Consider the following 55,725-nt stretch of genomic DNA (forward strand, 5'->3'; position numbering starts at 1 on the left):
GATCCACCCCACCACCCATCCCCTGCGCCCCTTCCGGCCAGCGGGAAGGCAAACCCCAACGACATCCTCCAACAAACCCCCATGAACGACGCGCTTGACAAAGCGGGTCTCATAGAAGGGGAGGCGGGCCTTGCTTGGGGCGGCCCGGCGCGGCGGCCCGTGGGATGTCGGCCCCTCGTCCGGCGGATACGCCGGCCCGGCCTCAGCTCTTCTTGCCCTGCGCCGCCACCGCGGCAGCTGCCTTGGCGGCAGCCTCCTGGTCGCCCAGGTAGTAGTGGCGGATCGGCTTCAGGTTGGCATCGAGCTCGTACACCAGCGGGATGCCGTTCGGGATGTTGAGACCCACGATGTCGGCGTCGGAGATGCCGTCGAGGTACTTCACCAGCGCGCGGATGCTGTTGCCGTGCGCAGCGATCACGAGGCGCTGGCCGCTCCTGATGGCCGGGGCCAGCGTTTCGTTCCACAGCGGCAGCACGCGCGCCACCGTGTCCTTCAGGCATTCGGTGAGCGGCACCTGCTCGGGCTTCAGGTTCGCGTAGCGCGGGTCGTTGCGCTGGCCGCGCGGGTCGTTGGCATCGAGCACCGGCGGTGGGGTGTCGTAGCTGCGGCGCCAGACCAGCACCTGCTCGTCGCCGTACTGCTTGGCCATGTCGGCCTTGTTCAGGCCCTGCAGCGCGCCGTAGTGGCGCTCGTTCAGCCGCCAGTCCTTCACCTCGGGCAGCCAGGTGCGGTCCATCTCCTCGAGCGCGTACCACAGCGTCCAGATGGCGCGCTTGAGCACCGAGGTGTAGGCCACGTCGAACTCGTAGCCCGCGGCCTTGAGCAGGCGCCCGGCCTCGCGGGCCTGCTCCACGCCGGTGGCCGTGAGCTCCACATCGGTCCAGCCGGTGAAGCGGTTTTCGAGGTTCCAGGTCGATTCACCGTGGCGGATCAGGACGAGCTTGTGCATGGGGAGGGCAGCGTTGCGGGCGGTGGACGAAAGCCGGCGCAAGCCGGCGCGAGGAAGGCGAATTCTATAATTCGCCCCCTTCGAAACCCGAGCGTGCAGGGCTGTCCGCCCGCAAAAGTACCCGCCGTGAAATTCATCATCGACAACTGGTTCCTGATCCTCGTGGCCTTCATCTCCGGCGGCCTGCTGGTGTGGCCGGCCGTCACGCGGCGTTCCGGTGCCGGCGCGGTCTCGGCCAGCGAGGCCGTGCAGCTCATCAACCGCGAGAAGGCCGTGCTCATCGACGTGCGCGAGCCCGACGAGTACGCCAAGGGCCATGCGACCCACTCCCGCAACGTGCCGCTCGGCAGCCTCGAGGGTTCGAAGGACCTGCCTTCGAACAAGGCCTTGCCGCTCGTGGTGGTGTGCGCCACCGGCGCCCGGGCCAACCGGGCGGTGGCTATCCTGCACAAGCTCGGTTTCGAGAAGGCGCGGCCCCTGGCCGGCGGCATCGCCGCCTGGCGCGAGGCGAGCCTGCCGACCGAGAAGTCCGCCTAGCACTCTGCCGGGCCCGACGATTGCCGGATACCTCTCGATGAAACCTGTTGTGAAGATGTACACGACGCTGGTGTGCCCGTACTGCCAGCGTGCCAAGGCGCTGCTCAAGCAGCGCGGCGTCGATGCGATCGACGAGATCCGTGTCGACCTCGACCCGGCCCAGCGCAGCACGATGATGGAAATCACCGGCCGGCGCACCGTGCCGCAGATCTTCATCGGCGAAACGCACGTGGGCGGCTGCGACGACCTGATGGCGCTCGACGCGCGCGGAGGGTTGATGCCCCTGCTGCAAGGCTGATGACGTCGCTGCACGGCATGGCTTGCGCGATGTCGGCTGCGCCATAATCCCCGGCTCCGGCCCGCACCGAGTGCGGGCCTTGTCTTTCAAGGATTCATCATGGCCGAACAGCAAGCCGCGGGCGTGCAGCCCGTGTTCCAGATCCAGCGCGTGTACCTGAAGGACCTGTCGCTGGAACAGCCCAATTCGCCGCAGATCCTGCTCGAGCAGGAACAGCCGCAGGTCGACATCAACCTCGGCCTTGCGGCCGAAGCAGTGGCCGACGGCATCTTCGAGATCACGGTCACCGCCACCGTCACCACCAAGATCAAGGACAAGACGCTGTTCCTGGTCGAGGCCAAGCAGGCCGGCATCTTCGAGATCCGCGGCGTGCCCGACGACCAGCTGCAGCCCATCATCGGCATCGCCTGCCCGCAGATCGTGTACCCGTACCTGCGCGCCGTGGTGGCCGACATCGTGTCGCGTGCCGGCTTCCCGCCGGTGCACCTGGCCGAGGTGAACTTCCAGGCCATGTACGAGGCCCAGCAGGCGCAGGCGGCGCAAGCCAACGGCGGCGGCGCCTCGCCCATCATCACCAACGCCTGACGGTCGACCGGGCGCGATGAAGATCAGCGTCCTGGGTGGCGGGGCCTGGGGCACCGCGCTGGCGATCCAGGCCGCCTCGCGCCATGACGTGCGGCTGTGGGCGCGCGACGCGGCCCAGGTCGCGCGCATGCAGGCCAGCGGCCGCAACGAACGCTACCTGCCCGAGGCGGCACTGCCGCCGGCCCTGCGGCTCACCGCCGACCTCGATCTCGCGCTGGCCCACGGCGATGAGGGGCTGTTCGTGATCGCCACGCCCATGGCCGCGCTGCAGCCGATGCTGCAGGCGCTGCCCGAGCGGTCGGCGGTGCTTTGGCTGTGCAAGGGCTTCCAGGCCGGCACCGGGCTGCTGGGCCATGAGGTGGCTCGTGCGGTGCGGCCATTGGCCCGCGTTGGCGTGCTCTCCGGTCCGAGCTTCGCCGTCGAAGTGGCACGCGGCCAGCCCACCGCGCTGGTGGCCGCCAGCGAAGATGCCGCGCTGTCCGAGCTGGCGGTCGACGCCTTCCATGGCGATACGCTGCGGATCTACACCTCGAACGACCCGGTGGGCGTCGAGGTGGGCGGCGCGGTCAAGAACGTCATGGCCATCGCGACGGGCATTGCCGACGGCATCCCGGCTGCCGATGCGTCGCTTGCGCCCGGCCTCGGGCTCAACGCCCGCGCCGCGCTCATCACACGTGGCCTGGCCGAGATCACCCGCCTGGGCGTTGCACTCGGCGCCCGTGCGGAAACCTTCATGGGCCTGTCCGGCCTGGGCGACCTGGTGCTCACCGCCACCGGCGACCTGTCGCGCAACCGGCAGGTCGGCCTGCGCCTGGCCGGCGGGCGGGCGCTGCCCGACATCCTGGCCGAACTCGGCCACGTGGCCGAGGGCGTGTACAGCGCGGCCACCGTGCTGCAGCGCGCCCGTGCACGGGGCGTCGAGATGCCCATCACCGAAGTGGTGGTGGCAGTGCTCGAAGGGCGGCTGAGCGCTGCCCAGGCCGTGAGCGCGCTGATGCGCCGCGATGCCAGGCCCGAAGCCTGAGCGTCTCCAACCCACTTTCGAAAGACCAGCGATGTCGTCTGTCGTTTCGTCTCGCCGCCGCCTGCTCGGCGCGGCGGCCGCATCCACCTTGCTGCTGGCCGGCGCAGGCGTTCGTGCCCAGGCCTGGCCTGCGCGGCCGATCAAGCTGGTGGTGCCGTTTCCGCCCGGCAGCTCGCCCGACCTGATCGCGCGGCTCATCGCCGAGCCGCTGGGCGCTTCGCTCGGGCAGAACATCGTCATCGACAACAAGCCGGGTGCCGGCGGCAACCTCGGCACCGGCGTGGTGGCCAAGGCCGAGCCCGACGGCTACACGCTGCTGTTCACCATCCAGGGGCCGCTGGTGACGGCGCCGCTGCTGTCGAAGAGCCTGCCCTACGACCCGGCGAAGGAGCTCGCCCCGGTGACGCTGGTGGCTACCAGCCCGAACGTGCTGGTGGTCGACCCGAAGCTCGGTGTCGACAGCCTGGCCGAATTCGTGCGCGTCGCGAAGGAAAGCAAGGGCCGGCTCAACTACGGCAGCGTCGGCAACGGCAGCGCGTCGCATCTGGCGATGGAATCGTTCAAGTCGCGTGCCGGACTCGACATCGCGCACATCCCCTACCAGGGCTTTCCGCAGGTGGTGAACGCCATCCTCGCCGGGCAGGTGCAAGCCGGCTTCATGGTGCCGGGCATCGCGATGGGCCAGGTGCGCGCCGGCAAGCTCAAGGCGCTGGGTGTGACCACGCTGGGCCGCGTGGCTTCGCTGCCCGAGATGCACACCTTCGCCGAGCAGGGCTACCCGGGCTTCGAGGCGATCAGCTGGCAGGCCGTGCTGGCGCCGGCCAGGACGCCCGCGCCCATCATCACGAGGCTGAACCAGGAACTGGTGCGCATCATCAGGAGCGACGCGCTGCGCAGCGCCATGCTCAACCAGTACTTCAGCGCGGCCGGCACCGCGCCCGAGGCGCTCGCCTCGCTCATGAAGAGCGAGCGCGAGGCCTGGTCCAAGGTCATCAAGGCGGCTGGCGTCAAACCTGAGTAGTTGACGACACCCCGGCCGGTGAGTACACCGGCCACCCCTCCGCGAGGGGGCGGGCCTTGCTTGGGGCGGCCCGGCGCGGCGGCCCGGGGACGACACCCCGGCCGGTGAGTACACCGCCCACCCCTCCGGGAGGGGGCGGGCCTTGTTTGGGGCGGCCCGGCGCGGCGGCCCGGGGGAACGCGTTACGGGTGAATCGCCCTCAGCTGCGCGTCCGCCATGCCCACCAGCAAAGCCTTGCCGTCCGGGCTCACCCGGAACTCGCCGTACTTCGCGGCGGCCGAGCGTTCGGCTTCACCTTCGCGGAAGAACCATGCGTCGCTCACGAGGATCCAGCGGCCGTCCTTGGGCGTCAACTCGATGCGCAGTTCTCCGTCGGCCAGCGGCCTGCCGTCGTCGATGTGCTGGAGCGTGGCCACGCCGCGGGCGTCGCGCCGGGCCACCACCTGAGGGCGCTCGAGCGTGACCAGGCCGTCGAGCCTGCCCTGCAAATCGGCAGGTAGGTTGAAGTTCAGCTGCATGTAGTCGCCCTGCATCAGCGACCGCGGGTCCACCGGCGCCAGCTCCACGTACAGCGGCTGGCCGTGTGCGATGAGGTCTTCCTTTTGCCAGATGCCGAGGTTGGCCACGGCCAGCACGGCGGCGGCGCACAGGCCGATGCCGGCCCGTGCGGCGCTTGACGCGGAAAGTACCTGCTCAGATGCCGGCACCACCGCGGAACGGCCGCCCCGGTGTGCCAGCCAGGCGAGCCCGCCCAGCACCAGCCCTGCGGCCACGAGCACGAGCGCCTTGATGGCCAGCGGCCACTGCAGCTGGTAGTAGAAGCTGCCGATGATCCAGGCGGCGGCCAGGGCCGCTGCACCCGCCTGCCGCCAGCGCTGGCTGGTGACGCACCAGGCGAGCGCCAGCCACACGGCGCCCAGCGCGGGCAGGAACCAGGCCATCCCCGCCAGCACGACGGCAACGCCGGCAAGCCATGGCTGGCGCAGCACCGGCCACTGGCGTGCCGCCCACAGGGCGGCCACGATGGCCAGCCCCGCGGAAACGGTCTGGAGCGCGGGCCACTGCCACAGCAGATGGCGGTGTTGCGCCAGCTCGCGGGCCACGTCGCCGACCAGCGTGCCGCCGAGGCTCGCGCCCACGAGGAAGGTCATGCCCGACCACCAGGCCAGGCCGCCGAGCGTGGCCAGCAGCCAGCCGGCGGCGAACGATTCCAGCGCCGCGGCATGGCGCGCATGCAGGCCGTCGTCGAAGAGCCGTTGCTGGATCACCTGCCACGACACCCACAGCCCGAAGCCCACATGCCATGCCAGCCAGAAGGCCTCGACGCCGCTGCGGCCCGCATGGAACCAGCGTTGCGGCGCGCAGGCGATGGCGGTGAGCACCGCGGCGGCGGCCCCCAGCAGCACCCGCAGCCAGGCTTGCCGCAGCACCACCGCCAGCGCCGCGGCGACGATGGCCAGCACGCCGGCCGCTGCCTGGTCGGGCAGGTCGCGGAACAGGCCGAAGCCCAGTGCCCCGGCACCCACCAGCAGGCCGGGCACCGCGAGCTGCTCGAAGAACAGCGGCACCTCGCGCGAGCGCAGCACCACAGCGGCGCCGGCCAGCACCAGCGCGCCGATGAAATAGGGGCCGGCGCCGCGGCTGATCAGGTCGCCCAGCAGCAGGCCCACCACCCCGAGCAGCGGCACGGCGGCCAGCCAGGCGCCCAGCGCGGTGAGCAGCACCACCGGCCAGGGCCGGGTGTCGCCGCTCGGACGTGAGGCGGCTGCGGGCAACAGGCCCTCGGCGATGGCCGCCTGCAGGGTCTGGTCGAGACGGTCGCGTTTCATGCGGCACCTCCGGCGGAGCCATGGCGGCGCGACAGGCGCATCACGCCGCTCACCGTGCCGGCGAGCAGCGCCGCGGCAATGACACCGAGGAACAGCAGCGAGCCGATCGGGTCGCCATGGTGCGGCCGGTCGAACAGCCAGCGCGCGAGGCCGGCCACCGCCAGCGTGTTCCATCCGAGCGCCACGGCGCTCAGCACGTAGATCTCGAACCAGCGCGGCAGCGCCAATGCGGCTGCGGCGGCTGCCAGCAGCACGAGCCCCAGCCAGTAGTGCGGCGCCACATCCCGGTGGAACAGGCCCCCGATCGCGGTGAGCGTGACCATCACGATCGCGAGCGTCGCCGCGCCGCGCAGGGCCCAGGGGCCCGCGCCGCTGTAGCGCTTCAGCGCGGGGCTCAGGGCGCCCGTCAATGCGGCGGCGGCCAGCCAGCCCGCGAGGTGGGCGCCCAGGTCGTCGGGCTCGACACGCCAGCGGTGGCCGGTGTGGGCATGCACCCACAGAGAGATGGCCGTCATGACGACCAGCGCCCAGGGCGCCCATGTGACGTCGCTGCGCACCGCCAGGCACAGCGGCAGGGCCAGCACGGCCCACAGCGCGAACAGCTGCCACGGGTCGGCGCCGGTCTGGTAGGTCTGGCCGAAATAGGCGAACAGCGCGCCGATGCCCAGCAGCGCCAGCAGGCCGAGCGGCGCGCGCGCGGCGGGGCGCCACAGGGCGCCGAGGCACATCGCCAGCACGAAGCCTTGCAGCAGTGCGAAGCGGCCGAAGCGGCCCAGGGTGTCCCAGTTGGCGGCGATCCACAGCACCACACCGAGGCCGCCCAGTGCGGCGCCGAGCACCGCAACGCCGCGGGGCAGCCACCTGGCGGCGCCGGGTGCTTCGTCATTCAGGGCAGCGAGGCCGAACAGCTGCCGCGTTCGCTCGCGGTCCAGTCGGTGTTCGGCGGCCAGTTCGTAGAGCGCCAGGCGCAGGTCCATGCGGGTCCCTCCATGCTTGGGTGGCGCGCATCGTAGCGGCCGACCCCGCCCGGCACGGGCGCCCGGCGGGCAGGTATCGTGCCGCGCGCCCGGGGGGATCGTGGCGCTCGCCCCGCGTTCAGGAGCCGCCGGCGTATCCGTTCTGGCGCCAGGCGTCGAACACCGCCACCGCGACCGCGTTGCTGAGGTTGAGGCTGCGCTGGCCGGCACGCATGGGCAGGCGCACGCGTTGTGCCGGCGGAAAGCTCTCGCGCAGCGACGGCACGAGGCCGCGCGTCTCGCAGCCGAACACCAGCCAGTCGCCCGGCTGCCACAGCATCTCGCCCAGCAGCTGGCTGCCGTGGGTGGTGAAAGCGAACATGCGCTGGTGATCGGGCCTTTCCGCCTGCAGCAGGGCGCCCCAGGAGGCGTGGCGCTTCACGTCGGCGTACTCGTGGTAGTCGAGGCCGGCCCGCTGCAGCAGCTTGTCGTCCATCGAGAAGCCCAGCGGCTCCACGAGGTGGAGGCGGCAGCCGGTGTTGGCAGCCAGGCGGATGACGTTGCCGGTGTTCGGCGGGATCTCGGGTTCGACCAGGACGATGTTGAACATGGTGGCGCGCATTGTCGCGAGGTCAGTCGATCGGCGTGCGGGCCAGCACCCACACGGCCACGCCCCGCGCGCCGGCCTGCAGCAGCGTGCGGGTCATCTCGGCGGCAGTGGCGCCGGTGGTCATCACGTCGTCGATCACCGCCACCGTCCTGCCGCGCAGCTCGGCGCGGCGGGCAGGTTCGACGGCAAAGGCGCCACGCACGTTGGCGGCGCGGCCGGCCTGCGGCAGCGACAGCTGGTGCGGCGTGTCCTTGATGCGCAGCAGCAGGTCGCAACGCGCCGGCAGCGCCAGCCGCTGAGCCAGGCGCCGGGCGATCTCCCAGGCCTGGTTGTGGCCGCGTTCGCGCAGGCGCGCAGCGGACAGCGGCGTGGGCAGCAGCAGGTCGGGCGCTGGCATGCCCTGCGCTGCCACGGCCTCTTGAAGCTGATCTGCCAGCGTCGAGGCAAGGTCGAGGGCGGCGCGAAACTTGAAGGCCGCCAGCAGGCCGTCCCACGGGTAGTCGTAGTCGAAGGCGGCGACGGCGCGCTCGAAGGGCGGCGGGTGACGAACACATTGCCCGCACAGGCCGGTGCCGCCGGGCATGCGCAAGGCACACCGTGTGCAGCGCCGCGCGGGCGCCGCAAATCGCTGCCGGCATGGCTGGCACACGCGCTGTGTCTGCCACGCGCGGCAGACGGCGCACTGGCTGGGCCAGCGAAAGGGCGGCGAGGCATCGGACATCGCACTAGCCTACACTGCGCCCCCGCGATGAATGCCGCCGCCCGTGCCCCTTCAGCCAGCCGACCCGACGCCGCTGCGGTGGCGGCCGTGCTGCGCCGAGCTGCACGGGCAAAGGCTGCGCCATGGCTGCACGGCGAGGTGGCGCGCCGCATGGCCGACAAGCTCGATTTCATCAAGCTCACGCCGCAGCGGGTGGTCGAGTGGTGGGGTTTCTCCGGCGGCGGACCGGCACTTGCGGAACGCTATCCGCAGGCCGAGCGCGTGATCGTGGAGCCGACGGCTGCGCTGCAGCAGCGCAGCCGGGAGGCAGCCAGGCTGCCGTGGTGGTCACCCAGGCGCTGGCAGGTTGGGGCACCGCAGGTGCTGCTCGATTCGGTCGAGCCGCCGCCGCAGGCCGCACAGCTGCTGTGGTCGAACATGATGCTGCACTGGGCAGACGATGCGCCCGCCACGGTGGCGCGCTGGTTCGACTGCCTTGCGGTGGACGGCTTCGTGATGTTCTCCTGCTTCGGGCCGGACACGCTCAAGGAGCTGCGTGCGCTGTACCGGCGCCTGGGCTGGCCTGCGCCCGGGCATGAATTCACCGACATGCACAACATCGGCGACCTCCTGGTCGAGGCCGGCTTTGCGGACCCGGTGATGGACATGGAGCAGCTGACGCTCACCTACGCCTCGCCCGCCGCGCTGCTGGAGGAGTTGCGCGGGCTGGGCGGCAATGCCAGCGGGACGCGCGGGCACGGTCTGTGCACGCCGCGCTGGCGCCGCCGCCTGGAGCAGGAGCTGCAATCCATGGCCGGCGCGGACGGTCGCCTGTCGATGAGCTTCGAGATCGTCTACGGGCACGCCCTCAAACCCGTACCCAGGGTCCGCATGGCCGAGCAGTCCAGCGTGTCGCTCGAGCAGATGCGCCAGATGGTGCGCAAGCCGCGCGACCGCTGAACTGCCCCGCTGTGTTGCTGCACCGCGAATCCGGCACTGCGGCGGGTTGGAGCGGCCTTGCGCGCTGCTATAAAATCCGTTGGTTTTGCTGACCGCGCCTGCAGCTTTGTTGACCGCCGTCAACGAAAGGCAGCAGGCAGGCGCGGCCCGCAGGGCACGGTGATTCAGGGTGAGTGGTGCTGCAGTGACCTGCCAGCCCACGTTTCCTCCGCGACTCCCACCGGTGGCCATGCTGCCGTGCTTCGGTCCTTTGACCGAGCCCGGTCAGTCGGCCCTGCGCCCGGAGCTGCGTGACGATCTGGCCCAGGAATTTCGCGCCGCGCTGCGCCCGTCTGCACAAGTCCGACGGGTGCGACGCAGCTCTGAAGAAGAAGCTTCTTGAAACTGAGACGACCACGATGAAGACGATGAAAGCACTGGGTCACAAGGCCGGTCAGCTCGCAGTGGCCTTCGGCGCGATGCTCGCGGCGAAGGCGGCCATGGCCGTCAATTCGCTGCCGGGCGGCCCTGCGGTGAACCAGCTCGATCTGCACCCGCCGGTGACCAAGATCGCGGCCGAGCAGCAGTGGCTGCACTACTTCATGCTCATCATCTGCAGCGTGATCTTCGTCGGCGTGTTCGGGGTGATGTTCTATTCCATCCTGAAGCACCGCAAGTCCAAGGGCGCCAAGCCGGCCAACTTCCACGAGTCCACCACCGTCGAAGTCGTCTGGACCATCGTGCCGTTCGTCATCGTGATCCTGATGGCGCTGCCGGCCACCAAGGCCGTGGTGGCCATGAAGGACACCACCAACGCCGACCTCACCATCAAGGCCACCGGCTACCAGTGGAAGTGGGGCTACGACTACCTCAAGGGCGAGGGCGAGGGCATCGCCTTCCTGTCCACCCTCGACAACACCCAGCGGGTGATGTCCGACATGGGCAAGCCCGAAGGCGACGACTACCTGCTGCGCGTGGACAACCCGCTGGTCGTGCCGGTCAACAAGAAGATCCGCATCGTCACCACCGCCAACGACGTGATCCACGCCTGGATGGTGCCGGCCTTCGGCGTCAAGCAGGACGCGATCCCCGGCTTCGTGCGCGACACCTGGTTCCGCGCAGAAAAGGTCGGCGACTTCTACGGCCAGTGCGCCGAGCTGTGCGGCAAGGAACACGCCTACATGCCCATCCATGTGAAGGTGCTGTCCTCCGAGGACTACGCCAAGTGGGTCGAGGGCAAGAAGAAGGAAATGGCCGCCAAGGCCGACGATCCGAGCAAGGTGTGGGAACTGGCCGACCTGGCCGCCCGCGGCGAGAAGGTCTATGCCGCCAACTGCGCCGCCTGCCACCAGCCCAACGGCAAGGGCGCGGGCCCCATCAAGGCGCTCGACGGTTCGCCCATCGTGCTCGATGCCGACAAGTCCAAGCAGCTGGCCGTGGTGCTCAACGGCGCGGGCAACGGCGCCATGCCGGCGTGGAAGCAGCTGTCCGACACCGAGATCGCCGCGGTGGTCACCTACACCAAGAACAACTGGTCGAACAAGACCGGCCAGATCGTGCAGCCCGCCGAAGTGCAGGCCGCCCGCAAGTAAACGCTAGCCGCATCACGAGGATCGACCATGAGTGCTGTTCTGGACCAACACGGTCACGTCGCCGGTGACCACGCGCACGACGACCATGCGCATGATCACCCGCGCGGCTGGCGCCGCTGGGTGTTTGCCACCAACCACAAGGACATCGGGACGCTGTACCTGCTGTTCTCGTTCACGATGCTGATGATCGGCGGCCTGCTGGCCCTGGGCATCCGCACCGAGCTGTTCCAGCCCGGCCTGCAGTTCGTGAACCCCGAGCTGTTCAACCAGTTCACCACGATGCACGGCCTGATCATGGTGTTCGGCGCCATCATGCCGGCCTTCGTGGGCTTCGCGAACTGGATGATCCCGCTGCAGATCGGCGCGTCCGACATGGCGTTCGCGCGGATGAACAACTTCAGCTTCTGGCTGATGATCCCCGCGGCCATCATGCTGGTGGCGTCGTTCTTCATGCCCGGCGGCGCACCTGCTGCCGGCTGGACGCTCTACGCGCCGCTCACGCTGCAGATGGGCCCGTCGATGGACGCCGGCATCTTCGCGATGCACATCCTGGGCGCGAGCTCCATCATGGGCTCGATCAACATCATCGTGACCATCCTGAACATGCGCGCGCCCGGCATGACGCTGCTGAAGATGCCGCTGTTCGCCTGGACCTGGCTCATCACGGCCTACCTGCTGATCGCGGTGATGCCGGTGCTGGCAGGCGCCATCACGATGACGCTGACCGACCGCCACTTCGGCACCAGCTTCTTCAACCCCGCAGGCGGCGGCGACCCGGTGATGTACCAGCACATCTTCTGGTTCTTCGGCCACCCCGAGGTCTACATCATGATCCTGCCGGCGTTCGGCATCGTGAGCGCCATCGTGCCGGCCTTCGCCCGCAAGAAGCTGTTCGGCTACACCTCGATGGTGTACGCCACCGCGTCGATCGCGATCCTGTCGTTCATCGTGTGGGCCCACCACATGTTCACCACCGGCATGCCGGTGACGGGCCAGCTGTTCTTCATGTACGCGACCATGCTGATCGCCGTGCCCACGGGCGTGAAGATCTTCAACTGGATCGCCACCATGTGGAAGGGCTCGATGACCTTCGAGACCCCGATGCTGTTCTCGGTGGGCTTCATCTTCGTGTTCACGATGGGCGGCTTCACCGGCCTCATCCTGTCGATGGCGCCGGTCGACATCCAGCTGCAGGACACCTACTACGTGGTGGCCCACTTCCACTACGTGCTGGTGGCCGGCTCGCTGTATGCGCTGTTCGCCGGCTTCTACTACTGGTCGCCCAAGTGGACCGGCGTGATGTACTCCGAAACGCGCGGCAAGATCCATTTCTGGGGCTCGCTGATCGCCTTCAACGTCACGTTCTTCCCGATGCACTTCCTGGGGCTGGCCGGCATGCCGCGTCGTTATGCCGACTACCCGATGCAGTTCACCGACTTCAACGTGATCGCCACCATCGGCGCGTTCTGGTTCGGCCTGATGCAGGTGTACTTCTTCCTCTTCGTCGTGCTGCCGGTCATGCGCGGCAAGGGCGAAAAGGCGCCGCAGCAGCCGTGGGAAGGCGCTGAAGGCCTGGAATGGGAAGTGCCGTCGCCGGCGCCGTTCCACACCTTCGAGAACCCGCCCAAGCTCGACCCGACCGCGACCCGCGTGATCGGCTGAAGCGAAACAGGCCGTTCCAGGAGCGAAGTACCGTGCCCATGACGCCTGAACAGAAGAAGAGCAACCTGCGCCTGGGTCTGATCCTGGCGTCGGTGGCCCTCGCGTTCTTTGTCGGCTTCATCGTGAAGCTGGCGCTGTTCAGCTGAACCGGTCGCCCGCGCCATCATGTCCAGCGAACCGACCCGCCCCACCGCAGAGCAGGTGCGCCGTGCCGACAACCGGCGCATGGTGGGCAAGCTGCTGGTCGTCGCGTTGATGATGTTCGGCTTCGGTTATGCGCTGGTGCCGATGTACGACGCGATCTGCTCGGCGCTGGGCATCAACGTGCTGTCGCGCTCGGAGCGCGCGCTGCCGGGCATGTCGGATGCGGCTGCCAACACTCAGGTGGACCGCAGCCGCACCATCACCGTCGAGTTCGATGCCAATGCGCGCGGCCCGTGGGACTTCAAGCCCGCGGTGCGTTCGATGCAGGTGCATCCGGGCGAGCTTTCCACGGTGATGTACGAGTTCAGGAACGTGCAGAACCGCACCATGGCCGCGCAGGCGATTCCGAGCTATGCGCCCAAGCAGGCGATGCCGCACTTCAACAAGCTCGAGTGCTTCTGCTTCAGCGAGTACACGCTGCAGCCGGGTGAGGCGAAGAACTGGCCGGTGGTGTTCGTGATCGACCCGAAGCTTCCGAAGGACGTCACCACCATCACGCTGTCCTACACCTTCTTCGAGGTGGGCGGCAAGGTGCCTGCGGCGCCGGCGGGCCAGGCCGCGGCGAAGCCGGCGGAGCAGGCCGGTGCGGTATGACGACGCAGCACGATCCGCGTCCCGGGGCCGGCCTGAAGGAGGCCGTGCAGCGCAAGGGCTCCTTCTGGCAGACCATGAAGGCGGTCGCCTGGTCGTTTTTCGGGGTGCGCAAGTCTTCGGACCATGCGCAGGACGTCAGCAAGTTGAACCCGGTGCACGTGATCATCGCGGGCATCATCGGCGCGGCGATCTTCGTCGTGGTGCTGGTGCTGCTGGTGCGCTGGGTGATCGGCAGCGGCGTGGCCGCCTGAGCGGCAACGGCATGCGGCCAATGAATCAAGAAATAGGGTACTAGGAGAAAACATGTCCGCAGCGACGCATCACGGGCAAACGCCCTACTACTTCGTGCCGGGCCCCTCGCGGCACCCGGTCATGGCCGCCATCGGCCTGTTCTTCGTGATCCTCGGGGCGGGCCAGTGGATCAACGGCCACCAGTGGGGCGCCTGGTCGCTGCTGTTCGGCCTGCTGTGGTGGGCGTTCGTGCTGTTCCAGTGGTTCGGCGATGCCGTGCGCGAAAGCGAAGGCGGCCTCTACGGCAACCGCATCGACGTGTCGTTCCGCTGGAGCATGAGCTGGTTCATCTTCTCGGAGGTGATGTTCTTCGGTGCCTTCTTCGCGGCGCTGTTCTGGTCGCGGCTCTACACCATCCCGACGCTGGGCAGCCTCGACAACGCGATCCTGTGGCCGGACTTCAGGGCGGTGTGGCCGAGCGCTGCGGCAGGCGCCACCGCGTCGCCCGCCGGGACCGTCGAGCCGTTCACGACCATGGGTCCGTGGCCCATTCCGACGATCAACACCGCGCTGCTGCTGACCTCGGGCATCACGCTGACCATCGCCCACCACGCGCTGCGGGCGGGCGAGCGCGCCAAGACCATCCTGTGGATGTGGGTCACCGTGCTGCTGGGCATCGTGTTCCTGGGCTTCCAGGCCTATGAATACATGCACGCCTACCGCGACCTGAACCTCAAGCTCAGCTCGGGCATCTACGGCTCCACGTTCTTCATGCTGACCGGCTTCCACGGCTTCCACGTGTTCGTGGGGATGCTGATGCTGCTGTTCATCACGCTGCGGCTGATGAAGGGCCACTTCACGGCCGAGCGCCATTTCGGCTTCGAAGGCGCTGCCTGGTACTGGCACTTCGTCGACGTGGTGTGGCTGGGCCTGTACATCATCGTGTACTGGTTCTGACGCCGCCTCGATCAGGCGAAGGAACAAGGAGCGCCGCTGGCGCTCCTTGTGTTTTGTGCGGCCGATCAGCGTGAGACCGGCAGACCGGTCGGCTGGATCCAGCCGAGCTTGTAGGCCACCAGGATGAAGACGAACAGCGCCACCGACAGACCGACGCGCAGCGCCAGGGCGTGCAGCATGCGGTTGGACTTCGGTGCGCCGTCGCGTCCGTCCTTCAGCATGGCGCGTCCGGCCATGAACAGGGCGATGATGATGCCGACGAAGGCCAGCGCGATGACGAGTTTCATGGCGCCGGATTATCCGCCCCGCGCATCGCGCGCCCTGCGCCGGCCGGCCTTCCGATGAGCGTGGGCAATCGCGAGCGCGCGCGCCGCTGGGTGGTGTTGGCGGCCACTGTGTTCGGCATGGCGGCCACCGCAGCGCTGGGCACCTGGCAGCTCGACCGGGCGGCGCAGAAGCAGGCGCTGCAGGCCGCACTCGACCAGCGCAGCGAGATGCCCGTGCTGCAGGCCGGCCAGCTGGCGCAGGCACCAGGCGAGGGGGCGGCACAGCACTATCGCAGCGCGCGCCTGGCCGGCATCTGGCTTGCGCAGCACACCGTGTTCCTCGAGAACCGGCAGATGAACGGTCGCCCGGGCTTCTTTGTCGTGACGCCTCTGCTGCTGGCACCGGGCGACGCCCTGCTCGTGCAGCGCGGCTGGGTGCCACGCGACGTGCGCGACCGCACGCGGGTGCCGGCGGTGCCCACGTCGCCCGGGCCGGTCGTGATCGAAGGCCGCATTGCCCCGGCCCCCGCCAAGCTTTACGACTTTGCCGGCGGCGAGACCGGGGCCATCCGGCAAAATCTCGACCCGGAGGTTTTTGCTCGCGAGATCGGTGTGCCGCTGCGCCCGGTGTCGCTGATGCAGGTTGTGCCGCCCGATCCCGATGACGGCTTGTTGCGGCAGTGGTCGCGTCCCGCGGTGGACGTGCACAAGCACTACGGCTATGCCTTCCAGTGGTTTGCGCTGTGTGCCTTGATGGCAGGTTTGTATGTCTGGTTCCGAATCCTCCGCCCACGGCGTCTCGCTTCCGCCGAGCCTCGATAGCCCTGCGGCGCCGCAGGCGCTCAGCTTCACCGTGCACAGCCTGCCGGCGCCCGAGTTGCCGGCGGAGCGCCGCACGCGCGTGGGCCGCCTGAAGATGCTGATGGTGCTGCTGGTGTGCGCGGCGCCGGTGGTCGCGTCCTACTTCACCTACTACGTGGTCCGCCCGCAGGCGCGCAGCAACTACGGCCAGCTGATCGAGCCGCCCAGGGCTCTGCCTTCCATGACCGAGCTGCCCCTCACCGATCTGCAAGGCCAGCCGGTGGATCCCGCGGCGCTGCGAGGCCAGTGGCTGCTGGTCGTCGCCGCAGAAGGCAGCTGCGATGCCACCTGCGAGCAACTGCTCTACCTGCAGCGCCAGCTGCGAGAGTCGCTGGGGCGCGAGAAGGACCGGGTCGACCGTGTGTGGCTGGTGCCTGGCGAACAGCCGGTGCGTGCCGCCTTGATGCCGGCGCTCCAGGGAGCGATCGTGCTGCAGGCGAAGGCCCGGGCGCTGGGCCGCTGGCTGCAGCCCGAAGCCGGCCGGGCGCTGGGGGCGCACCTCTACCTGGTCGATCCCATGGGGCGCTGGATGATGCGCTTCCCGGCGGAGCTCGACCCGTCCAAGGCCAAGAAGGACCTCGACCGGCTGCTGCGAGCGGCCGCCTCCTGGGACAGGGCGGGCCGCGAAGTGAAGTAGGGCGCGCGAGATGAACTCATCACAAGTGCCGCTCTACAACCTTGCGCCGATCTTCGAGGTCCTGGTGCTGGGCGCGCTCATCGCACTGGCGCCGCTGGCCTGGGTGTGGCGCAAGCACCGTCACGACGGCCCGGGCGCCTGGTTGAAGGCACTCACCTGGATGACCCTGTTCCTGACCTTCGACCTGGTGCTGTTCGGCGCGTTCACGCGGCTCACCGACTCAGGCCTGGGCTGCCCCGACTGGCCGGGCTGCTACGGCAGCGCCAGCCCCTTCGGTGCGCATGCCGAGATCAGCGCCGCGCAAACCAACATGCCCACCGGGCCGGTCACGCACGGAAAGGCGTGGATCGAGATGGTCCACCGCTACTTCGCCACCGGCGTGGGCGCGCTCATCACCGCGCTCATGCTGGCCAGCTGGTTGCTGCGCCGTCACGTGGTCGCCGTGTCGCCCTGGTGGTCGACCGTCACCTTCGTCTGGGTGTGCGTGCAAGGTGCGTTCGGCGCGCTCACCGTGACGCTCAAGCTCTATCCGGCGGTGGTGACGGCCCACCTGCTGGGCGGGTTGGTGCTGCTCGGGCTGCTGGCGTGGCAGGCGGTGTCGTACGAGCCGCGCCCGCTGCAGGTGGGCATCAACCTGCGCCGCGCCACCGGTCTCGTGCTGCTGCTCAGCCTCTTCCAGGTGCTGCTGGGCGGCTGGGTCAGCACCAACTACGCCGTGCTGGCATGTTCCGACTTCCCGAGGTGCCAGGGGCAATGGTGGCCTCCCATGGACTTCGAGCACGGATTCACCGTCCTGCGCGGCCTGGGTGAAGGCCGCGACGGCGGTGCCTTGCCATTTGCCGCGCTTACAGCCATCCACATGGTTCATCGAATGGGCGCGGTCGTGCTGTTTTGCGCCATTTGCTGGCTCGTCTGGCGGCTGCTGCACTACGCCGCGCAGGAACCGCGGCTGCGCCGGTACGCCACCGGGCTGCTGGCGCTCGCGCTCTGGCAGGTCGCCACCGGTGTCAGCAATGTGGTGCTGGGTTGGCCGATGGCAGCGGCGCTGGCCCATACCGGGGGGGCGGCAGCCCTGATCGTCGTGCTGACCACCTTGCTGGCGCAGGCCTGGCACTGGCGTGCCCGGCTGGCGCGCCTGAGCGTTGCCGTCTCCGCCGCGGCGGCCTCGCGGGCTGCGCAGTAGGCAGGCGCTTCCTAGAATCGCGTTCCAGATGTCCGACACCCTCGCCACCCCGAACCCCGCGGCCACGCCGCTGCCTTCGCGCCTGCGCCAGTTCTCGGCGCTGACCAAGCCGCGGGTCGTGCAGCTCATCGTGTTCTGCGCCGCCATCGGCATGCTGCTCGCCGTGCCGGGCTGGCCCTCGCTGCGTGAATGGCAGCTCGCGCTGGCCGCCACGGTGGGGATCTGGCTGGTGGCGAGCGCCGCCGCTGCGTTCAACTGCCTCGTCGAGCAGCACATCGACGCGAAGATGCGCCGCACCGCATGGCGGCCCACCGCGAAGGGCGAGCTGACCAACACCCAGACCCTCACGTTCTCGGTACTGCTGTGCGCAGCCGGCATGGCGGTGCTGTACCTGTGGGTCAACACGCTGACCATGTGGCTCACCTTCGCCACCTTCGTCGGCTATGCAGTGATCTACACCGTGGTGCTCAAGCCGCTCACGCCGCAAAACATCGTGATCGGCGGCGCCTCGGGCGCGATGCCGCCGGTGCTCGGCTGGGCTGCGTTGCGCGGCGAGGTGGGGCCGGAGGCGCTGATGCTGTGCCTCATCATCTTCCTGTGGACCCCGCCGCATTTCTGGGCGCTCGCGCTCTACCGGGCCGACGACTACGCCCGAGCGGGGCTGCCGATGCTGCCCGTCACGCACGGCAACGAATTCACCCGGCTGCAGGTGCTGCTCTACACGATCGTGCTGTTCGCCGGCACCTTGCTGCCGTTCGTCTACGGCATGAGCGGCTGGATCTACCTGCTGTCGGCGCTGGCGCTCGGGGCCGGCTTCATCGGCTATGGCTGGCGCCTGTGGCGCCACTACAGCGATACGCTGGCGCGCGCGACCTTCCGCTTCTCGATCGTGCACCTGTCGCTGCTGTTCGCGGCCTTGCTGCTCGACCACTACCTCGACCCCTACCTGAAGGGCTGGATCGCATGACGCTGCTGGACCGACGAGTGTTCGCGCTGGGGGCGCTCGCGGCCCTGGCTGGCTGCAAGCCGATGGGGGGCAGCGACGGTCCGAAGGGCGCCTTCAAGGCGGTCGACATCACCGGCGCCGACTATGCGAAGGACTTCTCGCTGCCCGACGTGGACGGCAAGGTTCGAACCATCGCCGACTTCAAGGGCAAGGCGGTGCTGGTGTTCTTCGGTTTCGCGCAGTGCCCCGACGTCTGCCCGACCACCATGGCAGAACTGGCGCAGGTGAAGAAGCAACTGGGCGCCGACGGCGAACGCATCCAGGGTGTGTTCATCACGGTGGACCCCGAGCGCGACACGCCCGAGGTGCTGAAGGGCTACGTGCAGAACTTCGACCCCAGCTTCGTCGCGTTGCGCGGCACCCCCGAGCAGACGCTGGCCGCGGCGAAGGCCTTCAAGATCTTCTACGAAAAGGTGCCCGGCAAGACGCCAGGCAGCTACACGGTGAACCACACCGCGGCGTCCTACGTGTTCGACCCTCAGGGCAGGGTGCGCCTGTATGTGCGCTACGGCTCGGGTCCGGACGCGCTGGCGGCCGACTTCCGGCAGCTCCTGCAAGGCGCCTGAGGCCTCCCGGAACGACAACGGCCCCCGAAGGGGCCGTTGTTTCGCAGGCTTGACCGGCAGCGTTACGCGTATTCGGCCAGCGCCTTGCGCATCTTCTTCATCGCCGCCACCTCGATCTGGCGGATGCGCTCGGCGCTCACCCCGTATTCGGCAGCCAGCTCGTGCAGCGTCATGCCGCCCGAGCCGTCGTCGTTGACCTTCAGCCAGCGCTCCTCGACGATGCGGCGGCTGCGCGGGTCGAGCACCTCGAGCGCCTGGTTGATGCCTTCGCCGGCCAGCACGTCGCGCCGTTGGGCGTCCAGCACGCGGGTGGGCTCGTTCGCCTCGTCAGCCAGGTAGGCGATGGGGGTGAAGGCTTCTTCGCCGTCGTCCGACCCGCTCGGCTCCAGCGCCACATCACCGCCCGACAGGCGGGTCTCCATCTCGATCACTTCCTCGCGCTTGACGTTGAGCTCGCGCGCGACGATGTCGATCTCGCTGTCGGTGAGGGTGGTGCGGTGCAGGTCGCGGTCTTCGGCCTCGCCCTTGAAGCCCTGCTTCATCGAGCGCAGGTTGAAGAACAGCTTGCGCTGCGCCTTGGTCGTGGCGACCTTGACCATGCGCCAGTTCTTCAGCACGTATTCGTGGATCTCGGCCTTGATCCAGTGCAGTGCATAGCTCACCAGCCGTACGCCCTGGTTCGGGTCGAATCGCTTCACGGCCTTCATCAGGCCCACGTTGCCTTCCTGGATCAGGTCGCCGTGCGGCAGGCCATAACCCAGGTACTGGCGCGAGACCGACACCACCAGGCGCAGGTGCGACAGCACCAGCCGCCCTGCGGCTTCGAGGTCGTTGTTCTCGCGCAGGCGCCGGGCCAGCGAGAGCTCTTCTTCCTGGGTCAGCAGCGGAATGCGGTTGACCGCGGAAATGTAGGCGTCGAGATTGCCGACCGGCGGGACCAGCGCCCACGGGTCGCGGACGGCCAGTGCGGTGGTCGCACCGGCCGGGAAACTAGCAGCGTTGATGGAAGCAACGGACATCAGGAGCCCCCTTTCGGACGGAGAATACTAGCACTCGACGAGGGCGAGTGCTAAGCGTACGGTTTGAACGGATTCATCAAGAAAGTTCATTGCCCCATCCCTGGAAACCCTGGCGACGGCGTACGGGCCGGCACGGGGGCCGAGCCCCCCGCAGACAATCCGGCAATGCAAATGCCTCCTGACTCCACGCGACCCGGGCTCCCCCTCGCCCTCACGATGGGCGACCCCTGCGGCATCGGGCCGGAAATCCTTGCCATGGGCTTTGGCTCCGGGGCGCTCGAGGGTGGTTTCGTGGTCGGCGACGTGGCTGTCATGCGGCGGGCCGTTCGCCTCGTCGGCGGATGTCTGCCGGTGGTGACCCTGGATGCCGCGTCTGACGTGAGTGCTTGCCCACCCGGTTGTGTTCCGGTACTCGAGGCGGCCGGCCTGCCGCCCGACGTGGCGGCGGTTCCCCTGGGTCGGGTGGACGCCCGTGCCGGCGCCGCGGCCGCTGCCTGCGTCCGGCATGCCATCTCGCTGGCCCGAGCCGGCGAGGTGTCCGCCATGGTGACCGCGCCCTTGCACAAGGAGGCGCTGGCCGCGGCGGGTGAGCCGTATCCAGGCCACACCGAGCTGCTGCAGGCCGAAGCCGGCGCCGCGGCAGTGCGGATGATGCTGGCAAACGACGAGCTCAAGACCGTGCTGGTGAGCATCCATGTGTCGCTGCGCCGGGCGATCGACCTCGTGACCCGCGAAGCGGTGCTCGAGACGCTGCGGATCGCCCATCGCAGCGCGGCCGCCTGGGGGCAGCCGCAGCCTCGCATCGCGGTGGCCGGGCTCAACCCTCACGCGGGAGAAGGCGGCCTGTTCGGTGACGAGGAGCAGCGCTTCATCACGCCGGCCATCGAGGCGGCGCGCGCCGAGGGCATCGACGCAAGCGGTCCCTATGCGCCGGACACGGTGTTCATGCGGGCACGACGCGGCGAGTTCGACCTGGTGATCGCCCAGTACCACGACCAGGGCCTGATCCCGGTGAAGTACCTGGGCGTGGAGCACGGCGTGAACGTGACGCTGGGCCTGCCTTTCGTGCGCACCAGCCCCGACCACGGCACTGCCTTCGACCTGGCCGGCACCGGCCGGGCAGATCCGTCCAGCCTCATCGCCGCGGCGCGCATGGCCAGAAAGCTGGCAGCGGGCGGCTCAGTGCTTGGTGCTTGAGGGGGTCAGCGCGGCGAGCTGCTTGCGGGCACGTGCGGTGGCGCGCTCGATCAGCTCGGCCTGCTCGAAGGTCTTGAATCGACCGGTCTCGCACATGCGCCCGAGCATGCGGGCGGTCAGCGACACGGTCTTCTGGTGCTTCTTGCCGTGCGTGAACACGAAGAAGGCGCGGCCCGGGCTGACCCAGTTCAGGCGGACCTTCTTCCAGCCCTGATCGAGGTGCATCTGGTAGGCGATGCCGGCCTGGATGTGGTGGATGAGCTGCGCGCCGGAGGTCGGCGGCGCCGGGCTGTCGAGGTTGATGTCGAGCTCGGCGGGCAGGGTGTCGGGCCCTGCCATGTCGAGGTCGATGTCGACGGTGCCGTCCCAGTCGATGGCGCTTTCGTCGACCAGGCCGATCTTCTGCGCCTCTTCGGCCGAAAACTGCGGCGTGGCGACATCGCCGGCCTGCAGCGGCAGCTGTGCCGAGTCGCGCGCCACGTCCTGGGGCTTCGGGATCGCCACCTTGTCGACCTGGTCGAGCTGGTGCGACAGCTGGCGCTGGGCGAAGTCGGTGAGCGGCTGCCCCTTCAGCGACTCGGCATGCGCCGGCAGGAGCTTCGAGAAGAAGTCCTTCTTGGCCGCTTCCGGCCAGCGGATCATTGCCAGGCCCTCGTTGAGGTCCTTCATCAGCTGGGGCAGCTTGACGAGGAATTCCTTGCGCAGCTGCGGCGTGCCCTTGGGCTGCACGCTGAACACCAGGTCGCGCGGCACGCGCTTCATGCGCTCGACCAGCGGCGAACCGGGGCCTTCGCGGGTGGTCGCCATCACCTGCACCTGGCTCCACACCTGCGCCACGAAATCGCGCACGAAGTCGTGCAGTGCGAGCGGCGCCAGGTTGACCTGCAGCTCGCGCATGTAGCGCTGCTGGATGCGCAGCTCGGTTTCCTTGTTGTCGAGCAGCGCCGCGGCTTGCGCGTGTTCCGGGTTGTCCTTGGCAGTCTGGCTGGCGATCAGCGCTTCGAGTTCGCCCAGCTTCGACTCGTACAGCTCCATCTGGTCGAAGTCGCCCTCGACGATCTGCTGCACCAGCGTGCGGACCTTGGCCAGGAATTCCCGGCCGGGGCCATCGTCGAAGTCCTCGTACGCCGCCGCAAGCGAGGCGATGCGGTTGACGAAGCGCCGCACCGGATGCTTGCGCGAGCTGAAGAAGCCGACGTCCTTGAGCGCCACGCGCAGCACCGGCAGCTGCAGCCGCGCGATCTGCCGCGCCATCGCCGGCGCCACCTTCGGGTCGGACAGCACCTGGTCGAACAGCGCCCCGACCACGTCGATCACCATGTGATCGAGCGCGCCGGTGGAGGCACGCATCAGCTCGTCGCGATGCTGCCGGATCAGGTTGGCCGCCATCAGGCCGGTCAACGCTCCCAGCCCGGACGAGGGCCCTGCAGCGCCCAGGGCTCCGGCACTCGCGCTGCCGTAGTCGCCGCCGCCGGTGACCGCGAAGCTGCGGCCCGAGGACGCGGCACCCGAGGTGGTGGACGGCGCACCGCCGGCCCCCGAGACGCCGCCGCTCGCGGGCCAGCCGAGCTCGCCCGGCCCGCTGGTCAGGAAGGCCAGGCGCCGGATCACGTCGACCAGCTGCGCATCGGAGCTGCGGGCGCCTGAAGTTCCGCCGAGCCCGCCATGCACGCTGCTGCGGCCTGGCGTCGAGGTGCCCGGTGCGCCGCCACGGCCGCCGGCCATCCCGGCCAGCAGCCCCGCCATCGACGCGGCCGCATCCGGGCCGAGGCCGCCATGTCCGCTGCCGCCCGTGGAGGCGCCGCCCAACTCGCCGAAGGTGGACGGCACAGCCATGCCGAACATCGCGCTCAAGGCCTTGGCAGCCTGCACTTCGTCCTTGGGCGGCACGCCCTTGTATGCGGATTTCTCCCGCAACATCTCGCGCGGCAACTCGTTGCCGGGGCCCTCGACCTGCTTCACGGCCAGCCCGACCGGCTGCACACCTCGCTGGCGCAAGTCTTCGACGATGCCCTGGTAGCACGTCCGCATCGCCTGCGCCAGCGCACGGCTCAGCTCGCGGGCCAGCAGCTTGCGGGACTCCGGCTGGTCGGAGGTCGTCTCGATGGCGCGGAACAAGGCCTTGCCCACCAGTTCGGGCCGCAGCGGATTGCGTTCCTGCTCGGCGCGGCCCAGGCCCATCAGCGAACCCATGTAGGCGGCCAGCTCCCGCAGCACCCATTCGCACTCGTGTGCGACCTCCATGCCCAGGCGTTCGGCCGACACGCGCTCCTCGACCTCATCGTCGCCGACCAGGCTGAGCGATTCCCAGTCGGTCGTGGCAAAGCTGCGGTCGGAAGACGGGGGCAGCACCTCCTTCAGGACCTTGTCGCGCAGCACATTGCCGAAGGTCAGGTTGAAGGTGGGCAGCTTGCGGCGCAGGTCGAACTGGGCGGTCATGTAGGCCTGCCGCTGTGCGTTGCTGGTGGCCGACATCGCCGCCAGACCGAGCGCATCCGCGACGCGGTCCGCCACGGTCTGTGCGGTCGTCTGGATGCGCGTCAGGGCCGCTTGCAGGGCGGGCTGGAGTCGAGGGTCTGTCACAGGCTGTTCACGTGCACACAAGCCGGGCGGGAAAAGCGGGCACGGCAAATGCTACCGCCACCCGGCCCAAGTATGGACCGAAACAGCAGTGCATCCCCTCGTTCTGTGACAGCAACTCCCCACATCGTTTCCGGCTGGTCGGGTGTCCCTCCAGCTCTTCGGCAGCCGCAGCCCGCTACTTCTTCAATGCGTCGCGGATCTCGCGCAGCAGCACGATGTCTTCGGGCGGGGCCGCAGGAGCGGGGGCAGGCGGCGGCGCTTCGCGCTTGAGCCGGTTGATCTGCTTGACCATGATGAAGATGATCAGGGCGAGGATGACGAAGTACACGAGCGTGGTGAGGAAGCTGCCGTAGGCGAACACCGCCCCGGCCTTCTTGGCTTCGGCCAGGGGCAGCCCTGCAGGCTGGCCGGCCAGCGGGAGGTAATAGTTCGAGAAGTCGAGACCACCGGTCACCCGGCCGACCAGCGGCATGATCAGGTCGTTGACGACGGAGTCGACGATCTTGCCGAAGGCGCCGCCGATGATCACGCCCACCGCGAGATCGATCACGTTGCCCTTGACGGCAAACTCCTTGAACTCGGTCATGAATCCCATCGGTTGCTCCGTTGTGCGGCTCGAATCGCGTGGCGGCAGTATTCCCGAGCCTCATGGCAAGTCAAGCCAGCAGACGATCCGGGGACGCCATCTGTTGCACGTGGCCGCCATCAGACGGTTGCGGGCAGGTCGCCTTTCGGCGCGAGTTACGGGTCCGCTAGAATCGCGGGTTGCCCCCGAATCCGAACTCGAAACTCGAGGATTTTCATGAGCGATAACAAAGGTGAGAGCCCCGTCGACAAAGGCCGCCGCACCTGGGTAGCCATTGCTTGCGCAGCGGGCGGTGTGGGTGGCGTGGCCACCGCCGTTCCCTTCGTCAGAACCTTCGAGCCCTCGGAGCGGGCACGCGCAGCAGGCGCCCCGGTCGAAGTCGACATCAGCGCGCTGAAGCCCGGAGAGAAGCTCACGGTCGAATGGCGGGGCAAGCCGGTGTGGATCGTCAGGCGCACGCCGGAGCAGCTCGAATCGCTCAAGAAGACCGACCCGCTCGTGGCCGACCCGAGGTCGGAGCGCAAGGCCGACGAAGTCACGCCCATGAAGACCACCCGCAACGAGTGGCGCTCCATCAAGCCCGAGGTGCTGGTGGTGGTGGGCATCTGCTCGCACCTGGGCTGCTCGCCCGTCGACAAGTTCGCCACCGGCGCACAGCCCTCCCTGCCCGACGACTGGGCCGGCGGCTTCCTGTGCCCCTGCCACGGCTCCACCTTCGACCTGGCCGGCCGCGTGTACAAGAACAAGCCCGCGCCGGACAACCTCGAAGTCCCGCCCTACAAGTTCCTGTCCGACAGCCGCCTGCTGATCGGCGAAGGCGACGTGGCGTAACGCGCAGCGAGGTCCAAGATGGCTGAATTCAAAGAAATCTCCCCCGATGCGCCGGCCGCCGTGCGGCTGATGAACTGGGTCGACAACCGGTTCCCGGCCACCAAGCTCTGGAATGAGCACGCCGCCGAGTACTACGCGCCGAAGAACTTCAACTTCTGGTACTTCTTCGGTTCGCTGGCGATGCTGGTGCTGGTGATCCAGATCGTCACCGGCATCTTCCTCGTGATGAACTACAAGCCCGACGCGAACCTCGCTTTCGCCTCGGTCGAGTACATCATGCGCGACGTCCCCTGGGGCTGGCTGGTGCGCTACATGCACTCCACCGGCGCCAGCGCCTTCTTCGTGGTGGTGTACCTGCACATGTTCCGCGGCCTCATCTACGGCAGCTACCGCAAGCCGCGTGAGCTGGTGTGGATCTTCGGCTGCGCCATCTTCCTGTGCCTGATGGCCGAGGCCTTCATGGGCTACCTGCTGCCCTGGGGCCAGATGTCCTACTGGGGGGCGCAGGTGATCATCAACCTGTTCGCCGCCGTGCCGTTCGTGGGCCCGGACCTCGCCATCCTGATCCGCGGCGACTACGTGGTGGGCGACGCCACGCTGAACCGCTTCTTCAGCTTCCACGTCATCGCGGTGCCGCTGGTGCTGCTGGGCCTGGTGGTGGCGCACATCATCGCGCTGCACGAGGTGGGCTCCAACAACCCCGACGGCGTCGAGATCAAGGCCAAGAAGGACGCACAGGGCCGTCCGCTCGACGGCATCCCGTTCCACCCGTACTACACGGTGCACGACATCATGGGCACGGTGGTGTTCCTGTTCGTGTTCAGCGCCGTGGTGTTCTTCGCGCCCGAGTTCGGCGGCTACTTCCTCGAATACAACAACTTCATTCCGGCCGACCCGCTGAAGACGCCCGCGCACATCGCGCCTGTGTGGTACTTCACGCCGTTCTATTCGATGCTGCGCGCCACCACCGACCAGATGGTCTACGTGCTGGTCGGTCTGCTCGCGCTCGGTGCGGTGCTCGCCATCCTGCGCGGCGGCTTCTCCGCGCGAGGCAAGGTCACCGTCGCCATTGGCGCGGTGCTCGCGGCCGCGGCGCTGCTGACCTTCGAGGCCAAGTTCTGGGGCGTGGTGGTGATGGGCGGCGCTGTCGTGATCCTGTTCTTCCTGCCCTGGCTCGACCGCAGCCCGGTCAAGTCGATCCGGTATCGCCCCGACTGGCACAAGTACATGTACGGCCTGTTCGTCATCTTCTTCGTGGTGCTGGGGTATCTCGGCATCCAGCCGCCTTCGCCGCTGGGCGAGCGCCTTTCCCAGGTGGGGACGCTGGCGTATTTCGGCTTCTTCCTGCTCATGCCCTGGTGGAGCCGCGTGGGCACGTTCAAGCCCGTGCCGGAGCGCGTGACCTATCACGCTCACTGACTGACAGCACGACCAGCCTAGAAAGACACCCAAGATGAAAAAGCTGATCGCTTCCCTGCTGGCCTCGCTGGCACTGCTTTCCGGGGCGCAAGCGGCCGAAGGCGGCATCGCGTGGGACAAGTTCCCGACCGAGAAGATGTCGGACGTGGCGGCGCTGCAGAACGGTGCCAAGCTGTTCGTCAACTACTGCCTGAACTGCCATGCAGCCGCCTTCATGCGCTACAACCGCATGCAGGACATCGGCCTGACCGAAGACCAGATCAAGTCGAACCTGATGTTCGCCACAGAGAAGGTCGGCGACACCATGCAGGTGGCCCTGAACCCGAAAAATGCCAAGGAATGGTTCGGCGCCGTGCCGCCCGACCTCACCGTGATCGCGCGCTCGCGCGCCGGTCATGGCGGCACCGGGGCCGACTACCTGTATACCTACCTGCGCACCTACTTCCGCGACGGGACCAAGGCCACCGGCTGGGACAACCTCGCGTTCCCCAACGTGGGCATGCCGCATGTGCTGTGGGAGCTGCAGGGCCAGCGCGTGGCCAAGTACGAAGAGGCCAAGGACCCGCACGACCCCAGCAAGACGGTGCATCGTTTTGCCGGCTTCGAGCAGGTCACGCCGGGCAAGCTGTCGCCCCAGGCCTACGACTCCGCCGTTGCCGACCTCGTGGCGTATCTTCAGTGGATGGGCGAGCCGGCACAGAACCAGCGCGTGCGCGTGGGCGTGTGGGTGCTGCTGTTCCTGGCGGCCTTCTTCGTGATTGCGTGGCGCCTGAACGCCGCCTACTGGAAAGACGTGAAGTGACGTATTGAACTGGTGCCGCGGCCGGCTCGTCCGGCGCGGCGCCCTGTCGGAGTGGGATGCGCCCCTGCCGCCCACTCCGTTTGTGTTTTTCGAGAACCTGTTTCTTTTGCTGGGAGCACACCGCCATGATGGTGCTTTACTCCGGAACCACCTGCCCCTATTCGCATCGCTGCCGCTTCGTGCTGTTCGAGAAGGGCATGGATTTCGAGATCCGTGACGTCGACCTCTTCGCGAAGCCCGAAGACATCGCGCTGATGAACCCGTACAACGAGGTGCCGATCCTGGTCGAGCGCGACCTCATCCTGTACGAGTCGCACATCATCAACGAGTACATCGACGAGCGTTTCCCGCACCCGCAGCTGATGCCGGGCGACCCGGTGGCGCGCGCCCGCGTGCGCCTGTTCCTCTTCAACTTCGAGAAGGAACTGTTCGCCCACGTGAACCTGCTCGAGAGCCGGGGCGTCAAGGCCACCGACAAGCAGCTCGAGAAGGCGCGTTCGCAGATCCGCGATCGCCTCACGCAGCTGGCGCCCATCTTCCTGAAGAACAAGTACATGCTGGGCGACGACTTCTCGATGCTCGACGTGGCGATCGCGCCGCTGCTGTGGCGCCTCGACTACTACGGCATCGACCTGTCGAAGAATGCGGCGCCGCTGCTGAAGTACGCCGAGCGCATCTTCTCGCGCCCGGCCTACATCGAGGCGCTTACGCCCTCCGAAAAGGTGATGCGCAAGTAAGCCGCGTGGTGGTGCGATGACCGGTCCTGCCGCCCCCGAAGCACAAGGTACGTCCACCCGGCCGTACCTGATCCGCGCGCTGCACGACTGGTGCACCGACAACGGCTTCACCCCGTATCTCGCGGTGTATGTCGACCGCTCGGTGCAGGTGCCGCTCGAGTACGTCAAGAACAACGAGATCGTGCTCAACGTGAGCTTCGAGGCCACCAGCGGCCTGCAGCTCGGCAACGACCAAGTCTCGTTCAAGGCCCGCTTCGGCGGCGTGGCGCGGGAGATCATCGTCCCGATCGACCACGTGATCGCCATCTATGCGCGCGAGAACGGCCAGGGCATGGCCTTCCCGGTGCCCACCGATGCCGCTGCCGCCGCGCAAGACGACACCCAGGGCGCGGCTGCTTCGCCCGGTGCGGCCGGCGAGCGCGGCTTGCGGCTGGCAGTGCCGGCCGACGAAGAGGCTGAGTCGGGCGCTGACGAGCCGCCGCCGGAGCCCCCGGCACCCGCAGGCGGCAACGGGCGGCCGTCGCTCAAGCGCGTGAAGTAACAAGCGGTGATGCGGGGCGGACGTCGCAGCCGCGCCTAGAATCGCGCTCTGCGGCGCAGCAACGGCGTCCGCAAGTGCATGGCACATCGAAGTGCGTGAACAAGTTGGCGCCAGGCGCCTCCGGCCGGCTTAGCTCAGTTGGTAGAGCAACCGCCTTGTAAGCGGTAGGTCATCCGTTCGAGTCGGATAGCCGGCACCAAGCTTTACACATTGCCGTTTCCGCTTGATTGAACATGGATGCGGATGGCGGTAACCTGCCAGCCCCGCTGACGCAGCGTGGCTTCGAGCCGCGGTTGCAACTGCCGCAACTTGGCTGCCACAGCAGCATTGCGAGCAATCAGGGTCCAGCCCAGGTCGTCAACCGGGCCGGCGCTCACGTAGGGGGTCAGCGCAGCGGGCAAGCAGGTTCGCACGGCATCGAGTCGTGCCTTGGAGTCGGCCAGCCGCTGCTGCAGCCGCTCCAGTGGACCGCTTCGTTGGAGGGCGTCCCGGATCGGCAGCGCGTCAGGTACCGAGCGGTGCATGGTCATGGTGTGAGGAGTGTAGAGCGATGCAGGTAATGATCACCCACGGGCGCATGGCCCGCACGCGCGTGCTGCAGTTCAGCGCCCTGCAGGTGGCCGTGCTCGGCGTGCTGCTCGGCACGCTGCTGATGCTGCTGTCCGGCGCCGTGTACCACTTCATCTTCCTCAAGGCCGCTCGCGAAGGCTGGCCGGTGGTGAGCCAGGTGGTTCGGCTGGTGGTTCGCGACGAAATCGCCCAGCGCGACCGGTTCATGCGCGAGAACCTCGACGCCATGGCGCAGCGGGTGGGCGAAATGCAGGCCAAGCTGGTGAAGCTCGAAGTGATGGGTGAGCGCGTCTCGGGGCTCGCCGGACTCAAGCCTGAAGACCTGCGCCCCGGCGACGACAAGGAAGCCGGCCGTGGCGCTCCGGCTGGCCGTGGCGGCGCTCCGGCCGGCAGCAAGCCGGTGGGCGCGAGCGGGCAGGGCGGGCCTTACGTGCCGGCACCCCATTCGCCTTCGCTGGAGCAGCTCAACCAGGCCATGGCGCAGCTCGATGAGCAGACGCAGCACCACAGCGACATGTTCACCATGATCGAGTCCCGCCTGTTCGAGAGCCGGCTGCGCGCCCTCATGGTCCCGAGCTCGGCCCCGGTGGAAGGGCCCGTCGGCTCGGGCTTCGGCTTCCGCACCGACCCGTTCACCGGCCGCGGCGCCTTGCATACCGGGCTCGACTTCCCGGCCGACGTGGGCACCCCGATCCAGGCCGCGGCCGGCGGCGTGGTCGTCGCCTCCGAATCGCACCCCCAGTACGGCAGCATGGTCGAGGTCGATCACGGCAACAGCCTCGTCACCCGCTATGCGCATGCCTCGAAGCTGCTCGTGAAGACGGGCGACATCGTCAAGCGCGGGCAGGTCATCGCCCTCGTCGGTTCCACCGGCCGCTCGACCGGGCCGCACCTGCACTTCGAGGTGCTGGTGGAAGGCGTGCCCCAGAACCCGAGCAAGTTCCTCGCGGGCAACCGCGCCGGGGCCTCCACCGCCGTGGCGTCCGGCTCCCGGTCCCAGCCCGCCACCGCCCGCTGACACACGCGGCTGGCCCGGCCTGGCGACCCCTGGTCGCGAGGCACCCCGGTGCTAGAATTTTTCGCTTTGCGGCGGCTGCCGCAAGCGGTTGCACGCCGCGCTTGCAAACCGGCGGTCAGGCCCCAGTTGGCAGGGGCACGAAGCGGGCAGCCGACGCGCTCCGCCTGGTCCGCCGTCAGCCGGCGGCCCCTCGCCCACAACCTCCTCGAAGCATGTTGCCCAATCTTCTCACTCAAATTTTTGGCAGCCGCAACGACCGCCTGCTGAAGCAGTACCGGCGTGTGGTCGAGAAGATCAACGCGCTCGAACCGCAGTTCGAAAAGCTCTCCGACGACGAGCTGCGCGGCCAGACCCAGCAGTTCCGCGACCGCATCGGCAAGGGCGAGTCCCTGGACGACCTGCTGCCCGAAGCGTTCGCGGTGGTGCGCGAGGCCAGCAAGCGCGTGCTGAAGATGCGGCACTTCGACGTGCAGCTCATCGGCGGCATGGCACTGCACAACGGCAAGATCGCCGAAATGCGCACCGGCGAAGGCAAGACGCTCACGGCGACCTTGCCGGTGTACCTGAACGCGCTCGCCGGCAAGGGCGTGCACGTGGTCACGGTGAACGACTACCTCGCCCGCCGCGACGCCGAATGGATGGGCCGGCTGTACAACTTCCTCGGGCTTTCGGTGGGCGTGAACCTGCCCCAGATGCCGCGCGAGGAAAAGCAGGCCGCCTACGCCGCCGACGTGACCTACGGCACCAACAACGAATTCGGCTTCGACTACCTGCGCGACAACATGGTCTACGAGACCGCGGATCGCGTGGCGCACGGGCTGAACTACGCGATCGTCGACGAGGTGGACTCCATCCTGATCGACGAGGCGCGCACGCCGCTCATCATCAGCGGCCAGGCCGAGGACCACACCGAGCTGTACGTGCGCATCAACGCGGTGGTGCCGCACCTCAAGAAGCAGATCGGCGAGGCCGACCCGCGCACCGGCGAGGGGGTCATCGAGCCGGGCGACTTCACCGCCGACGAGAAGTCCCACCAGGTCTTCCTCACCGAAGCCGGCCACGAGCGCGCCGAAGAACTGCTCGCCAAGGCCGGGCTGCTGGCCGAGGGCGCGTCGCTGTACGACGCGGCCAACATCACGCTGATGCACCACCTCACGGCGGCGCTGCGGGCCCAGCACCTGTACCACCGCGACCAGCACTATGTGGTGCAGAACGGCGAAGTGGTCATCGTCGACGAGTTCACCGGCCGCCTGATGACGGGCCGCCGCTGGTCCGACGGCCTGCACCAGGCGGTGGAGGCGAAGGAAGGCGTGGCCATCCAGCCGGAAAACCAGACGCTGGCGTCCATCACCTTCCAGAACTACTTCCGCATGTACGCCAAGCTGGCGGGCATGACCGGCACGGCCGACACCGAGGCCTACGAATTCCAGGAGATCTACGGCCTCGAGACCGTGGTGATCCCGCCCAACAGGCCGACCGTGCGGCGCGACGAGCTCGACCTCGTCTACAAGACCGCGCGCGAGCGCTATGACGCGGTCGTCAAGGACATCGCCGACTGCTACGAGCGAGGCCAGCCGGTGCTGGTGGGCACCACCTCGATCGAGAACTCGGAGCTCGTGTCCAAGCTGCTCGACAAGGCCAAGCTGCCGCACCAGGTGCTCAACGCCAAGCAGCACGCCAAGGAAGCCGAGATCGTGGCCCAGGCCGGGCGGCCGAAGATGATCACGATCGCCACCAACATGGCGGGTCGCGGCACCGACATCGTGCTGGGCGGCAACGTCGAGAAGCAGGTCCAGTTCATCGAGGCCGACGAGAGCATTCCCGAAGCCGACAAGGCCCAGCGCATCCAGACGCTCAAGGACGAATGGGCCGGCCTGCACGAGCAGGTCAAGGCCCAGGGCGGCCTGCGCATCATCGCCACCGAGCGGCACGAGAGCCGCCGCATCGACAACCAGCTGCGCGGCCGCTCCGGCCGCCAGGGCGACCCGGGTTCGTCGCGCTTCTACCTGTCGCTCGAAGACCCGCTGATGCGCATCTTCGCGGGCGACCGGGTGAAGGCCATCATGGAGCGCCTGAAGATGCCCGATGGCGAAGCCATCGAGGCGGGCATCGTGACCCGCAGCATCGAAAGCGCGCAGCGCAAGGTCGAGGCCCGCAACTTCGACATCCGCAAGCAGCTGCTCGAATACGACGACGTGTCGAACGACCAGCGCAAGGTGATCTACCAGCAGCGCAACGACATCCTCGAGGCCGAGAACCTCGGCGCGCAGATCGCCCACCTGCGCCGCGGCGCGATGAGCGACGTGGTGCGCACCTTCGTGCCGGCCGAAAGCGTGGAGGAGCAGTGGGACCTCGACAGCCTGGAAAAGGCGCTGCGCGACGAATGGCTGCTCGACGTGCGGCTCAAGGCCGAGGTCGAGAAGAGCGACGCCATCACCGACGATGACATCCTCGAGAAGGTGGTGAAGGCCGCCGACGACTCGTTTGCCGCCAAGCTGGCCATCGTCGGCGAAGGCCAGTTCGCGGCCTTCGAGCGGATGATCCTGCTGCAGACCATCGACACCCGCTGGCGCGAGCACCTGGCCGCGCTCGACTACCTGCGCCAGGGCATCCACCTGCGCGGCTACGCCCAGAAGAACCCGAAACAGGAATACAAGCGCGAGGCCTTCGAGCTGTTCTCCCAGATGCTCGACATGGTGAAGATGGAAGTGACGCGCGTGCTGATGACCGTGCGCATCCAGACCCAGGAAGAAGCCGCACAGGCGGCCGAAGCCATCGAGGAAAAGGCCGAGGCGATCTCCAACGTCACCTACACCCACCCGAACGAAGACGGCAGCGTGGCCACCGAAAGCGAAGCGCCGCCGGCCGGCAGCGTGCCGCGGGTCGGCCGCAACGACCCCTGCCCCTGCGGCAGCGGGAAGAAGTACAAGCAGTGCCACGGCAAGCTCGCCTGAACTCGCTCGAACCGTAGAAGCATTTGCGTACCGATTGAAGGGGGCCTTGACGGCCCTCTTCGTCTTTCCGAAGGCATGCGCTCCCTACAATGCGCGCTCGCCCCTTTCCTGACCCGTGAGGCCCGCCATGCCCGTGAACCTGACCGCCCCCGATCCCGCCGACCTGTTTGCCGTGCCCGGTGTCGAGATCGGCATCGCGATGGCCGGCGTGCGCAAGGCCAACCGGCGTGACCTCACGGTCATCACGCTGGCCGAGGGCGCGGCGGTGGCCGGCGTGTTCACCCGCAACCGCTTCTGCGCCGCGCCGGTGCAGCTGTGCCGCAAGCACCTGGCCGCCGGTGTGGGCGTGCGGGCCCTGGTCATCAACACCGGCAATGCCAACGCCGGCACCGGCGAAGACGGGCTCACACGCGCCTATGCCACCTGCGTGGCCCTGGCGCAGAAGCTCGAGCTCGCGCCGGAGCAGGTGCTGCCGTTTTCCACCGGCGTGATCATGGAGACGCTGCCCAACGATCGCATCGCCGCGGCGCTGCCGGCCGCGCTCGCCGACCTGAAGGCCGACCACTGGGCCACCGCGGCCGAGGCCATCATGACGACCGACACGCTGCCGAAGGCGGCGTCGCGCAAGGTGCAGATCGGCGGCGCCACCGTCACGGTCACCGGCATCTCCAAGGGCGCCGGCATGATCCGTCCGAACATGGCCACCATGCTGGGCTTCGTGGCCACCGACGCCAACATTGCCGCCGGCCTGGTGCAGACGCTGGTGAGCGAAGCGGCCGACCGCTCTTTCAACCGCATCACCATCGACGGCGATACCTCCACCAACGACTCGTTCATGCTGATGGCCACCCGCCAGGCCGCGCATGACGAGATCACCTCGCTCGATTCGCCCGAAGGCCGCGCCCTGCGCGAGGCGGTGATCGCGGTGTCCACGCAGCTGGCGCAGGCCATCGTGCGCGACGGCGAGGGCGCCACCAAGTTCATCACCGTGCAGGTCGAAGGCGGCCGCACCGAGGCCGAATGCCAGCAGGTCGCCTATGCGATCGCCCATTCGCCGCTGGTCAAGACCGCCTTCTACGCGAGCGACCCCAACCTCGGCCGCATCCTCGCGGCAGTGGGCTATGCCGGCATCGCCGACCTCGACCAGGGGTTGATCGAGCTGCACCTCGACGACGTGCACGTGGCCACCAAGGGCGGCCGCCATCCGGCCTACCGCGAAGAAGACGGCCAGCGCGTCATGAAGCAGAGCGAGATCACGGTGCGCGTCGGACTCAACCGGGGCGTGGCGCAGGCCACCGTATGGACCTGCGATTTCTCGCACGACTACGTGAGCATCAACGCCGACTACCGCAGCTGACGCAGCTGACGCGGCTGACGCAGCTGACGCAGCAGGCCGGGCTGCGGCCTCAGGCCTGGCTCGACTCGCCCGGCAGCACGACGAAGAAGCAGGCGCCCTTGCCGGGCTCCGCCTCGGCCCACACACGGCCGCCGTGCCGCTGCACCGCGCGGCGCACGATGGCCAGGCCCACGCCGGTGCCGGCGAACTCGGACTCGCTGTGCATGCGCCGGAACGGCTCGAACAGGTGGCGAGCCCGGGCCATGTCGAAGCCGGCGCCGTCATCGCGCACCAGGAAGCCGTGCCCGCCTTCGGGAGAGACGTAGGGCTTGAGCGCGATGTGGGCGCGCATGCGCCTGGAGGTGTATTTCCAGGCGTTGGAGAGCAGGTTCTCCAGCACGAGGTGCAGCAGCCCGATGTCGCCGTACACCGGCAGCGTGTGCGGCAGGTCGATCTCCACATGGCGCTGCGGGGCTGCGGCCTGCAGCCGGGCCAGCACCTCATGGGCCATGGGTGCGAGATCGATGGTGCGCGGCATCGGCGTCTCGCGGCCCACCTTCGAAAGGCTCAGCAGGTCCTCGATGATGTGGCCCATCCGCTGGGCTGCGGTGTGGATGTAGCCGAGGAAGGTCCGGCTCTGCGGGTCGAGCCGGCCGTCGTGCGGCGGCTCGGTCAACAGCCGGCTGAAGCCGTCGATCGCGCGCAGCGGCGCGCGCAGGTCATGCGAGACGGAATAGTTGAACGCCTGCAGCTCCTCGTTGGCATGTTCGAGCGCGGCGGTGCGCTCGCGCACCCTTTCCTCCAGCTCCGCATACAGCCGCACGTTCTCGATGGCAACGGAGGTCGTGTCGGCGAGCGCCTGCAGCAGGCTGAGCTCGCTTTCGGTCGCCTCGTGGGGCGCTGCCCAGTAGCTGCCGATCGCGCCGATCGGCGACTCGATCCGGATCGGCACCATGACCAGGCTCTTCACGAAGGTGGGCCGGTAGGCGTCGATGGGGATGCGCGGGTCGACGTAGATGTCGGGAATCACCGCGGCCTGCTGGTTCAGCATGGCCCAGCCGCTGATGCAGGCCTGCAGCGGGAAGCGCCGGCCCTTCCACAGCGGCTCGATCGCGTCCTCGTCGGCATAGAAGCACTGCTCGCCATCGCGCAGCACGAAGGTGGCGCCGTCGGCCCCGGTGAGCCGGCGGGCGCCGGTGCGCACGATGGCCATCACGTCGGCCATCGTGCGGGCGGTGGACAGCTGCTTGACGATGCCGATCAGCACCGCGAGGCTTTCCTTCTCGCTTTCCAGGCGCTCGCGCTCCCGCTTGTTCTGCAGGTAGTGCATCGCCGGCAGCAGGCGCCACAGGCCGTCTTTCAGGATGTAGTCGTTCGCGCCCGCCTTCAGGCATTCGAGTGCCCGCCGCTCGTCGGCGTTGCCGCTGAGCACGATGAAAGGAATGGCCGGGTGCGCGTCACGCGCAAGCTCCAGCGCCTGCAGCCCGTCCAGGCCCGGCAGGCTGTTGTCGCAGACCACCGCATCGAAACTGCCGTGTCCGAGCGCATCGGCATAGGCGCGCGCCGAATCGACGGTGCGCCACTGCACGGCGACCTGCCAGCGTTCGACGGTCCGGTGGATCAGGTCCGCATCGAGCGGGTCGTCTTCGAGGTGCAGGATGCGCAGGCTGTCCATCGAGTGCTGCCGGGCGGCCCGTGAAGCGGAAGAACCCCCGCATGCTAGGGAGCACCCCGGGGGTGAACATTCCCCCTTTGGAGGGAGTCGTGTGCAGCATGCACGCTGCTCGCGTTTTGCTCGGCCTTTGCCCCGGGCCCTTGTGACGCCGCCGGGGCCGCTGCTAGCATGTGGGCCGCATCATTCGAGGAGCCTTCCATGGACGCGATGAACCCGATCGGCCTTGCAAGCGCAACACGCGGCGGGCTGCTCGCGGGCTCTGTCGCACCTCATGATGTGCGGCGCACCTCCCGAGTACGACCGCCCTCCCGCAGCAGCCGCTAGGCCGCGGCAACGCCCGCCCGCCGGCTGCAGCGCTGCCTGACGCAGCGCCAGGCCCCCCACTCGCAAACGCCCCGACCACAGGCCCACAAGGCCGGTGGTGATCCCGACCCTTTCTTGCGGCGCACACCCGAGCCGCAAGCGTGGAGAACACCATGACCGCATGGCTGGCCCGCATCCGCGGAGCCTTGCAGCAGCGAATGACGCTGCCGCCCGACGACCTGCTGCGCGACGCCACCTACCGCCGCCTGTGGAGCTCCATCCTCATTAGCTCCTTCGGCGGGCAGGTGACCATGCTCGCGCTGCCGCTCACCGCCGCCGTGCTGCTTGACGCGAGTCCCACGCAGATGGGCGTGCTCACCGCGATGGAGATCCTGCCCTTCGTGCTGCTGTCGCTGCCCAGCGGCGTGTGGCTCGACCGGGTGCGCAAGCTGCCGGTGTACGTGGCCGGCGAAGCGAGCATCGCCGTCGTGGTGGCCAGCGTGCCGCTCGCGTGGTGGCTGGGCTGGCTCGGCATGGGCTGGATGTACGCGGCCGCCTTCGTGATGGGCTGCATCTACGTCACGGCCGGCTCGGCCGCGCAGATCGTGCTGACCCAGGTGGTGGCACGCGAGCGGCTGGTCGAGGCGCATGCCAAGAACGCGCTGGCCACCTCGGGCGCCGAAGTGGCCGGGCCGGGCCTGGCGGGCGCGCTGATCAAGGTGGTCGGCGCGCCGGTCGCGCTGCTGGTCGATGCGGTGCTGCTGCTGGTGTCGGTGGCCATCCTGCGCGGCATCCGGGTGCACGAGATCCGCCGCGAGCGGCCGGACGCGCATTTCTGGCGCGACCTGAAGGCCGGCGTGCGCTTTGTGCGCAACACGCCGCTGCTGGTGGCCCTGGCCATCGCGGTGGGCCTGTGGCAGATGCTGCACCACAGCGCCCTCGTCGTGCAGATCCTGTTCGCCACCCGCACCCTCGGGCTCAACGAGCACCAGGTGGGCCTGAGCTATGTGGGCATGGGGCTGGGCACCATCGTCGCCAGCACGGTGGGCAACCGCATCTCCAAGCGCGTCGGCCCGGGGCCGTGCCTGGTGCTGGGCTTCGCCATCTGCGGGCTCGGCTGGTCGCTGCTGGCGGTGGCGCCGGCCGACCGCTGGGGCATCGCCGCCTTCGCGCTCATGCTGGTGTGCTTCAGCGCCGGCGCGGTGCTGATCTTCATCAACTTCCTGGCGCTGCGGCAGGCGGTCACGCCGGAGCACCTGCTGGGCCGCATGACCAGCACGATGCGCTGGCTCATCCTCATCCCGGCCGGGCCGGGCGCGCTGATCGGCGGCTGGCTGGGCGAACACGTGGGGCTGCGCACCTCGCTCGGCTTCGCCGGGCTCGGCGCCCTGCTGCTGGCGGTGCTGGCATGGCGCCACCCGGTGATCCGCAACACCATCGAACTGCCGCAGCCCGAGCCGGAAGAGAGCCTGCTCGGGGCCGAGGCCACGGTGCGGCCGGCCGACGTGGTGCAGGCCGAAGGGGTGTGATCAGACCGAGTTGCCGGGCGAGAAGCGGTCCACCGCATCGGTGATGAGCCCGTCGATGCCCAGGCCGTGCAGGCGGTGGGCTTCGGCCGGGTCGTTCACCGTGTAGGCCAGCGCCTTCAGGCCGGCGCCGTGGATCGCGCCGATGACCTGCGCATCGAGCAGCGCATACAGGCTCACCACCGCCACGCAGCCGAGCGAGCGGGCCTGGTCCAGCCAGCCGTCGTGGAGCTTGTCGAGCAGCAGGCCGCGCGGCAGTTGCGCGGCGGCTTCGCGTGCGCCCTGCAGCGCGTCGGGCTTGAACGAGGTGAGCAGCGGCGGCACCGCATCGCCATGCCACAGCCGGGCCGCTTCGGTGGCCACCACCCGTCCGGTGTGCAGTTCGGTGCCGGGCGTGGGCTTGATCTCGATGTTGAGCGCGAAGCCGTTGCGGCGCACGAAGTGCGCCACCGCCGACAGCGCCGGCAGCGGCTCGCCGGCGAAGGTGCGGCCATGCCAGCCGCCGGCGTCCACCTGCGACAGCTGCGCCCACGGCAGATCGCCGGCCGTGCCGCGCCGGTCGGTGGTGCGGTTGAGCGTTGCATCGTGCAGCAGGAAAGGCACGCCGTCGGCCGAGAGCTTCACGTCGCACTCGAACATGCGATAGCCGTGGCTCGCTCCCACCCGGAAGGCCGCCAGCGTGTTCTCCGGCGCCAGCTTGCCGGCGCCGCGGTGTGCGATCCACAGCGGGTAGGGCCATGCGGTCATGTCTGCACCTTGAATGTCTGCCCCTCGTCCGGCGGGTACGCCGGCCGATCCCCTGCGGGGATGCGGGCCGGCTTGGGAGCGGCCCGGCGCTTGGCCCGCGGGGATGTCTGCCCCTCGTCCGGCGGGTACACCTGTGAAACCCAGCTTGACACAGGGTGTCTCATGACGCGATGCGCTGCTGCGTGGCGGCGTCGAACCAGTGCTTGTGGGCCGGCGTGGTGCTCACATGCACCGTCTGGCCGACGCCCGGCGCGGTGTCGGTGGAGTCCATGCGCAGCGTGATCAGGTGGCTGCCCAGGCGGCCGTAGATCAGCCGCTCGGCGCCCAGCATCTCGATCATCTCGACCCGCACCGGCCAGCCGTCGCCCGATGCGTTGACTTCGAGGTGTTCGGGCCGCACGCCGAGGATCAGTTCGCCGGCGCGCGGGGCCGGCTGGCTCAACGGCAGGGTCGCACCGTCGAGCACGAACCGGTTGCCGTCGGCCTGGCCCTTGAGCAGGTTCATCGGCGGCGAGCCGATGAAGCCCGCCACGAAGGTGGTGGCCGGGCGCAGGTACACCTCCTCGGGGGTGCCGATCTGCTCCATCACGCCGGCGTTCATGACGATCATGCGCTGGGCCAGCGTCATCGCCTCGACCTGGTCGTGGGTCACGAACAGCGAGGTCACGCCCAGTTCGCCGTGCAGCTTCTGGATCTCGAGCCGGGTCTGCGCGCGCAGCTTGGCGTCGAGGTTGGACAGCGGCTCGTCGAACAGGAACACCTGCGGCTGGCGCACGATGGCTCGGCCCATGGCCACGCGCTGGCGCTGGCCGCCCGAGAGCTGGCGCGGCTTGCGGTCGAGCAGGTGCGAAAGCTCGAGGATCCGGGCCGCCTTGTCGACGCGCTTCTGGATCTCTTCCTTGGACACCTTGGCGATCTTCAGGCCGTAGGCCATGTTCTCGAACACGCTCATGTGCGGATACAGCGCGTAGTTCTGGAACACCATCGCGATGTCGCGCTCTGCCGGCTCGAGGTTGTTCACCACCCGCGGCCCGATGGAGATCTCGCCGCCGCTCACCTCCTCGAGCCCCGCCACCATGCGCAGCAGCGTGCTCTTGCCGCAGCCCGAGGGCCCCACGATCACGATGAACTCGCCGTCGGCGATCTCGGCATTCACGCCGTGGATCACCTTGTTGGCCTTGGCGCCGTGGCCATAGACCTTCTCGACCTTGCGCAGCGATATCGCACCCATGTTGTTGGCTTCTCTGGTCTTATTTTTCGGAGTCGACGAGGCCCTTGACGAACTGCTTCTGCATCAGGAGCACGACGATCGCGGGCGGGATCATCGCCAGGATGGCGGTGGCCATCACGATGTTCCAGTCGTTGGCGGCATCACCGCCGGAGATCATGCGCTTGATGCCCATCACCACCGGGTACATGTCCTCGCTGGTGGTCACCAGCAGCGGCCACAGGTACTGGTTCCAGCCGTAGATGAACTGGATGACGAACAGCGCGGCGATGCTGGTGCGCGACAGCGGCAGCAGCACGTCCTTGAAGAAGCGCATCGGCCCGGCACCGTCGATGCGCGCGGCTTCGACCAGTTCGTCGGGCACGGTGAGGAAGAACTGCCGGAACAGGAAGGTCGCGGTGGCGCTGGCGATCAGCGGCACGGTGAGACCGGCATAGCTGTTGAGCATGCCGAGATCCGACACCACCTGATAGGTCGGCCCGATGCGCACCTCCACCGGCAGCATCAGCGTCACGAAGATGGCCCAGAAGAAGAACTCGCGCCCCGGGAAGCGGAAGTAGACGATGGCGAAGGCCGACAGCAGCGAGATCGCGATCTTGCCGATCGCGATGACCAGGGCCGACACCAGGCTCACCAGCATCATGCGGCCGACGGGCGCGTTCGACGCCGCACTCTCGCCGGTGCCCAGGATCGCCGCGGTGTAGTTCTCCACCAGGTGCGGCCCGGGCAGCAGCGGCATCGGCACCTGCACGATCTCCTGCGCGGTGTGCGTGCTGGCGACGAAGGTGACGTAGAGCGGGAAGGCGACGATGAGCACGCCGAGCACCAGCACGACGTGCGAGACAACGGTGGCCAGCGGCCGGTTCTCGACCATCTCAGTGCTCCACCGCGCCTTGCGCGGTCCGCGACCCATGAAGCCCGCGTCCGTTCGGGCTGAGGTATCGAAGCCCTGCGCAGACCGCTGCGGCCCTTCGATACCTCAGGGCGAACGGATGTGGTGGTTGACGCATGAGTCCTCTGCGGCCCTCTGCGCCCTCTGCGCCTCCGCGGTGAATGAATGGGGGTTTCACTTCAGTAGTTCACCTTGCGTTCGACATACCGGAACTGGACCACCGTGAGCGCGACCACGATCACCATGAGCACCACGCTCTGCGCGGCGCTGCCGCCCAGGTCGAGCGCCTTGAAGCCGTCGTAGTAGACCTTGTAGACCAGGATCGCCGTGTCCTTGCCCGGGCCGCCCTCGGTGGCTGCGTCGACGATCGCGAAGGTGTCGAAGAAGGCGTAGACGACGTTGATCACCAGCAGGAAGAAGGTGGTGGGCGACAGCAGCGGGAAGACGATGGTCCAGAAGCGCCGCCAGGGGCCGGCGCCGTCGATGGCGGCCGCCTCGATCAGGCTCTTCGGGATGCTCTGCAGCCCGGCCAGGAAGAACAGGAAGTTGTAGGAGATCTGCTTCCACACCGCCGCAAAGACGATCAGCGCCATCGCCTGGCCGCTGTCGAGCAGGTGGTTCCATTCGAAGCCGAACTGCCGCAGGGCGTAGCTCACCACGCCGATGGACGGCGCGAACAGGAACAGCCACAGCACGCCGGCCACCGCCGGCGCCACCGCATAGGGCCAGATCAGCAGCGTCTTGTAGAGGCCGGCGCCGCGCAGCACGCGGTCGGCGAAGACCGCGAGTGCGAGCGACACCGACAGCCCGAGCACGGCCACCAGCACCGAGAACAGTGCCGTCGTCTTGAACGACGACAGGTAGCTCTCGTCGTCGAGCAGGCGGCGGAAGTTGTCCAGCCCCACCCACTCGACGCTGGCGCCGAAGGCGTCCTGCTGCTGCAGCGACTGCAGCAGCGCCTGGCCGGCCGGCCAGAAGAAGAACACCGCGATCACCGTCACCTGCGGCGCCAGCAGCGCCCAGGGCAGCCACCAGCTCCGGAAGCGGACTCGTTTTTCGACCGTCAAGTTGCCGACCTCAGCCCTTGTTGGCCTTCTCGAAGCGCTCGAGCTGCTCGTTGCCGCGCTTCACCGCGGTGTCGAGCGCCTCCTTGGCGGTCTTCTTGCCCGACCACACCAGCTCCAGCTCCTCGTCGACGATGGCGCGGATCTGGTTGAAGTTGCCCAGGCGCACGCCGCGCGACTTGTCGGTGGTCTTGCGGATCATCTGGTTGACCGCCGTGTCGGTGCCCGGGTTGTCCTTGTAGAAGCCGGACTTTTCGGTCAGCGCGAACGACGCCAGCGTGATCGGCAGGTAGCCGGTGCGCTGGTGGCTCTGGGCCTGGATCTCGGGGTTGGTGAGGTAGTTGAAGAAGGCCGCGACGCCCTTGTACTCGGCCGGCTTCTTGCCCGCCATGACCCACAGCGAAGCGCCGCCGATGATGGTGTTCTGCGGCGCGCCGGGCACGTCGGGGTAGTAGGGCAGGGGGGCGATGCCGAAGTCGAACTTGGCGTTCTTCTTGATGGTGGCGTAGGTGCTCGAGCTGGCGGTGGCCATGGCGCATTCGCCGCTGTAGAACGGCGCGTCGCCCTTGTTGCCGCGACCGCGGTAGTGGAACAGGCCCTGCTTGGCCATGTTCGACAGGTTCTCGATGTGCCGCACATGCAGCGGGCTGTTGAACTGCAGCCGCGCGCTGGTGCCGCCGAAGCCGTTGTTCTGCGACGCGAACAGCGTGTTGTGCCAGGTCGAGAAGCTCTCGAGCTGCGTCCAGCCCTGCCAGCTGGTGGTGAACGGGCAGGCGACGCCGGAGGCCTTGAGCTTGGCGGCGGCCGACACCAGCTCCGGCCAGGTGGCGGGCGGCTTGCTGGGGTCGAGGCCGGCCTTGCGGAAGGCGTCCTTGTTGTAGTTGAGCACGGTGGTCGAGCTGTTGAGCGGGAAGCTCAGCATCTGGCCGTTGGGGGCGGTGTAGTAGCCCACCACCGCCGGGATGTAGCCCTTGGGGTCGAACTTGTAGCCGGCGTCGGCGAGCACCTTGCCCACCGGCACCACCGCGCCCTTGGCGGCCATCATCGTGGCGGTGCCCACCTCGTAGACCTGCAGGATGTGCGGCGCATTGCCGGCGCGGAAGGCGGCGATCGAGGCGGTCATCGACTCGTCGTAGGTGCCCTTGTAGGTGGGCACGACCTTGTAGTCCTTCTGGCTGGCGTTGAAGCCGTTGGCGAGGTCGACCACCCAGTCGTTCAGGCCGCCGGTCATCGAGTGCCACCACTGGATTTCGGTCTGGGCGTACGCGGGTGCCGAGGCGAGGGCCGCCAGGGCAGCGGCGGCGAGAGCGAGCGTCTTGTGCTTCATGACTTCTCCGAAAAAAGGCTGCCCGGGATCTCCGAGCAAACCCGCGAGGCTAGGGCTGGTTTGTGACAGGGGCGTTTCTGGCATGGAGGGCGCCTGCGGGCAACCGGGATAACCCGTCGTGACAAGAGTGGCGCGCCCGGGACCGGCGTCGGGTGGCGCCTCCACGTCGCGGCGCGGGCCTGCGGTACGATCGCCCCTCGGGCGCGCGGCAAGACGATTCCCTCCCCACACGGCGCGCCTGGAGCCCATGAACGCACCGCTCCCGCTGACCCAGATCGCTGCCGCAACGACGGCCGACACCGACACCGAAGCGCCCCGGCTGCGCGAGATCCCGTACAACTACACCTCGTTCTCCGATCGCGAGATCGTGATGCGGCTGCTCAGCCCCCATGCCTGGGAAGTGCTGAACCAGCTGCGCACCGAGCGCCGCACCGGCCGCTCGGCCCGCATGCTCTACGAGGTGCTGGGCGACATCTGGGTGGTGCAGCGCAACCCCTACCTGCAGGACGACCTGCTGGACAACCCGAAGCGCCGCCAGCTGCTGATCGAGGCGCTGCACCATCGCCTGGCCGAGGTGGAAAAGCGCCGCACGCCGCAGGTCGACGGCGCCCGCGACGCCATCGTCGGCGAGCTGCTTGCGCAGGCCGGCTCGGCGGTCGAGAAGTTCGCCAGCCAGTTCAAGGAGATCGCCGGGCTGCGCCAGCGCACGCGGCGGCTGCTGGGCAGGCACACGGCGAAGGACAACATCAAGTTCGATGGCCTGTCGCGCGTCTCCCACGTGACCGACGCGACCGACTGGCGGGTCGAATACCCGTTCGTGGTGCTCACGCCCGACACCGAGGCCGAGATGGCCGCGCTGGTCAAGGGCTGCATCGAGCTGGGCCTCACCATCATTCCGCGCGGGGGCGGCACCGGCTACACCGGCGGCGCCATTCCGCTCACCTGGAAGAGCGCGGTCATCAACACCGAAAAGCTCGAGGCGATGACCGAGGTCGAGATGGTGCGCCTGCCCGGCATCGACCGCGACGTGCCCACCATCTGGACCGAAGCCGGTGTGGTGACGCAACGCGTGGCCGACGCGGCCGAGCGCGCGGGCTTCGTGTTCGCGGTGGACCCGACCTCGGCCGAGGCCTCCTGCATCGGTGGCAACATCGCGATGAACGCGGGCGGCAAGAAGGCGGTGCTGTGGGGCACCGCGCTCGACAACCTGGCTTCCTGGCGCATGGTGACGCCCGAGGCCAAGTGGCTCGAAGTGGTGAGGCTCGACCACAACCTGGGCAAGATCCACGACGCGGAGGTGGCCCGCTTCGAGCTGCGCTACTTCGACGCCTCGGGCAAGAAGCTCGAACGCACCGAGCGGCTCGAAGTGCCCGGCCGCACCTTCCGCAAGGAAGGCCTGGGCAAGGACGTCACCGACAAGTTCCTCGCGGGCCTGCCCGGCATCCAGAAGGAGGGCTGCGACGGCCTCATCACCAGCGCCCGCTGGGTGGTGCACCGCATGCCGGCGCACACCCGCACCGTCTGCCTGGAGTTCTTCGGCAATGCGAAGGACGCCGTGCCCTCGATCGTCGAGATCAAGGACTTCATGTTCGAGGAGCAGAAGCGCGGAGGCGCCATCCTGGCCGGCCTGGAGCACCTGGACGACCGCTACCTGAAGGCGGTGGGTTATGCCACCAAGAGCAAGCGGGGCACGCTGCCCAAGATGGTGCTGATCGGCGACATCGCCGGCGACGACCCGGATGCGGTGGCGCGTGCCGCGGCCGAGGTGGTGCGCATCTCCAATTCGCGCAGCGGCGAGGGCTTCACCGCCGTGTCGGCCGATGCGCGCAAGAAGTTCTGGCTCGACCGCAAGCGCACCGCCGCGATCAGCCGGCACACCAACGCCTTCAAGATCAACGAAGACGTGGTGATCCCGCTGCCGCGCATGGGCGAGTACACCAACGGCATCGAGCGCATCAACATCGAGCTGTCCCTGCGCAACAAGCTGCAGCTGCTCGACCGCCTGGAGCACTTCTTCGCCGCCGGCAACCTGCCGCTGGGCAAGAGCGACGACGCCGGCGAGATTCCGAGCGCCGAGCTGCTCGAAGACCGCGTGCAGCAGGCGCTGGCGGTGGTGCGCGAAACCCGCGCGCTGTGGCAGCACTGGCTCGCCCACCTCGACGAGAAGCAGGCCGACACCGGCACCAGCTACTTCGATCAGCTGCAGGACCACTCGCTGCGCGCCTCGTGGAAGACGCAGGTGCTCAAGGCGCTGCAGCAGATCTTCGCCGGCGCCGCCTTCGCGCCCATCGTCACCGAGGCCCGGCGCATCCACAAGGAAGTGCTGCGCGGGCGCGTGTGGGTGGCGCTGCACATGCATGCCGGCGACGGCAACGTGCACACCAACATCCCGGTCAACTCCGACAACTACGAGATGCTGCAGACGGCGCACGAGGCCGTGGCACGCATCATGAAGCTGGCGCGCAGCCTGAACGGCGTGATCTCCGGCGAACACGGCATCGGCATCACCAAGCTCGAATTCCTGAGCGACGACGAGATCCGCGACTTCGCCGACTACAAGCGGCGCGTCGACCCGGAAGGCCGCTTCAACAAGGGCAAGCTGCTGCGCGACGGCAGCCACCTGGGCGACGACGTGCAGGCGGCCGACCTGACGCATGCCTACACGCCCAGCTTCGGCCTCATGGGGCACGAGTCGCTGATCATGCAGCAGAGCGACATCGGCGCGATCGCCGATTCGGTGAAGGACTGCCTGCGCTGCGGCAAGTGCAAGCCGGTGTGCGCGACCCACGTGCCCCGGGCCAACCTGCTGTACAGCCCGCGCAACAAGATCCTCGCCACCTCGCTGCTCGTCGAGGCCTTCCTGTACGAGGAACAGACCCGCCGCGGCGTGAGCATCAAGCACTGGGAAGAGTTCGAGGACGTGGCCGACCACTGCACGGTCTGCCACAAGTGCGCCTCGCCCTGCCCGGTGAAGATCGACTTCGGCGACGTGTCGATGAACATGCGCAACCTGCTGCGCAAGATGGGGCAGAAGAGCCTGCGTCCCGGCAATGCGGCCGCCATGTTCTTCTTGAACGCCACCAACCCCGAGACCATCAAGCTGATGCGCTCGGCCATGGTGGGCGTGGGCTTCAAGGCGCAACGCCTGGCCAACAACCTGCTGCGCGGCCTGGCCAACCAGCAGGCCGCCAGGCCGCCGGCCACGGTGGGCCCCGCGCCGGTGAAGGCGCAGGTGATCCACTTCGTCAACAAGAAGCTGCCGGGCGGCCTGCCCACGCGCACCGCGCGCGCGCTGCTCGACATCGAGGACAAGGACTACGTCCCCATCATCCGCGACCCGGCCAGGACCACGGCCGACACCGAGGCGGTGTTCTACTTCCCCGGCTGCGGCTCGGAGCGCCTGTTCTCGCAGGTGGGCCTGGCCACGCAGGCGATGCTCTGGCATGCCGGCGTGCAGACCGTGCTGCCGCCGGGCTACCTGTGCTGCGGCTACCCGCAGCGTGGCAGCGGCCAGTTCGACAAGGCCGAGAAGATCATCACCGACAACCGCGTGCTGTTCCACCGGGTGGCCAACACGCTGAACTACCTCGACATCAAGACGGTGGTGGTGAGCTGCGGCACCTGCTACGACCAGCTGCAGGGCTACGAATTCGACAAGATCTTCCCCGGCTGCCGCATCATCGACATCCACGAGTACCTGCTCGAGAAGGGACTCAGGCTCGAGGGCAAGGGGGCCTACCTCTACCACGACCCCTGCCACAGCCCGATGAAGCTGCAGGAGCCGATGAAGACGGTGAAGGCGCTGGTAGGCGAGCAGGTGCAAAAGAGCGAGCGCTGCTGCGGCGAGAGCGGCACCTTCGGCGTGACGCGGCCCGACATCGCCACGCAGGTGCGCTTCCGCAAGGCCGAGGAGCTCAAGCGCGGCGAGGCCGCGCTGAAGGCGAGCGGCGCGGTCGCCGAACAGGCTGACGTGAAGATCCTCACGTCCTGCCCCAGCTGCCTGCAGGGCCTGTCGCGCTATGCCGGCGACCTCAACAACGGCCTGCTCGAGGCCGACTACATCGTGGTCGAGATGGCCCGCAAGATCCTCGGCGAGAACTGGATGCCCGAGTACGTGGCGCGCGCCAATGCCGGCGGCATCGAACGGGTGCTGGTGTAGCGCGATGGCCGGCTGCGAACTCTGCGAACAACCCGGCGGTGAGCTGATCCACCGGGCCGACCGCTGGCGGGTCATCCGCGCGGCGGATGCGAACTTCCCGGCCTTCTACCGCGTGGTGTGGAACGCCCACGTCGCCGAATTCACCGACCTGGGCGAGGCCGACCGCAGGCTGTGCCTCGAGGTGGTGTGTGCCGTCGAGCGGGTGCTGCGCGAGGCGCTCTCGCCCACCAAGGTCAACCTCGCGAGCCTGGGCAACGTGGTGCCGCATCTGCACTGGCACGTGATTGCCCGCTTCGACTGGGACAGCCACTTCCCGCAGCCGGTGTGGGGCGCGGCGCAGCGTGTGGTCGAAGGCGGCGCCGCGGCCCGGCTGCCGCTGGCCTTGCCCGACCTCGACGCCCGCCTGCGCGCGGCGCTGGCCGCCTTCTGAGGAGCACAACATGGCCGGCCTCACCAAGGACACCCCCACGCCCACCGCGCTCACGGTGCACCAGCAGTCGCGCCTGCTCGAAGTCGACTTCTCCGACGGCGCGCGCTTTCGCATCCCGTTCGAGCTGCTGCGCGTGTACTCGCCGTCGGCAGAAGTGCAGGGCCACGGCCCGGGCCAGGAAACCCTGCAGACCGGCAAGCGCAATGTCGGCATCGACGCGGTGGAGCCGGTCGGGCACTACGGCATCAAGCCGGTGTTCAGCGACGGCCACGCGTCGGGCATCTTTTCGTGGGAATACCTGTACCGCCTGGGTGCCGAGCAGGACAAGCTCTGGCAGGACTACCTGGCGCGGCTCGCCGAGGCCGGCCTGGACCGCGACGCGCCGATGGCGCCGCCGGCGGCCGGCTGCGGCCACCACCATTGAGGACCTTCCGATGAGCAACACCCACTTCGGTTTCGAGACCGTCGACGAATCCCAGAAGGCCTCGCGCGTGCGCGGCGTGTTCGACTCGGTGGCGCCGAAGTACGACGTCATGAACGACCTCATGTCCATGGGCCTGCACCGCCTGTGGAAGGCCTACACGGTGGCGGTGTCGGGCGCACGGCCCGGCCAGCGCGTGCTCGACATCGCCGGCGGCACCGGCGACCTGGCCCGCGCCTTTGCCAGGCGGGTGGCTCCCGGCGGCATGGTGGTGCACACCGACATCAACGAGGCGATGCTCAAGACCGGCCGGGACCGCCTCACCGACGAAGGCCTGGTGCTGCCCACTTCCCTGTGCGATGCCGAACAGCTGCCGTTCGCGAGCGACAGCTTCGACATCGTCACCGTCGCCTTCGGCTTGCGCAACATGACGCACAAGGACCTCGCACTCAAGGAGATGTGCCGGGTGCTCAAGCCGGGCGGGCGCCTGCTGGTGCTCGAGTTCTCGAAGGTCGCCAAGCCGCTGGAAAAGGCCTACGACTGGTACTCGTTCCAGGTGCTGCCCCGCATCGGCCAATGGGTGGCCGGCGACGCCGACAGCTATCGCTACCTGGCCGAGTCGATCCGCATGCACCCCGGCCAGGCCGAACTCAAGGCCATGATGAAGACCGCCGGCTTCGGTCACGTGGACGTGCACAACATGACCGGCGGCGTGGTGGCGCTTCACCTTGGCTTGAAGTGCTGACTGAAGCCGGATCCGCGGCGCCCGCTGGTTCGTGGGCTGTTTTTGTGACATAGCGCACAGGAACTGCGGCTTTTGCGGCGTTAAGAACGCCCCCTCAAACACGGGGTGCCCCGTACATGGAGGGTTGTGGCGTCACATCCGGTGTCGAGAATTCGTTGCGTTTGTTGCACACGAATCTGAGGTGCACGGCTCGCCAGTTCTCGGGGGCCCTGTGCGGAGGGAAACACCGATGTTCCGCGTCTTCCAGAACCAAGAATCTCTCTCGACCTTTCGCGATCTCTTCGCGGACGCACTGCTGTGCTTCCTGGCCGTGCTGCTGGCCGCCGCGTCGCTCGAGCTGGCGCCGCGCGGCCATGCCTTCGACTTCGCCGCCCTGCTGACGATGCCCAACGTGCTGATGCCGGCGGCCTCGTTCGCGCTGGTGATGGCGCTGCTGTATTCGTTCGTCGGCCTGTACCGCCACACCCACCTGTCGGCACTGTCGGTGGTGGGCCGGCTGGGCGTGGCCTTCCTGCTGGGCGGCTACTTCATCTACCTCGCGCTCAAGGCGGTCGACTACCAGGGCCACCCGGCCCAGCTGGTGGGCTATGCGCTGCTGTACGTCTCGGCCGGGCTGGTGCTGGTGCGCGGCACTGCCTGGGGCGTGCGCCGCGCCATGGGCGCGCGCCGCGTGCTCATCGTGGGCAGCGCAGGCGAAGCCGCCAACGTGCTCGAAGGACTGGGTGCGCCGGGCAGCCGTGCCTACCGCCGCGTCGTGGGCGTGTACCCCACGTCGGTCAAGCCCGGCAGCGAGTCGGTGCTCAAGGGCATGCGCATGTTCGACCGCAACACCGAGCTCGAGCAGGTGGTGCGCCGCCACAACATCAGCGAGATCATCGTCGCGGCCCGCGAGCAGCGCGGCGGCATCGTGCCGATGGATCAGCTGCTGGCCTGCCGCATCCGCGGCGTGCGCATCATGGACTTCGCCGGCTTCTACGAGCAGGTCAAGGCCGAGGTGCCGATCGACAGCCTGAAGGGCAGCTGGCTCGTCTACGGCGACGGCTTCGTGCAGGGCCGCGCCCGACGCGCCGCCAAGCGCGCGTTCGACATCGTCACTTCGGCCGCCCTGCTGCTGCTGGCCTCGCCGCTGATGCTGCTCACCGCCATCGCGATCAAGCTCGACAGCCGCGGCCCGGTGATCTACCGCCAGGAGCGCGTCGGCCTGGGCGGCCAGACCTTCATGTGCCTGAAGTTCCGCAGCATGGGCACCGATGCCGAGAAGGACGGCGTGGCCGTGTGGGCCACCAAGAACGATGCGCGCGTCACCCGCGTGGGCGCCTTCATCCGCAAGACCCGCATCGACGAGCTGCCGCAGCTCATCAGCGTGCTCAAGGGCGAGATGAGCATGGTGGGGCCGCGCCCCGAGCGGCCTTCCTTCGTGAAGCAGCTCAAGGAACAGATCCCGTTCTACGACCTGCGCCATTCCATCAAGCCCGGTGTCACCGGCTGGGCGCAGGTGCGCTACAGCTACGGCGCTTCGGTCGAAGACGCACGTCGCAAGCACCAGTTCGACCTCTACTACGTCAAGAACAACTCGCTGTTCCTCGACCTGCTGGTGCTGATCGAGACCGTGACGGTGGTGCTGTTCCGCGAAGGCGCGCACTGAGCGGGCCCTCGGGTCGGCGGCACCACTGCATGAAACTCCAAGTCCTCCCCGTCGTGATGGCCGGTGGCAGCGGCACGCGGCTGTGGCCGCTGTCGCGCGCGGGCTATCCGAAGCAGTTTCTCGTGCTCTCGGGCAACCAGAGCCTGTTCCAGCAGGCGGTGGGCCGCCTGGCCGGCCTGGGCGGCGGCGACTTCGCCGTCGGCGCGCCGCTGGTGGTGGGCAACGAGGAGCACCGCTTCCTCGTGCTCGACCAGCTGCGCGAGCTGCGGCTCGATCCGGCCGCGCTGCTGCTGGAGCCTTTCGGCCGCAACACCGCGCCGGCGCTCACGCTGGCCGCACTGCAGGCGATCGAGGACGGTGCCGATCCGGTGATGGTGGTGGCCCCGGCCGACCAGACCGTGACCGACGCCGCTGCCTTCACCGCCTCGCTGCAGTCGGCCGTGCAGGTGGCCGCGGGCGGCTCCATCGTGATCCTCGGCATCACGCCCGACCGGCCCGAGACCGGCTACGGGTACATCCGCAGCACCGCCAGCGAACGGGGCGTGGCCAGGGTCGCTCAGTTCGTCGAGAAGCCCGACCTTGCCACCGCACAGCGGTACCTGGCCGAAGGCGACTACTGCTGGAACAGCGGCATGTTCGTGCTCAAGGCCTCGGTGTGGCTGGCCGCGCTCGAAGCCTTCCGCCCGGACATCGCGGCCGCCACGCGCACCGCCTGGGCCGCGCGCAGCAGCGACGCGAAGTTCGTGCGCCCGGGCAAGAGCGAATTCGCCGCGGTGCCGTCCGAGTCGGTCGACTATGCGGTGATGGAGCGCTGCCCCGGCAGCGACTTCGACATCCGCATGGTGAGCCTGGCCGCCGGCTGGAACGACCTGGGCGCCTGGGACGCGGTGTGGCAGGTGGCCACGAAGGACGCCGCCGGCAATGCCAGCGTGGGCGACGTGCTGCTGCAGGACAGCCGCAACGCGCTGGTGCATGCCACCAGCCGGCTGGTCAGCGTGGTGGGCCTCGACGACGTGGTCGTGGTCGAGACGCCCGACGCGGTGATGGTCAGCGACCGTTCGCGCAGCCAGGAAGTGAAGAAGGTGGTGGAGCGCCTGCATGCGCAGCACCGCGGCGAGCAGACGCTGCATCGCAAGGTGCACCGGCCCTGGGGCTGGTACGACAGCATCGACGCCGGCCCGCGCTTCCAGGTCAAGCGCATCCTGGTGAACCCGGGCGCGAGCCTGAGCCTGCAGATGCATCACCACCGCGCCGAGCACTGGATCGTCGTCTCGGGCACCGCCGAAGTCACCAACGGCGACAGGAAGATCCTGCTGACCGAGAACCAGAGCACCTACATCCCGCTCGGCGAGGTGCATCGCCTGGCCAACCCGGGCAAGATGCCGCTGGAGATCATCGAGGTGCAGTCGGGCTCCTACCTCGGCGAGGACGACATCGTGCGCTTCGAGGACACCTACGGGCGCGCGCCTGCGGCCTGAGCCGAAGCGCGCTTCGTGACCTTGGGGCAGCGTGAGACGCGGCCCTGTTCCCGGGCTCGGGCGGCAGTGCCTAAAGACACACCGCAGTGCCCGCGGATCCCCCGCAACGCCCCGCGAATCCCCCTGCGACCCCCCTCGTTCGGGGTCATTACTTTCAAGGCTCCTTTGCGTATTCTTCGTTCCGTTGGCTGGGTCGGGTGCTGCAGTGGTTGACGCAAATCCTGCGTGCCGCAGCGATCCGGTTCATGACGGTCCTCGCCCTGCTTTGATTGCCGCCTCGCACGAATGGCAGACGAGGCTTGCGCCACCGGGGCACCCCTGAACTGAGACTGGAGGATTCCATGGCACTGAACGCCGCCACCCGCTTCGTCAAAGAACTGCTCAGCTGCCTCGGCGTCTGCACCGCCATGCTCGTCCTGGCCGGCTGCGCCTCCAACAACTATCCGCCGGCGCCGGTGTCGGCGGCCACCACCGACTACCGCTACCTCATCGGTCCGCTCGACGTGGTGAACATCATCGTGTGGCGCAACCCCGAGCTGTCGTTGTCGGTGCCGGTTCGCCCCGACGGCCATATCTCGACGCCGCTGGTCGAAGACCTGCCGGCCATCGGCCGCAGCCCCAAGGACCTGGCCCGCGACATAGAGAAGGCGCTGAGCAAGTACACGCGCGACCCGGTGGTCACGGTCGTCGTCACCGGCTTCCAGGGCGCGGCCAGCGAGCAGATCCGCATCATCGGCGAAGCCGCGCGGCCGCAGGCCATTCCGTACCGCCAGAACATGACCATGCTCGACGTGATGATCCAGGTGGGCGGCCTCACCGACTTCGCCGACGGCAACGGCGCGGTGCTCGTGCGTGGCAAGGAAGACGGCAAGCAGTACCGCCTGCGCCTGAAGGACCTCATCAAGCGCGGCGACATCTCGGCCAACGTCGAGGTGCGCCCGGGCGACGTGGTCATCATCCCGCAGGGCTGGTTCTGATCCGGCGGCAGCTCCCGAGCACACATCACCATGGAAGAACTCATCGCCCAGGTCATGGCCACCGCGCGCGGCATGTGGCGCCGGCGCTGGCTGGGGGTGCTGGTGGCCTGGCTCATCGGCATGGTCGCCGCCGTGATGCTGCTGCGCATGCCCGACCGCTACGAGGCGCATGCGCGCGTCTACGTCGATTCGAAGAGCGTGCTCAAGCCGCTGATGCGCGACCTCGCCGTCGAGCCCGACATCGACCAGACCATCGGCCTGCTGGCGCGCACGCTCATCACCCGGCCCAACATCGAGCTGCTCATGCGCAAGGCCAAGCTCGAGACGCCGGGCATGTCGCAGGTCGACCGCGACGTCATGGTGGACCGGCTGATCCGCGAGATCAAGCTCACCGGCAGCGGCCGCGACAACGTGTTCAGCTTCACCTATCGCGACACCAGCCCGGTGCAGGCGCGCCAGGTGGTCGAGAACCTGGTGGCGCTGTTCGTCGAATCCGACCTGGGCGCCAAGATGCGTGACACCGAGGCGGCCCGAGGCTTCATCGACCAGCAGATCCACACCTACGAGGCCCGGCTCACCGAAGCCGAGAACCGGCTGAAGGAGTTCAAGCTCCGCAACCTCGAGATCACCGACACCGGCGGGCGCGACTATTTCGCCCGCATCTCGGCGCTGACCGAAGAGGTGGGCAAGCTCCAGCTCGAGCTGCGGGCCGCCGAACAGTCGCGCGACGCCATCAAGCGCGAGCTCTCGGGCGAAACCGTGTCGCTGCTGCCGGAGCTGCCGGCGCAAGGCTCCACCATTTCCACCCCCGAGATCGACGCCCGCATCGACGCGCAGCGCCGCCAGCTCGATGAACTGCTGCGCCGCTTCACCGAGCTGCATCCGGACGTCGTTTCCACCAAGCGGCTGATCGAGCGGCTCGAGCAGCAGAAGGAACAGGAGATGGAAGCCGCGCGCAAGCGCGCGGCCGAGAACAAGACCCGCAGCGTGCCGCAGTCCAATCCGGTGATGCAGCAGGTCAAGCTGGCGTTCGCCGAGGCCGAGGCCAACGTGGCCGCGCTGCGCGTGCGCCTGAGCGACACCCAGGGCCGGCTCGCCCAGTTGCGCTCCACCGCGAACCGGGTGCCGCAGGTCGAGGCCGAACTCGCCCAGCTCAACCGCGACTACGACGTGGTGCGCCGCAACTACGAGGCGCTGGTGGCCCAGCGCGAAAAGGCGTCGATGTCCGAGGAGGTCGACAACACCCGCCTGGCCCAGTTCCGCGTGATCGAGCCGCCGCGCACCGCCGACAAGCCGGTGTTTCCCAATCGCATGGGGCTGGCGCCGATCGCACTGCTGGCGTCGCTGATGGCCGGTGTGGCGGCCACCTTCCTGGCGGTGCAGCTCATGCCTTCGTTCAGCAGCACGCGCGTGCTGCGCGCACTGACCGATCGCCCCACGCTCGGCACGGTGTCGATCTTCAAGACCGAAGAAATGGTGCGCCATGCGCGCCGCAACGGATCTGCATTCGTCCTGGCGCTCGGCGGGCTCATCACGGTGTATGCGGCCTGGATCGTCTGGATGTCGATGCATGCGCGCGTTTGAGCTTTGAGGAGCAGCAGCAGTGAGCATCATTGAACAAGCTGCGCGTCGCCTGGAGGAGTTGCGCCGCAGCGGGGTCGACGTGTCCTCGGTATCGCCACGGTCGGCAGGGCCGGCGCAGGCGGTGCCGCCGGCGGTACGCCATCCGGCCGTGCAGCGACCGGTGGTGCGCGAGGTGACCGCGCAGCCTCGGCCGGAGCCGACCGCCCATTCGCGCAAGGTCGAGATCGACCTCGCCCGGCTGGCGGCCATGGGCTACCTGGTGCCCGATGCACCGCGGCTCCAGATCGCGGACGAGTTCCGCGTCATCAAGCGTCCGCTGCTGACCAACGTGCATGGCGAGTCGGCCGCGCCGGTCAAGGATGCCAACCTCATCATGGTGACCAGCTCGCTGCCCGGCGAAGGCAAGACCTTCGTCGCGGTCAACCTGGCGATCAGCCTGGCCATGGAACTCGACACCACCGTGCTGCTGGTCGACGCCGACGTGGCCCGGCCTTCGGTGCTCAGCCGACTCGGACTGCCGCAGTCGGCCGGCCTGCTCGACGTGCTGACCGACCCCGGCATGGACATGAGCGAGGTGATGCTGCGCACCAACCTCGAAAAGCTGTCGCTGCTGCCTGCGGGCAAGCCCCAGGGGCGCGCCACCGAGCTGCTGGCCAGCGGGGCGATGGACAAGCTGCTCGGCGAGCTGTCCACGCGCTACCCCGATCGCATCGTGGTGTTCGAT

52 protein-coding genes and 1 tRNA gene (1 of these 53 only partly in view) are annotated in these 55,725 nt (G+C 68.4%); 37 read left to right on the forward strand and 16 right to left on the reverse strand.

The genetic code is table 11. From position 1 onward, the window contains the following. Positions 1-202: 202 nt before the first annotated feature. Positions 203-949, reverse strand: a complete 747-nt coding sequence (gene gpmA / locus E8D38_RS16430; RefSeq protein ID WP_140633156.1) for a 2,3-diphosphoglycerate-dependent phosphoglycerate mutase — start codon at positions 947-949, stop codon at positions 203-205. A gap of 126 nt (positions 950-1,075) precedes the next feature. On the opposite strand from gpmA, the gene E8D38_RS16435 reads away from it, so the two are divergent. The 5 genes from E8D38_RS16435 to E8D38_RS16455 all read left to right on the forward strand — a co-directional run bounded on the left by E8D38_RS16435 (position 1,076) and on the right by E8D38_RS16455 (position 4,414). Then, positions 1,076-1,486, forward strand: coding sequence for a rhodanese-like domain-containing protein (locus tag E8D38_RS16435; RefSeq protein ID WP_140633159.1), 411 nt, complete (start codon positions 1,076-1,078; stop codon positions 1,484-1,486). Between the two features lie 37 nt (positions 1,487-1,523). After that, complete coding sequence (gene grxC, locus E8D38_RS16440; RefSeq protein WP_140633162.1) at positions 1,524-1,784, forward strand: glutaredoxin 3; 261 nt, start codon at positions 1,524-1,526, stop codon at positions 1,782-1,784. Positions 1,785-1,883: 99 nt separating this feature from the next. Further along, a complete protein-coding gene (gene secB / locus E8D38_RS16445; protein ID WP_140633165.1) occupies positions 1,884-2,369 on the forward strand; it encodes a protein-export chaperone SecB in 486 nt (161 codons plus the stop codon). A 16-nt stretch (positions 2,370-2,385) separates the two neighbouring features. Beyond that, entirely contained in the window at positions 2,386-3,393 is a 1,008-nt protein-coding gene (locus tag E8D38_RS16450) for an NAD(P)H-dependent glycerol-3-phosphate dehydrogenase (RefSeq protein WP_140633168.1), read from the forward strand. Between the two features lie 31 nt (positions 3,394-3,424). Next, the gene (locus E8D38_RS16455; RefSeq protein ID WP_140633174.1) at positions 3,425-4,414 is read left to right on the forward strand and encodes a Bug family tripartite tricarboxylate transporter substrate binding protein; all 990 of its coding nucleotides are present in this window, start codon (positions 3,425-3,427) and stop codon (positions 4,412-4,414) included. A gap of 182 nt (positions 4,415-4,596) precedes the next feature. Here the strand turns inward: E8D38_RS16455 and E8D38_RS16460 are convergent, their stop codons facing one another. The 4 genes from E8D38_RS16460 to E8D38_RS16475 all read right to left on the reverse strand — a co-directional run bounded on the left by E8D38_RS16460 (position 4,597) and on the right by E8D38_RS16475 (position 8,392). Further along, on the reverse strand, positions 4,597-6,243 hold the full coding sequence (locus E8D38_RS16460; RefSeq protein ID WP_140633177.1) for a GDYXXLXY domain-containing protein: 1,647 nt from the start codon (positions 6,241-6,243) through the stop codon (positions 4,597-4,599). Then, a complete protein-coding gene (locus E8D38_RS16465) occupies positions 6,240-7,220 on the reverse strand; it encodes a DUF2157 domain-containing protein (RefSeq protein ID WP_140633180.1) in 981 nt (326 codons plus the stop codon). Before E8D38_RS16465 ends, E8D38_RS16460 begins: the two co-directional genes overlap by 4 nt. Positions 7,221-7,338: 118 nt before the next feature. Next, the gene (locus E8D38_RS16470; protein ID WP_140633183.1) at positions 7,339-7,809 is read right to left on the reverse strand and encodes a tRNA (cytidine(34)-2'-O)-methyltransferase; all 471 of its coding nucleotides are present in this window, start codon (positions 7,807-7,809) and stop codon (positions 7,339-7,341) included. Between the two features lie 22 nt (positions 7,810-7,831). Beyond that, positions 7,832-8,392, reverse strand: a complete 561-nt coding sequence (locus tag E8D38_RS16475; protein ID WP_246099532.1) for a ComF family protein — start codon at positions 8,390-8,392, stop codon at positions 7,832-7,834. A gap of 165 nt (positions 8,393-8,557) precedes the next feature. Here E8D38_RS16475 and E8D38_RS16480 point away from each other — a divergent pair, with 165 nt between their 5' ends. From E8D38_RS16480 to E8D38_RS16505, 7 genes are all read left to right on the forward strand, one after another. Beyond that, the gene (locus E8D38_RS16480) at positions 8,558-9,469 is read left to right on the forward strand and encodes a methyltransferase domain-containing protein (protein WP_140633189.1); all 912 of its coding nucleotides are present in this window, start codon (positions 8,558-8,560) and stop codon (positions 9,467-9,469) included. 458 nt (positions 9,470-9,927) lie between these two features. Then, positions 9,928-11,040 (forward strand): cytochrome c oxidase subunit II, encoded by a 1,113-nt coding sequence (gene coxB / locus E8D38_RS16485; RefSeq protein ID WP_425462788.1) that lies wholly within the window; start codon positions 9,928-9,930, stop codon positions 11,038-11,040. A gap of 27 nt (positions 11,041-11,067) precedes the next feature. Continuing rightward, entirely contained in the window at positions 11,068-12,702 is a 1,635-nt protein-coding gene (gene ctaD / locus E8D38_RS16490; RefSeq protein ID WP_140633192.1) for a cytochrome c oxidase subunit I, read from the forward strand. 38 nt (positions 12,703-12,740) lie between these two features. Further along, a complete protein-coding gene (locus E8D38_RS28615; protein WP_219851774.1) occupies positions 12,741-12,848 on the forward strand; it encodes a cytochrome oxidase small assembly protein in 108 nt (35 codons plus the stop codon). 19 nt (positions 12,849-12,867) lie between these two features. After that, complete coding sequence (locus E8D38_RS16495) at positions 12,868-13,500, forward strand: cytochrome c oxidase assembly protein (RefSeq protein WP_140633195.1); 633 nt, start codon at positions 12,868-12,870, stop codon at positions 13,498-13,500. Beyond that, positions 13,497-13,751: a DUF2970 domain-containing protein gene (locus E8D38_RS16500; RefSeq protein ID WP_140633198.1), complete on the forward strand. Its 255-nt coding sequence runs from the start codon at positions 13,497-13,499 to the stop codon at positions 13,749-13,751. Before E8D38_RS16495 ends, E8D38_RS16500 begins: the two co-directional genes overlap by 4 nt. 52 nt (positions 13,752-13,803) lie before the next feature. Further along, positions 13,804-14,688, forward strand: a complete 885-nt coding sequence (locus E8D38_RS16505; RefSeq protein ID WP_140633201.1) for a cytochrome c oxidase subunit 3 — start codon at positions 13,804-13,806, stop codon at positions 14,686-14,688. A gap of 65 nt (positions 14,689-14,753) precedes the next feature. Here the strand turns inward: E8D38_RS16505 and E8D38_RS16510 are convergent, their stop codons facing one another. Further along, positions 14,754-14,975, reverse strand: a complete 222-nt coding sequence (locus tag E8D38_RS16510; protein WP_140633204.1) for a DUF2909 domain-containing protein — start codon at positions 14,973-14,975, stop codon at positions 14,754-14,756. Between the two features lie 54 nt (positions 14,976-15,029). On the opposite strand from E8D38_RS16510, the gene E8D38_RS16515 reads away from it, so the two are divergent. Genes E8D38_RS16515 through E8D38_RS16535 form a run of 5 tightly spaced genes read left to right on the forward strand, consistent with a single transcriptional unit; the run spans position 15,030 to position 19,207 of the window. After that, entirely contained in the window at positions 15,030-15,776 is a 747-nt protein-coding gene (locus E8D38_RS16515; protein ID WP_140633207.1) for an SURF1 family protein, read from the forward strand. Then, on the forward strand, positions 15,721-16,452 hold the full coding sequence (locus tag E8D38_RS16520; protein ID WP_140633210.1) for an SCO family protein: 732 nt from the start codon (positions 15,721-15,723) through the stop codon (positions 16,450-16,452). The genes E8D38_RS16515 and E8D38_RS16520 overlap by 56 nt, the downstream gene beginning before the upstream one ends. A 10-nt stretch (positions 16,453-16,462) precedes the next feature. Then, positions 16,463-17,635 carry a COX15/CtaA family protein gene (locus E8D38_RS16525; RefSeq protein WP_140633215.1) on the forward strand — a complete coding sequence of 391 codons (1,173 nt, stop codon included), beginning with the start codon at positions 16,463-16,465 and terminating at the stop codon, positions 17,633-17,635. A 28-nt stretch (positions 17,636-17,663) separates the two neighbouring features. After that, a complete protein-coding gene (gene cyoE, locus E8D38_RS16530; protein ID WP_140633218.1) occupies positions 17,664-18,602 on the forward strand; it encodes a heme o synthase in 939 nt (312 codons plus the stop codon). Beyond that, positions 18,599-19,207, forward strand: a complete 609-nt coding sequence (locus E8D38_RS16535) for an SCO family protein (RefSeq protein WP_140633221.1) — start codon at positions 18,599-18,601, stop codon at positions 19,205-19,207. Before cyoE ends, E8D38_RS16535 begins: the two co-directional genes overlap by 4 nt. Positions 19,208-19,269: 62 nt before the next feature. Here the strand turns inward: E8D38_RS16535 and rpoH are convergent, their stop codons facing one another. Beyond that, the gene (rpoH, locus tag E8D38_RS16540; RefSeq protein ID WP_140633224.1) at positions 19,270-20,226 is read right to left on the reverse strand and encodes an RNA polymerase sigma factor RpoH; all 957 of its coding nucleotides are present in this window, start codon (positions 20,224-20,226) and stop codon (positions 19,270-19,272) included. 165 nt (positions 20,227-20,391) lie between these two features. On the opposite strand from rpoH, the gene pdxA reads away from it, so the two are divergent. Beyond that, on the forward strand, positions 20,392-21,423 hold the full coding sequence (gene pdxA / locus E8D38_RS16545) for a 4-hydroxythreonine-4-phosphate dehydrogenase PdxA (RefSeq protein ID WP_281286124.1): 1,032 nt from the start codon (positions 20,392-20,394) through the stop codon (positions 21,421-21,423). On the opposite strand, the gene E8D38_RS16550 is transcribed toward pdxA, so the two are convergent. Both E8D38_RS16550 and mscL read right to left on the reverse strand, forming a co-directional pair. Then, positions 21,406-24,006 (reverse strand): DUF1631 family protein, encoded by a 2,601-nt coding sequence (locus tag E8D38_RS16550; RefSeq protein WP_181179180.1) that lies wholly within the window; start codon positions 24,004-24,006, stop codon positions 21,406-21,408. The genes pdxA and E8D38_RS16550 overlap by 18 nt on opposite strands. 175 nt (positions 24,007-24,181) lie before the next feature. After that, on the reverse strand, positions 24,182-24,601 hold the full coding sequence (gene mscL / locus E8D38_RS16555; protein WP_140633232.1) for a large conductance mechanosensitive channel protein MscL: 420 nt from the start codon (positions 24,599-24,601) through the stop codon (positions 24,182-24,184). Between the two features lie 207 nt (positions 24,602-24,808). Here mscL and petA point away from each other — a divergent pair, with 207 nt between their 5' ends. From petA to E8D38_RS16585, 6 genes are all read left to right on the forward strand, one after another. Then, entirely contained in the window at positions 24,809-25,423 is a 615-nt protein-coding gene (gene petA, locus E8D38_RS16560; RefSeq protein ID WP_140633235.1) for a ubiquinol-cytochrome c reductase iron-sulfur subunit, read from the forward strand. Between the two features lie 18 nt (positions 25,424-25,441). Further along, a complete protein-coding gene (locus tag E8D38_RS16565; protein WP_140633238.1) occupies positions 25,442-26,842 on the forward strand; it encodes a cytochrome b in 1,401 nt (466 codons plus the stop codon). 34 nt (positions 26,843-26,876) lie between these two features. Beyond that, positions 26,877-27,644: a cytochrome c1 gene (locus E8D38_RS16570; protein WP_140633241.1), complete on the forward strand. Its 768-nt coding sequence runs from the start codon at positions 26,877-26,879 to the stop codon at positions 27,642-27,644. A 125-nt stretch (positions 27,645-27,769) separates the two neighbouring features. After that, on the forward strand, positions 27,770-28,381 hold the full coding sequence (locus E8D38_RS16575; protein WP_140633244.1) for a glutathione S-transferase N-terminal domain-containing protein: 612 nt from the start codon (positions 27,770-27,772) through the stop codon (positions 28,379-28,381). Between the two features lie 16 nt (positions 28,382-28,397). After that, on the forward strand, positions 28,398-28,922 hold the full coding sequence (locus E8D38_RS16580; protein WP_140633247.1) for a ClpXP protease specificity-enhancing factor: 525 nt from the start codon (positions 28,398-28,400) through the stop codon (positions 28,920-28,922). 123 nt (positions 28,923-29,045) lie between these two features. Beyond that, positions 29,046-29,121: transfer RNA gene (locus tag E8D38_RS16585), tRNA-Thr, on the forward strand. Between the two features lie 4 nt (positions 29,122-29,125). Here E8D38_RS16585 and E8D38_RS16590 read toward each other — a convergent pair. Next, a complete protein-coding gene (locus E8D38_RS16590; RefSeq protein WP_140633250.1) occupies positions 29,126-29,452 on the reverse strand; it encodes a hypothetical protein in 327 nt (108 codons plus the stop codon). A 20-nt stretch (positions 29,453-29,472) separates the two neighbouring features. On the opposite strand from E8D38_RS16590, the gene E8D38_RS16595 reads away from it, so the two are divergent. From E8D38_RS16595 to argJ, 3 genes are all read left to right on the forward strand, one after another. Next, positions 29,473-30,510 carry a M23 family metallopeptidase gene (locus E8D38_RS16595; RefSeq protein ID WP_140633253.1) on the forward strand — a complete coding sequence of 346 codons (1,038 nt, stop codon included), beginning with the start codon at positions 29,473-29,475 and terminating at the stop codon, positions 30,508-30,510. 212 nt (positions 30,511-30,722) lie between these two features. Continuing rightward, positions 30,723-33,464, forward strand: coding sequence for a preprotein translocase subunit SecA (gene secA / locus E8D38_RS16600; RefSeq protein WP_140633256.1), 2,742 nt, complete (start codon positions 30,723-30,725; stop codon positions 33,462-33,464). 127 nt (positions 33,465-33,591) lie between these two features. After that, entirely contained in the window at positions 33,592-34,821 is a 1,230-nt protein-coding gene (gene argJ / locus E8D38_RS16605) for a bifunctional glutamate N-acetyltransferase/amino-acid acetyltransferase ArgJ (protein ID WP_140633259.1), read from the forward strand. A 49-nt stretch (positions 34,822-34,870) separates the two neighbouring features. Here the strand turns inward: argJ and E8D38_RS16610 are convergent, their stop codons facing one another. Continuing rightward, positions 34,871-36,475: an ATP-binding protein gene (locus E8D38_RS16610; RefSeq protein WP_140633262.1), complete on the reverse strand. Its 1,605-nt coding sequence runs from the start codon at positions 36,473-36,475 to the stop codon at positions 34,871-34,873. Between the two features lie 476 nt (positions 36,476-36,951). Between E8D38_RS16610 and E8D38_RS16615 the strand changes: the two genes are divergently transcribed. Further along, positions 36,952-38,307: an MFS transporter gene (locus tag E8D38_RS16615; protein ID WP_140633265.1), complete on the forward strand. Its 1,356-nt coding sequence runs from the start codon at positions 36,952-36,954 to the stop codon at positions 38,305-38,307. On the opposite strand, the gene ugpQ is transcribed toward E8D38_RS16615, so the two are convergent. The 5 genes from ugpQ to ugpB form a co-directional block, all read right to left on the reverse strand. Continuing rightward, positions 38,308-39,051 carry a glycerophosphodiester phosphodiesterase gene (ugpQ, locus tag E8D38_RS16620; protein WP_140633268.1) on the reverse strand — a complete coding sequence of 248 codons (744 nt, stop codon included), beginning with the start codon at positions 39,049-39,051 and terminating at the stop codon, positions 38,308-38,310. It abuts the gene before it with no gap. Between the two features lie 160 nt (positions 39,052-39,211). Continuing rightward, entirely contained in the window at positions 39,212-40,282 is a 1,071-nt protein-coding gene (locus tag E8D38_RS16625; protein ID WP_140633271.1) for a sn-glycerol-3-phosphate import ATP-binding protein UgpC, read from the reverse strand. A 19-nt stretch (positions 40,283-40,301) separates the two neighbouring features. Next, positions 40,302-41,153: a sn-glycerol-3-phosphate ABC transporter permease UgpE gene (gene ugpE, locus E8D38_RS16630; RefSeq protein ID WP_140633273.1), complete on the reverse strand. Its 852-nt coding sequence runs from the start codon at positions 41,151-41,153 to the stop codon at positions 40,302-40,304. 197 nt (positions 41,154-41,350) lie between these two features. Next, positions 41,351-42,238: a sn-glycerol-3-phosphate ABC transporter permease UgpA gene (ugpA, locus tag E8D38_RS16635; RefSeq protein WP_140633276.1), complete on the reverse strand. Its 888-nt coding sequence runs from the start codon at positions 42,236-42,238 to the stop codon at positions 41,351-41,353. A 10-nt stretch (positions 42,239-42,248) separates the two neighbouring features. Beyond that, entirely contained in the window at positions 42,249-43,562 is a 1,314-nt protein-coding gene (gene ugpB, locus E8D38_RS16640) for a sn-glycerol-3-phosphate ABC transporter substrate-binding protein UgpB (RefSeq protein ID WP_140633279.1), read from the reverse strand. Positions 43,563-43,809: 247 nt separating this feature from the next. Here ugpB and E8D38_RS16645 point away from each other — a divergent pair, with 247 nt between their 5' ends. From E8D38_RS16645 to E8D38_RS16685, 9 genes are all read left to right on the forward strand, one after another. Further along, complete coding sequence (locus E8D38_RS16645; protein ID WP_140633282.1) at positions 43,810-47,721, forward strand: DUF3683 domain-containing protein; 3,912 nt, start codon at positions 43,810-43,812, stop codon at positions 47,719-47,721. Between the two features lie 4 nt (positions 47,722-47,725). After that, positions 47,726-48,151: an HIT family protein gene (locus E8D38_RS16650; protein ID WP_140633285.1), complete on the forward strand. Its 426-nt coding sequence runs from the start codon at positions 47,726-47,728 to the stop codon at positions 48,149-48,151. A 10-nt stretch (positions 48,152-48,161) separates the two neighbouring features. Further along, a complete protein-coding gene (locus tag E8D38_RS16655) occupies positions 48,162-48,575 on the forward strand; it encodes a gamma-butyrobetaine hydroxylase family protein (protein ID WP_140633288.1) in 414 nt (137 codons plus the stop codon). A 10-nt stretch (positions 48,576-48,585) separates the two neighbouring features. After that, a complete protein-coding gene (gene ubiE, locus E8D38_RS16660) occupies positions 48,586-49,317 on the forward strand; it encodes a bifunctional demethylmenaquinone methyltransferase/2-methoxy-6-polyprenyl-1,4-benzoquinol methylase UbiE (RefSeq protein ID WP_140633291.1) in 732 nt (243 codons plus the stop codon). A gap of 229 nt (positions 49,318-49,546) precedes the next feature. Continuing rightward, a complete protein-coding gene (locus tag E8D38_RS16665) occupies positions 49,547-50,962 on the forward strand; it encodes a TIGR03013 family XrtA/PEP-CTERM system glycosyltransferase (protein ID WP_140633294.1) in 1,416 nt (471 codons plus the stop codon). A gap of 29 nt (positions 50,963-50,991) precedes the next feature. Continuing rightward, on the forward strand, positions 50,992-52,440 hold the full coding sequence (locus tag E8D38_RS16670; RefSeq protein ID WP_140633297.1) for a mannose-1-phosphate guanylyltransferase/mannose-6-phosphate isomerase: 1,449 nt from the start codon (positions 50,992-50,994) through the stop codon (positions 52,438-52,440). Positions 52,441-52,781: 341 nt separating this feature from the next. Beyond that, entirely contained in the window at positions 52,782-53,417 is a 636-nt protein-coding gene (locus tag E8D38_RS16675) for an XrtA/PEP-CTERM system exopolysaccharide export protein (protein WP_140633300.1), read from the forward strand. 30 nt (positions 53,418-53,447) lie between these two features. Next, positions 53,448-55,001, forward strand: coding sequence for an XrtA system polysaccharide chain length determinant (locus E8D38_RS16680; RefSeq protein WP_140633303.1), 1,554 nt, complete (start codon positions 53,448-53,450; stop codon positions 54,999-55,001). A 19-nt stretch (positions 55,002-55,020) separates the two neighbouring features. Beyond that, positions 55,021-55,725, forward strand: the 5' portion of a protein-coding gene (locus E8D38_RS16685) for an XrtA-associated tyrosine autokinase (RefSeq protein WP_140633306.1). The gene runs 216 nt beyond the window's last position; the window shows 705 of its 921 coding nt (coding positions 1-705); its start codon is at positions 55,021-55,023; the stop codon falls past the right edge of the window.

Origin of the sequence: Methylibium rhizosphaerae (assembly GCF_006386545.1) — a bacterium.
Classification (GTDB): Bacteria; Pseudomonadota; Gammaproteobacteria; order Burkholderiales; family Burkholderiaceae_C; genus Pseudorivibacter; species Pseudorivibacter rhizosphaerae.

Excerpts from the sequence above, each read along its gene's own strand:
- gpmA (WP_140633156.1), bottom strand. The coding sequence starts at position 949 with ATGCACAAGCTCGTCCTGATCCGCCACGGTGAATCGACCTGGAACCTC.
- grxC (WP_140633162.1), top strand. The coding sequence starts at position 1,524 with ATGAAACCTGTTGTGAAGATGTACACGACGCTGGTGTGCCCGTACTGC.
- secB (WP_140633165.1), top strand. The coding sequence starts at position 1,884 with ATGGCCGAACAGCAAGCCGCGGGCGTGCAGCCCGTGTTCCAGATCCAG.
- E8D38_RS16450 (WP_140633168.1), top strand. The coding sequence starts at position 2,386 with ATGAAGATCAGCGTCCTGGGTGGCGGGGCCTGGGGCACCGCGCTGGCG.
- E8D38_RS16455 (WP_140633174.1), top strand. The coding sequence starts at position 3,425 with ATGTCGTCTGTCGTTTCGTCTCGCCGCCGCCTGCTCGGCGCGGCGGCC.
- E8D38_RS16460 (WP_140633177.1), bottom strand. The coding sequence starts at position 6,243 with ATGAAACGCGACCGTCTCGACCAGACCCTGCAGGCGGCCATCGCCGAG.
- E8D38_RS16465 (WP_140633180.1), bottom strand. The coding sequence starts at position 7,220 with ATGGACCTGCGCCTGGCGCTCTACGAACTGGCCGCCGAACACCGACTG.
- E8D38_RS16470 (WP_140633183.1), bottom strand. The coding sequence starts at position 7,809 with ATGTTCAACATCGTCCTGGTCGAACCCGAGATCCCGCCGAACACCGGC.
- E8D38_RS16475 (WP_246099532.1), bottom strand. The coding sequence starts at position 8,392 with ATGCCCGGCGGCACCGGCCTGTGCGGGCAATGTGTTCGTCACCCGCCG.
- E8D38_RS16480 (WP_140633189.1), top strand. The coding sequence starts at position 8,558 with ATGAATGCCGCCGCCCGTGCCCCTTCAGCCAGCCGACCCGACGCCGCT.
- coxB (WP_425462788.1), top strand. The coding sequence starts at position 9,928 with ATGCTCGCGGCGAAGGCGGCCATGGCCGTCAATTCGCTGCCGGGCGGC.
- ctaD (WP_140633192.1), top strand. The coding sequence starts at position 11,068 with ATGAGTGCTGTTCTGGACCAACACGGTCACGTCGCCGGTGACCACGCG.
- E8D38_RS28615 (WP_219851774.1), top strand. The coding sequence starts at position 12,741 with ATGACGCCTGAACAGAAGAAGAGCAACCTGCGCCTGGGTCTGATCCTG.
- E8D38_RS16495 (WP_140633195.1), top strand. The coding sequence starts at position 12,868 with ATGTCCAGCGAACCGACCCGCCCCACCGCAGAGCAGGTGCGCCGTGCC.
- E8D38_RS16500 (WP_140633198.1), top strand. The coding sequence starts at position 13,497 with ATGACGACGCAGCACGATCCGCGTCCCGGGGCCGGCCTGAAGGAGGCC.
- E8D38_RS16505 (WP_140633201.1), top strand. The coding sequence starts at position 13,804 with ATGTCCGCAGCGACGCATCACGGGCAAACGCCCTACTACTTCGTGCCG.
- E8D38_RS16510 (WP_140633204.1), bottom strand. The coding sequence starts at position 14,975 with ATGAAACTCGTCATCGCGCTGGCCTTCGTCGGCATCATCATCGCCCTG.
- E8D38_RS16515 (WP_140633207.1), top strand. The coding sequence starts at position 15,030 with ATGAGCGTGGGCAATCGCGAGCGCGCGCGCCGCTGGGTGGTGTTGGCG.
- E8D38_RS16520 (WP_140633210.1), top strand. The coding sequence starts at position 15,721 with ATGTCTGGTTCCGAATCCTCCGCCCACGGCGTCTCGCTTCCGCCGAGC.
- E8D38_RS16525 (WP_140633215.1), top strand. The coding sequence starts at position 16,463 with ATGAACTCATCACAAGTGCCGCTCTACAACCTTGCGCCGATCTTCGAG.
- cyoE (WP_140633218.1), top strand. The coding sequence starts at position 17,664 with ATGTCCGACACCCTCGCCACCCCGAACCCCGCGGCCACGCCGCTGCCT.
- E8D38_RS16535 (WP_140633221.1), top strand. The coding sequence starts at position 18,599 with ATGACGCTGCTGGACCGACGAGTGTTCGCGCTGGGGGCGCTCGCGGCC.
- rpoH (WP_140633224.1), bottom strand. The coding sequence starts at position 20,226 with ATGTCCGTTGCTTCCATCAACGCTGCTAGTTTCCCGGCCGGTGCGACC.
- pdxA (WP_281286124.1), top strand. The coding sequence starts at position 20,392 with ATGCAAATGCCTCCTGACTCCACGCGACCCGGGCTCCCCCTCGCCCTC.
- mscL (WP_140633232.1), bottom strand. The coding sequence starts at position 24,601 with ATGGGATTCATGACCGAGTTCAAGGAGTTTGCCGTCAAGGGCAACGTG.
- petA (WP_140633235.1), top strand. The coding sequence starts at position 24,809 with ATGAGCGATAACAAAGGTGAGAGCCCCGTCGACAAAGGCCGCCGCACC.
- E8D38_RS16565 (WP_140633238.1), top strand. The coding sequence starts at position 25,442 with ATGGCTGAATTCAAAGAAATCTCCCCCGATGCGCCGGCCGCCGTGCGG.
- E8D38_RS16570 (WP_140633241.1), top strand. The coding sequence starts at position 26,877 with ATGAAAAAGCTGATCGCTTCCCTGCTGGCCTCGCTGGCACTGCTTTCC.
- E8D38_RS16575 (WP_140633244.1), top strand. The coding sequence starts at position 27,770 with ATGATGGTGCTTTACTCCGGAACCACCTGCCCCTATTCGCATCGCTGC.
- E8D38_RS16580 (WP_140633247.1), top strand. The coding sequence starts at position 28,398 with ATGACCGGTCCTGCCGCCCCCGAAGCACAAGGTACGTCCACCCGGCCG.
- E8D38_RS16590 (WP_140633250.1), bottom strand. The coding sequence starts at position 29,452 with ATGACCATGCACCGCTCGGTACCTGACGCGCTGCCGATCCGGGACGCC.
- E8D38_RS16595 (WP_140633253.1), top strand. The coding sequence starts at position 29,473 with ATGCAGGTAATGATCACCCACGGGCGCATGGCCCGCACGCGCGTGCTG.
- secA (WP_140633256.1), top strand. The coding sequence starts at position 30,723 with ATGTTGCCCAATCTTCTCACTCAAATTTTTGGCAGCCGCAACGACCGC.
- argJ (WP_140633259.1), top strand. The coding sequence starts at position 33,592 with ATGCCCGTGAACCTGACCGCCCCCGATCCCGCCGACCTGTTTGCCGTG.
- E8D38_RS16610 (WP_140633262.1), bottom strand. The coding sequence starts at position 36,475 with ATGGACAGCCTGCGCATCCTGCACCTCGAAGACGACCCGCTCGATGCG.
- E8D38_RS16615 (WP_140633265.1), top strand. The coding sequence starts at position 36,952 with ATGACCGCATGGCTGGCCCGCATCCGCGGAGCCTTGCAGCAGCGAATG.
- ugpQ (WP_140633268.1), bottom strand. The coding sequence starts at position 39,051 with ATGACCGCATGGCCCTACCCGCTGTGGATCGCACACCGCGGCGCCGGC.
- E8D38_RS16625 (WP_140633271.1), bottom strand. The coding sequence starts at position 40,282 with ATGGGTGCGATATCGCTGCGCAAGGTCGAGAAGGTCTATGGCCACGGC.
- ugpE (WP_140633273.1), bottom strand. The coding sequence starts at position 41,153 with ATGGTCGAGAACCGGCCGCTGGCCACCGTTGTCTCGCACGTCGTGCTG.
- ugpB (WP_140633279.1), bottom strand. The coding sequence starts at position 43,562 with ATGAAGCACAAGACGCTCGCTCTCGCCGCCGCTGCCCTGGCGGCCCTC.
- E8D38_RS16645 (WP_140633282.1), top strand. The coding sequence starts at position 43,810 with ATGAACGCACCGCTCCCGCTGACCCAGATCGCTGCCGCAACGACGGCC.
- E8D38_RS16650 (WP_140633285.1), top strand. The coding sequence starts at position 47,726 with ATGGCCGGCTGCGAACTCTGCGAACAACCCGGCGGTGAGCTGATCCAC.
- E8D38_RS16655 (WP_140633288.1), top strand. The coding sequence starts at position 48,162 with ATGGCCGGCCTCACCAAGGACACCCCCACGCCCACCGCGCTCACGGTG.
- ubiE (WP_140633291.1), top strand. The coding sequence starts at position 48,586 with ATGAGCAACACCCACTTCGGTTTCGAGACCGTCGACGAATCCCAGAAG.
- E8D38_RS16665 (WP_140633294.1), top strand. The coding sequence starts at position 49,547 with ATGTTCCGCGTCTTCCAGAACCAAGAATCTCTCTCGACCTTTCGCGAT.
- E8D38_RS16670 (WP_140633297.1), top strand. The coding sequence starts at position 50,992 with ATGAAACTCCAAGTCCTCCCCGTCGTGATGGCCGGTGGCAGCGGCACG.
- E8D38_RS16675 (WP_140633300.1), top strand. The coding sequence starts at position 52,782 with ATGGCACTGAACGCCGCCACCCGCTTCGTCAAAGAACTGCTCAGCTGC.
- E8D38_RS16680 (WP_140633303.1), top strand. The coding sequence starts at position 53,448 with ATGGAAGAACTCATCGCCCAGGTCATGGCCACCGCGCGCGGCATGTGG.